The 55,965-nt window shown below is 72.6% G+C and carries 56 protein-coding genes (2 of these 56 running past the window's edge); 24 read left to right on the plus strand and 32 right to left on the minus strand.

Going from position 1 to position 55,965, the window contains the following annotated elements; translation table 11 throughout:
• A protein-coding gene (locus ABT158_RS10240; protein WP_352352440.1) for an LLM class flavin-dependent oxidoreductase crosses the window boundary here: on the minus strand, positions 1–89 show its beginning. 817 nt of this gene lie to the left of the window's left edge; only the first 89 of its 906 coding nucleotides appear in the window; its start codon is at positions 87–89; its stop codon lies beyond the left edge, outside the window.
• 18 nt (positions 90–107) lie between these two features.
• Positions 108–407 carry an aldo/keto reductase gene (locus tag ABT158_RS10245; protein ID WP_352352441.1) on the minus strand — a complete coding sequence of 100 codons (300 nt, stop codon included), beginning with the start codon at positions 405–407 and terminating at the stop codon, positions 108–110.
• A 218-nt stretch (positions 408–625) separates the two neighbouring features.
• Here ABT158_RS10245 and holA point away from each other — a divergent pair, with 218 nt between their 5' ends.
• Positions 626–1,597 carry a DNA polymerase III subunit delta gene (gene holA, locus ABT158_RS10250; protein ID WP_352352442.1) on the plus strand — a complete coding sequence of 324 codons (972 nt, stop codon included), beginning with the start codon at positions 626–628 and terminating at the stop codon, positions 1,595–1,597.
• 30 nt (positions 1,598–1,627) lie between these two features.
• Here holA and ABT158_RS10255 read toward each other — a convergent pair whose 3' ends face one another.
• Both ABT158_RS10255 and ABT158_RS10260 read right to left on the minus strand, forming a co-directional pair.
• Complete coding sequence (locus ABT158_RS10255) at positions 1,628–2,767, minus strand: epoxide hydrolase family protein (RefSeq protein ID WP_352352443.1); 1,140 nt, start codon at positions 2,765–2,767, stop codon at positions 1,628–1,630.
• A 59-nt stretch (positions 2,768–2,826) separates the two neighbouring features.
• A complete protein-coding gene (locus ABT158_RS10260) occupies positions 2,827–3,324 on the minus strand; it encodes a MarR family winged helix-turn-helix transcriptional regulator (RefSeq protein WP_352352444.1) in 498 nt (165 codons plus the stop codon).
• Positions 3,325–3,392: 68 nt separating this feature from the next.
• Between ABT158_RS10260 and ABT158_RS10265 the strand changes: the two genes are divergently transcribed.
• The gene (locus tag ABT158_RS10265; protein WP_352352445.1) at positions 3,393–4,700 is read left to right on the plus strand and encodes an MFS transporter; all 1,308 of its coding nucleotides are present in this window, start codon (positions 3,393–3,395) and stop codon (positions 4,698–4,700) included.
• On the opposite strand, the gene ABT158_RS10270 is transcribed toward ABT158_RS10265, so the two are convergent.
• The 6 genes from ABT158_RS10270 to ABT158_RS10295 form a co-directional block, all read right to left on the minus strand.
• A complete protein-coding gene (locus tag ABT158_RS10270; RefSeq protein ID WP_352352446.1) occupies positions 4,693–5,385 on the minus strand; it encodes an ABC transporter ATP-binding protein in 693 nt (230 codons plus the stop codon). The two genes, ABT158_RS10265 and ABT158_RS10270, sit on opposite strands and share 8 nt — an antisense overlap.
• Complete coding sequence (locus tag ABT158_RS10275) at positions 5,375–6,304, minus strand: ABC transporter ATP-binding protein (protein WP_352352447.1); 930 nt, start codon at positions 6,302–6,304, stop codon at positions 5,375–5,377. The genes ABT158_RS10270 and ABT158_RS10275 overlap by 11 nt, the downstream gene beginning before the upstream one ends.
• Positions 6,301–8,892, minus strand: a complete 2,592-nt coding sequence (locus ABT158_RS10280) for an FtsX-like permease family protein (protein WP_352352448.1) — start codon at positions 8,890–8,892, stop codon at positions 6,301–6,303. The genes ABT158_RS10275 and ABT158_RS10280 overlap by 4 nt, the downstream gene beginning before the upstream one ends.
• Positions 8,889–11,948, minus strand: coding sequence for an ABC transporter permease (locus ABT158_RS10285; protein WP_352352449.1), 3,060 nt, complete (start codon positions 11,946–11,948; stop codon positions 8,889–8,891). The genes ABT158_RS10280 and ABT158_RS10285 overlap by 4 nt, the downstream gene beginning before the upstream one ends.
• Positions 11,949–12,157: 209 nt before the next feature.
• Positions 12,158–12,427, minus strand: coding sequence for a 30S ribosomal protein S20 (rpsT, locus tag ABT158_RS10290; RefSeq protein WP_352352450.1), 270 nt, complete (start codon positions 12,425–12,427; stop codon positions 12,158–12,160).
• A gap of 131 nt (positions 12,428–12,558) precedes the next feature.
• Positions 12,559–13,548 (minus strand): glycoside hydrolase family 18 protein, encoded by a 990-nt coding sequence (locus ABT158_RS10295; protein ID WP_352352451.1) that lies wholly within the window; start codon positions 13,546–13,548, stop codon positions 12,559–12,561.
• A 55-nt stretch (positions 13,549–13,603) separates the two neighbouring features.
• On the opposite strand from ABT158_RS10295, the gene lepA reads away from it, so the two are divergent.
• The gene (lepA, locus tag ABT158_RS10300) at positions 13,604–15,439 is read left to right on the plus strand and encodes a translation elongation factor 4 (RefSeq protein WP_352352452.1); all 1,836 of its coding nucleotides are present in this window, start codon (positions 13,604–13,606) and stop codon (positions 15,437–15,439) included.
• Between the two features lie 3 nt (positions 15,440–15,442).
• Here lepA and ABT158_RS10305 read toward each other — a convergent pair whose 3' ends face one another.
• Complete coding sequence (locus ABT158_RS10305) at positions 15,443–15,859, minus strand: acyl-CoA thioesterase (RefSeq protein WP_352352453.1); 417 nt, start codon at positions 15,857–15,859, stop codon at positions 15,443–15,445.
• Entirely contained in the window at positions 15,856–16,149 is a 294-nt protein-coding gene (locus ABT158_RS10310; RefSeq protein WP_352352454.1) for a hypothetical protein, read from the minus strand. Before ABT158_RS10310 ends, ABT158_RS10305 begins: the two co-directional genes overlap by 4 nt.
• Before the next feature lie 67 nt (positions 16,150–16,216).
• Between ABT158_RS10310 and ABT158_RS10315 the strand changes: the two genes are divergently transcribed.
• Positions 16,217–16,708, plus strand: a complete 492-nt coding sequence (locus ABT158_RS10315; RefSeq protein WP_352352455.1) for a GNAT family N-acetyltransferase — start codon at positions 16,217–16,219, stop codon at positions 16,706–16,708.
• Between the two features lie 112 nt (positions 16,709–16,820).
• Here ABT158_RS10315 and ABT158_RS10320 read toward each other — a convergent pair whose 3' ends face one another.
• Positions 16,821–18,335: a DUF6297 family protein gene (locus tag ABT158_RS10320; protein WP_352352456.1), complete on the minus strand. Its 1,515-nt coding sequence runs from the start codon at positions 18,333–18,335 to the stop codon at positions 16,821–16,823.
• A gap of 55 nt (positions 18,336–18,390) precedes the next feature.
• Entirely contained in the window at positions 18,391–19,014 is a 624-nt protein-coding gene (gene ccmA / locus ABT158_RS10325; RefSeq protein WP_352352457.1) for a heme ABC exporter ATP-binding protein CcmA, read from the minus strand.
• 209 nt (positions 19,015–19,223) lie between these two features.
• Between ccmA and ABT158_RS10330 the strand changes: the two genes are divergently transcribed.
• Positions 19,224–19,541, plus strand: a complete 318-nt coding sequence (locus ABT158_RS10330; RefSeq protein ID WP_352352458.1) for a hypothetical protein — start codon at positions 19,224–19,226, stop codon at positions 19,539–19,541.
• A gap of 111 nt (positions 19,542–19,652) precedes the next feature.
• The gene (locus tag ABT158_RS10335) at positions 19,653–20,276 is read left to right on the plus strand and encodes an MOSC domain-containing protein (RefSeq protein ID WP_352352459.1); all 624 of its coding nucleotides are present in this window, start codon (positions 19,653–19,655) and stop codon (positions 20,274–20,276) included.
• A gap of 110 nt (positions 20,277–20,386) precedes the next feature.
• Here ABT158_RS10335 and ABT158_RS10340 read toward each other — a convergent pair whose 3' ends face one another.
• Positions 20,387–21,631 carry a glycoside hydrolase family 18 protein gene (locus ABT158_RS10340; protein ID WP_352352460.1) on the minus strand — a complete coding sequence of 415 codons (1,245 nt, stop codon included), beginning with the start codon at positions 21,629–21,631 and terminating at the stop codon, positions 20,387–20,389.
• A 63-nt stretch (positions 21,632–21,694) separates the two neighbouring features.
• The gene (locus ABT158_RS10345) at positions 21,695–22,900 is read right to left on the minus strand and encodes a styrene monooxygenase/indole monooxygenase family protein (protein ID WP_352352461.1); all 1,206 of its coding nucleotides are present in this window, start codon (positions 22,898–22,900) and stop codon (positions 21,695–21,697) included.
• Between the two features lie 55 nt (positions 22,901–22,955).
• On the opposite strand from ABT158_RS10345, the gene hemW reads away from it, so the two are divergent.
• Entirely contained in the window at positions 22,956–24,173 is a 1,218-nt protein-coding gene (gene hemW, locus ABT158_RS10350) for a radical SAM family heme chaperone HemW (protein ID WP_352352462.1), read from the plus strand.
• Here hemW and ABT158_RS10355 read toward each other — a convergent pair.
• From ABT158_RS10355 to ABT158_RS10365, 3 genes are read right to left on the minus strand one after another with little or no spacing between them, the layout of a single operon-like run.
• Complete coding sequence (locus tag ABT158_RS10355) at positions 24,166–24,885, minus strand: DUF4870 domain-containing protein (RefSeq protein ID WP_352352463.1); 720 nt, start codon at positions 24,883–24,885, stop codon at positions 24,166–24,168. The genes hemW and ABT158_RS10355 overlap by 8 nt on opposite strands.
• The gene (locus tag ABT158_RS10360; RefSeq protein ID WP_352352464.1) at positions 24,882–25,691 is read right to left on the minus strand and encodes a DUF3097 domain-containing protein; all 810 of its coding nucleotides are present in this window, start codon (positions 25,689–25,691) and stop codon (positions 24,882–24,884) included. The genes ABT158_RS10355 and ABT158_RS10360 overlap by 4 nt, the downstream gene beginning before the upstream one ends.
• 17 nt (positions 25,692–25,708) lie before the next feature.
• Positions 25,709–26,518, minus strand: coding sequence for a DUF4564 domain-containing protein (locus tag ABT158_RS10365; RefSeq protein ID WP_352352465.1), 810 nt, complete (start codon positions 26,516–26,518; stop codon positions 25,709–25,711).
• Positions 26,519–26,674: 156 nt separating this feature from the next.
• Here ABT158_RS10365 and hrcA point away from each other — a divergent pair, with 156 nt between their 5' ends.
• From hrcA to ABT158_RS10380, 3 genes are read left to right on the plus strand one after another with little or no spacing between them, the layout of a single operon-like run.
• Positions 26,675–27,688: a heat-inducible transcriptional repressor HrcA gene (hrcA, locus tag ABT158_RS10370; protein ID WP_352352466.1), complete on the plus strand. Its 1,014-nt coding sequence runs from the start codon at positions 26,675–26,677 to the stop codon at positions 27,686–27,688.
• 11 nt (positions 27,689–27,699) lie between these two features.
• The gene (gene dnaJ, locus ABT158_RS10375) at positions 27,700–28,842 is read left to right on the plus strand and encodes a molecular chaperone DnaJ (RefSeq protein WP_352352467.1); all 1,143 of its coding nucleotides are present in this window, start codon (positions 27,700–27,702) and stop codon (positions 28,840–28,842) included.
• Positions 28,843–28,851: 9 nt separating this feature from the next.
• Positions 28,852–29,577, plus strand: a complete 726-nt coding sequence (locus ABT158_RS10380) for a 16S rRNA (uracil(1498)-N(3))-methyltransferase (RefSeq protein ID WP_352352468.1) — start codon at positions 28,852–28,854, stop codon at positions 29,575–29,577.
• 18 nt (positions 29,578–29,595) lie between these two features.
• On the opposite strand, the gene ABT158_RS10385 is transcribed toward ABT158_RS10380, so the two are convergent.
• On the minus strand, positions 29,596–30,222 hold the full coding sequence (locus tag ABT158_RS10385) for a hypothetical protein (protein ID WP_352352469.1): 627 nt from the start codon (positions 30,220–30,222) through the stop codon (positions 29,596–29,598).
• Positions 30,219–30,731, minus strand: coding sequence for a SigE family RNA polymerase sigma factor (locus ABT158_RS10390; RefSeq protein ID WP_049573205.1), 513 nt, complete (start codon positions 30,729–30,731; stop codon positions 30,219–30,221). The genes ABT158_RS10385 and ABT158_RS10390 overlap by 4 nt, the downstream gene beginning before the upstream one ends.
• A 279-nt stretch (positions 30,732–31,010) precedes the next feature.
• On the opposite strand from ABT158_RS10390, the gene ABT158_RS10395 reads away from it, so the two are divergent.
• The 8 genes from ABT158_RS10395 (at position 31,011) to era (ending at position 36,939) form a co-directional block, all read left to right on the plus strand.
• A complete protein-coding gene (locus ABT158_RS10395; RefSeq protein WP_352324084.1) occupies positions 31,011–31,355 on the plus strand; it encodes a histidine triad nucleotide-binding protein in 345 nt (114 codons plus the stop codon).
• A gap of 90 nt (positions 31,356–31,445) precedes the next feature.
• On the plus strand, positions 31,446–32,483 hold the full coding sequence (locus ABT158_RS10400; protein ID WP_352352470.1) for a PhoH family protein: 1,038 nt from the start codon (positions 31,446–31,448) through the stop codon (positions 32,481–32,483).
• Positions 32,480–32,956, plus strand: coding sequence for an rRNA maturation RNase YbeY (gene ybeY, locus ABT158_RS10405; RefSeq protein ID WP_352352471.1), 477 nt, complete (start codon positions 32,480–32,482; stop codon positions 32,954–32,956). The genes ABT158_RS10400 and ybeY overlap by 4 nt, the downstream gene beginning before the upstream one ends.
• Positions 32,953–34,248 carry a hemolysin family protein gene (locus ABT158_RS10410; protein ID WP_352352472.1) on the plus strand — a complete coding sequence of 432 codons (1,296 nt, stop codon included), beginning with the start codon at positions 32,953–32,955 and terminating at the stop codon, positions 34,246–34,248. Before ybeY ends, ABT158_RS10410 begins: the two co-directional genes overlap by 4 nt.
• A gap of 307 nt (positions 34,249–34,555) precedes the next feature.
• On the plus strand, positions 34,556–35,206 hold the full coding sequence (locus ABT158_RS10415) for a hypothetical protein (protein ID WP_352352473.1): 651 nt from the start codon (positions 34,556–34,558) through the stop codon (positions 35,204–35,206).
• Positions 35,207–35,216: 10 nt separating this feature from the next.
• Positions 35,217–35,534 (plus strand): cytidine deaminase-like protein, encoded by a 318-nt coding sequence (locus ABT158_RS10420; RefSeq protein WP_397175585.1) that lies wholly within the window; start codon positions 35,217–35,219, stop codon positions 35,532–35,534.
• Between the two features lie 7 nt (positions 35,535–35,541).
• Complete coding sequence (locus ABT158_RS10425) at positions 35,542–36,012, plus strand: NUDIX domain-containing protein (protein ID WP_352352474.1); 471 nt, start codon at positions 35,542–35,544, stop codon at positions 36,010–36,012.
• An 18-nt stretch (positions 36,013–36,030) separates the two neighbouring features.
• Positions 36,031–36,939 carry a GTPase Era gene (era, locus tag ABT158_RS10430; protein WP_502911505.1) on the plus strand — a complete coding sequence of 303 codons (909 nt, stop codon included), beginning with the start codon at positions 36,031–36,033 and terminating at the stop codon, positions 36,937–36,939.
• Positions 36,940–36,969: 30 nt separating this feature from the next.
• Here the strand turns inward: era and ABT158_RS10435 are convergent, their stop codons facing one another.
• Together ABT158_RS10435 and ABT158_RS10440 are read right to left on the minus strand one after the other, a co-directional pair.
• The gene (locus ABT158_RS10435; RefSeq protein ID WP_352352476.1) at positions 36,970–37,443 is read right to left on the minus strand and encodes a hypothetical protein; all 474 of its coding nucleotides are present in this window, start codon (positions 37,441–37,443) and stop codon (positions 36,970–36,972) included.
• Between the two features lie 153 nt (positions 37,444–37,596).
• Positions 37,597–40,164, minus strand: a complete 2,568-nt coding sequence (locus tag ABT158_RS10440) for an AfsR/SARP family transcriptional regulator (RefSeq protein ID WP_352352477.1) — start codon at positions 40,162–40,164, stop codon at positions 37,597–37,599.
• A 79-nt stretch (positions 40,165–40,243) separates the two neighbouring features.
• Here ABT158_RS10440 and ABT158_RS10445 point away from each other — a divergent pair, with 79 nt between their 5' ends.
• Positions 40,244–43,660: a protein kinase domain-containing protein gene (locus tag ABT158_RS10445; protein ID WP_352352478.1), complete on the plus strand. Its 3,417-nt coding sequence runs from the start codon at positions 40,244–40,246 to the stop codon at positions 43,658–43,660.
• An 8-nt stretch (positions 43,661–43,668) separates the two neighbouring features.
• On the opposite strand, the gene ABT158_RS10450 is transcribed toward ABT158_RS10445, so the two are convergent.
• Complete coding sequence (locus ABT158_RS10450) at positions 43,669–44,109, minus strand: ATP-binding protein (RefSeq protein ID WP_352352479.1); 441 nt, start codon at positions 44,107–44,109, stop codon at positions 43,669–43,671.
• A 107-nt stretch (positions 44,110–44,216) separates the two neighbouring features.
• On the opposite strand from ABT158_RS10450, the gene ABT158_RS10455 reads away from it, so the two are divergent.
• Together ABT158_RS10455 and ABT158_RS10460 are read left to right on the plus strand one after the other, a co-directional pair.
• Positions 44,217–44,990: a helix-turn-helix domain-containing protein gene (locus ABT158_RS10455; protein ID WP_352352480.1), complete on the plus strand. Its 774-nt coding sequence runs from the start codon at positions 44,217–44,219 to the stop codon at positions 44,988–44,990.
• A complete protein-coding gene (locus tag ABT158_RS10460; protein ID WP_352352481.1) occupies positions 44,981–45,220 on the plus strand; it encodes a DUF397 domain-containing protein in 240 nt (79 codons plus the stop codon). The genes ABT158_RS10455 and ABT158_RS10460 overlap by 10 nt, the downstream gene beginning before the upstream one ends.
• 20 nt (positions 45,221–45,240) lie before the next feature.
• Here the strand turns inward: ABT158_RS10460 and ABT158_RS10465 are convergent, their stop codons facing one another.
• Entirely contained in the window at positions 45,241–45,720 is a 480-nt protein-coding gene (locus ABT158_RS10465) for a hypothetical protein (RefSeq protein ID WP_352352482.1), read from the minus strand.
• 325 nt (positions 45,721–46,045) lie between these two features.
• Positions 46,046–46,777 carry a Mut7-C RNAse domain-containing protein gene (locus ABT158_RS10470; protein ID WP_352352483.1) on the minus strand — a complete coding sequence of 244 codons (732 nt, stop codon included), beginning with the start codon at positions 46,775–46,777 and terminating at the stop codon, positions 46,046–46,048.
• Between the two features lie 26 nt (positions 46,778–46,803).
• On the opposite strand from ABT158_RS10470, the gene ABT158_RS10475 reads away from it, so the two are divergent.
• Complete coding sequence (locus ABT158_RS10475) at positions 46,804–47,703, plus strand: TAXI family TRAP transporter solute-binding subunit (protein ID WP_352352484.1); 900 nt, start codon at positions 46,804–46,806, stop codon at positions 47,701–47,703.
• Here the strand turns inward: ABT158_RS10475 and ABT158_RS10480 are convergent.
• The 6 genes from ABT158_RS10480 to ABT158_RS10505 all read right to left on the minus strand — a co-directional run bounded on the left by ABT158_RS10480 (position 47,694) and on the right by ABT158_RS10505 (position 54,514).
• Positions 47,694–49,019: a sensor histidine kinase gene (locus ABT158_RS10480; protein ID WP_352352485.1), complete on the minus strand. Its 1,326-nt coding sequence runs from the start codon at positions 49,017–49,019 to the stop codon at positions 47,694–47,696. The two genes, ABT158_RS10475 and ABT158_RS10480, sit on opposite strands and share 10 nt — an antisense overlap.
• On the minus strand, positions 49,016–49,681 hold the full coding sequence (locus ABT158_RS10485; protein ID WP_352352486.1) for a response regulator transcription factor: 666 nt from the start codon (positions 49,679–49,681) through the stop codon (positions 49,016–49,018). The genes ABT158_RS10480 and ABT158_RS10485 overlap by 4 nt, the downstream gene beginning before the upstream one ends.
• A gap of 9 nt (positions 49,682–49,690) precedes the next feature.
• Positions 49,691–51,001 carry an MFS transporter gene (locus ABT158_RS10490; protein WP_352352487.1) on the minus strand — a complete coding sequence of 437 codons (1,311 nt, stop codon included), beginning with the start codon at positions 50,999–51,001 and terminating at the stop codon, positions 49,691–49,693.
• Between the two features lie 108 nt (positions 51,002–51,109).
• A complete protein-coding gene (locus tag ABT158_RS10495; RefSeq protein ID WP_352352488.1) occupies positions 51,110–53,209 on the minus strand; it encodes a glycoside hydrolase family 6 protein in 2,100 nt (699 codons plus the stop codon).
• Positions 53,210–53,235: 26 nt separating this feature from the next.
• Positions 53,236–54,210: a GNAT family N-acetyltransferase gene (locus ABT158_RS10500; protein ID WP_352352489.1), complete on the minus strand. Its 975-nt coding sequence runs from the start codon at positions 54,208–54,210 to the stop codon at positions 53,236–53,238.
• Between the two features lie 58 nt (positions 54,211–54,268).
• A complete protein-coding gene (locus tag ABT158_RS10505) occupies positions 54,269–54,514 on the minus strand; it encodes a DUF2630 family protein (RefSeq protein ID WP_352327988.1) in 246 nt (81 codons plus the stop codon).
• A gap of 38 nt (positions 54,515–54,552) precedes the next feature.
• On the opposite strand from ABT158_RS10505, the gene ddaH reads away from it, so the two are divergent.
• Together ddaH and leuA are read left to right on the plus strand one after the other, a co-directional pair.
• Positions 54,553–55,302 carry a dimethylargininase gene (ddaH, locus tag ABT158_RS10510; protein WP_352352490.1) on the plus strand — a complete coding sequence of 250 codons (750 nt, stop codon included), beginning with the start codon at positions 54,553–54,555 and terminating at the stop codon, positions 55,300–55,302.
• A 236-nt stretch (positions 55,303–55,538) separates the two neighbouring features.
• Positions 55,539–55,965, plus strand: the 5' end (the start) of a protein-coding gene (gene leuA / locus ABT158_RS10515) for a 2-isopropylmalate synthase (protein WP_352352491.1). Its footprint extends 1,280 nt past the window's final position; only the first 427 of its 1,707 coding nucleotides appear in the window; its start codon is at positions 55,539–55,541; its stop codon lies beyond the right edge, outside the window.

A 55,965-nucleotide genomic window follows, 5' to 3' on the forward strand; every position in this document is an offset into this window, starting at 1 on the left:
TCGGCCTGCTGAACCATGTGCAACAGCTCGGGCAGGTCCTCGAAACCGGAATGCGCGCCGAAACCGAACACCACATCAGATGCAGACACAGTATTGCCTTTCATACTTCACACGGAGAAAGAAGGAGAGGTCACCAGGCGTACGCTTTTGGTGCTGGTTTGGGGCCGGGCGGCGGGAACAAACTCGTCCAGCCTGGCCAGAGCGGGTGCATCGAGGGTGATCGCGGCGCGCGCAGCGAGCCGTCGAGCTGTCCTGCCGTCCCCTTGGGCGAACCAGCGGCCGATGATCTGCTCGGTGCGGCCGTCGGCATGGACGTCGGCGGTGTCGAAGAAGTCGATGCCGTGCTCGTGTCCGCGATCCATGATCACGTGACTGTCTGGTTCGGACTTCTCCGTCCAGAAGTTCATCGTGCCCAGGGCCGGCCGGGACCCCGACAGCCCGCTGCGGCCGCCGCCTCGGCGGCCGCCCTCCGGGGGACCGCCAAGCCGCCGTGGCCCACAACCGTACGACTCGTCATCGTCACTCCCACCAAAACTCAGTTCGCTACCCGAACTATAGTCGTTCGTAACGCGAACTACAACGGTCGAGTACCAGGTTGTCGGTGCCGCATGGCATGCTGCCTGACATGGCGGGAACCGATCCAGCACGTGTCACCCTGGTCCTCGGCGACGAGGAGCTGCTTGCCGAGCGGGCGGTGGGTGCCGTCGTCGCGGCGGCGCGCGCCGGCGATCCGGGGACCGAGGTGCATGATCTCGTCGGCGGAAAGGTCTCCACCGGCGAGCTGACCCAGCTGACCTCGCCCTCGCTCTTCGGCGACCACTCGGTGGTGGTCATCCGCTCGGCGCAGGACCTGCCGAAGGACGTCATCACCGAGGTGGTGTCGTACGCGAAGCAGCCGTCCGACGACACGGTTCTCGTGCTGGCGCACCCGGGTGGGGTGAAGGGGAAGGCGCTGGTCGACGGGGTGAAGAAGGCCGGGGCCCAGGTGGTGACGATCAACAAGGTCACCAAGGCCGGCGAGCGGCTGGAGTTCATCAAGGGAGAGGTCAAGCGGGCCGGGCGGAACATCGCGGGCGACGCGGCCCAGGCGTTGCTCGACGCGGTGGGCAACGACCTGCGGGAGCTGGCGGCGGCGTGCAGCCAGCTCGCGTTCGACACCGAGGACAAGACGATCAGCGCGGCGGCCGTGGCGCGCTATCACAAGGGCCGGGCCGAGGTCACCGGCTTCAACGTCGCCGACTCGGCGATCGAGGGGCGCCTGGCCGAGGCCCTGGAGCAGTTGCGCTGGGCGCTGAGCACGGGCGTCGCGCCGGTGCTGCTGGTGAGTGCGCTCGCCGGTGGCCTGAGGTCGCTGGCCAAGGTGGGAAGTGCCCCGCGCAACCTGCGCGGGGCGCAGCTCGCCGGCCATGTGGGCATGCCGCCCTGGAAGGTCGACCGGGTCAAGCGCCAGCTGAACGGCTGGGGGCCGGAGGGCTTGTCCCGGGCGATCCAGGCGGTGGCCACCGCGGACGAGCAGGTCAAAGGCGGCGGCGCGGACACCGCCTACGCCCTTGAGCATGCCGTGCAGGTGATCGTCGCCAGCCGTACGGGCCGGTAACGAACACCCGCGCGGCGGTGGTGGCGCTCCTCAGGCCGGGCGCAGGGCGCGGAAGAACGTGGTGATGTCGGTCGCCAGTTGGGCCGGTTCCTCCAGGGCCATGAAGTGGCCGCCCCGGGCCGGGGTGTTCCAGTGGCGCAGGTCGGTCAGGGCACGTTCGGCGAAGCTGCGGGGGAGGTTCGCCACGGAGGGTTCGTGGCTGAGCGTGACGGCGGACGGCACGGTGATCGGCGGCCGGGGCGGGTTGCTCGGCCAGTCGTAGTACGACTTGAACGAGGTGCCGATCGAGCCGGTGGCCCAGTAGAGGGTCAGCATGGTGAGCAGGGTGTCGCGGTCGAACCGGGACTCCAGGTCGCCGTGGCAGTCGCTCCAGGCGCGCAGCTTGTCCACGATCCACGCGGCCAGGCCGGTCGGCGAGTCGAGCAGGGCGGCGGCGATCGTGTCCGGACGGGTCAGCATGATCTCGCTGTAGCCGCCGTCGCGCTCGTCGTAGGCCGCTTCGGCGTCCAGGAAGGCCTGTTCGTCGGGGGTCAGCGGCGGGACGTCCAGGGAGGCGGGGGCGGGCGGGTGGATGAGGTGGATTCCGGTCACCTGGTCCGGATAGAGGGCGCCGAGCCAGCCGACGGCCGCGCCGCCGATGTCGCCCCCGAAGGCCCCGTACCGTTCGTGGCCCAGGACCTCGGTCATCAGCAGGTGCAGCAGGCGGGCCATCGCGGGCCGGGTGAGGGGCTCGTCCGGCAGGTCGGAGTAGAGGAAGCCGGGCATCGACGGGATCACGACGTCGAAGGAGTCGTCGGGGTCGCCGCCGTACCGGGCGGGGTCGGCCAGGCGTGCCGCCAGGGGGAGCATCTCCATGAAGCTGCTCGGCCAGCCATGGCAGAGCAGGATGGGCAGCGGCGCGCGGCCGGTGCCGGGGATGCGGACGAAGTGGAGGTCCCGTCCCTGGACGGGGGCTTTGCAGTGGTCCAGCTCGTTGAGGCGGGCTTCCTGGGCGCGGAAGTCGAACCCGTCGGCCCAGTACGTCACCAGTTCCCGCAGGTAGGCCGGGTCGGTCCCGCCTTCCCAGGGGCGGTGGTCGAGCGAGCGGGTGAATCTGGCGTTGCGGAGACGGGTACGCAGGTCGTCGAGTACGTCGTCGGGAACCTCTATGCGGAACGGCGTCACGGCCATGTGGTCTCCGAGGTCGGAAGTTTCATCCCAGCATGGGTACCACCGGACGCCCGCCCGCCTCAATGCAATTGATTGGGGTTCGTCTCCACGTAGAGCAGGAGCTGTTTGAGCAGGTTGTCCAGGGTGTCCTGGTCGTCGGGGGAGAGGGCGTTCACCATGGCCGCCTCCAGCACGGCCAGGACGGCCATGGCCTCCATCCAGAGGTCGTGCCCCTTGGGCGTGAGCTCGATGTCCACGCGACGGCGGTCCTCGGTGCTGCGGACGCGGCGCACCAGACCGGCCTTCTCCAGCGTGTCGAGGCGGCCGGTCATGCCGGCGGGGGAGAGCAGCAGCTCGGCGGCCAGCTCGGTCGGGGTGGCGGTGCCGTTGTGGGCGGCGAGCCGGTGGAGCGTCTGGAACTCGAAGTCCTGGACGCCGGTCTGGGCCAGCGCTGCCGCCTTGGCGTGGCCGAGGTGTTTCACCAGCGACTGCATGCGGGTGACGATGCCCTCCACCTGCTCGTCGAAGGGCGCCTTGCCGCGCCAGCGGGCCAGATGACGATCGACGGAGTCCTCCACGGCACAGGATCATACGCCAACAAGTAATTTGTTGACGAATCATTCGCTGACGAAATACCTTGCTGGTCATGTCGTTTTCGTTGTTCGCCGGGCCCAGGAACCGGCTGCTGGCCGGACGCTGCATGTCCGCGCTGGCCACGGCCATGATCCCGACCACGCTGACCCTGGCCGTGCTGCGCGCCACGGGGTCGGGGGAGGCGCTGGGGCTGGTGCTGGCCTGCGAGATGGTGCCGTTGTTGTTGCTGCTGCCGGTCGGCGGCGTGCTGGCCGACCGCGTCCGGCCCGGACGGGTCGTGCTGCTCGCCGACCTCACGCGCTGCCTGGCGCAGGGGCTCATGGCGGTCGAGCTGCTGGCCGGGGTGGCTCGGGTTCCCGACCTCGCGGTGTTGTCGGCGGTCTCGGGGGCGGCGATCGCGTTCGGGAGTCCGGCCGTGCCGCGGCTGGTGGTGGCGGTGGTGCCGGGGCCGGACCGGTTGCGGGTGAACGCCCGGATCGGGGTGGTGACCAGCCTGTCGGCCGTCCTGGGGCCGGCGCTCGCGGGGACGCTCACGCTGGCCGCCGGGCCCGGATGGGCCGCGGGGGTCACGGCGATCTTGTTCGCCTGCTCGGCGCTGACCCTCGGCGGGGTCCGTACGGCTGCCGGGGGCGCAGGGGGCGAGAAGGCCGTGGAGGAGCGGAAGGCGGTCCCGGGCGGGCAGGCCGGGCGGCGGCGGTGGGGGGTCGGGTTCGGGCGGGAGCTGGTCGAGGGGTTCGGTGAGGTCAGGAGGCGGCCGTGGTTCCTGGCCTGTGTGCTGTCGCACGGCGTGTGGCACTTCATGGCCGGGTTGTTCCTCACCCTGGGGCCGGTGGCGGCCGTGCAGCGGCTGGGCGGAGAGACCGGTTGGATGATCATCGTGCAGAGCGGCACGGTCGGACTGCTGGCGGGGGTGCTGGTCGCGCCGCGCTTGCCGGTGCGCAGGCCGCTGGTCGTCGTCCAGGTGGGGGCCGCGCTCTATCTGCTGCCGATGGTGGCGTTGCCCGTGGCGGTGGGGTTCGGGCTGTCGGCCGTGGTGGTCGCGGTGGCGTACTTCGTGGCCATGGTGGGGCTCGGGGTGCTCAGCCCGTTGTGGGAGACGGTGGTGGCCGAGGAGATCCCGGAGGGGGCGTTGGGGCGGGTGCGTTCCTTCGACCAGCTCATCTCGTTCGCGGCGCGGCCGGTGGGGCTGGCCGTCGCGGCGCCGCTGGCGGCCGTGACCGGGATGGGGGTGCTGATGGTCACCGGTGGGGTGGTGGTCGCCGTCGCCAACCTCGCCGCCGTGGCGCGCTCGCCCAGGCCCGCGGCCTCTCCGCCCGCCGGTGAGCGGGCGGAGAGAGCGGAGGAGGGGCGGGTCAGGTGAGGGACGGTTCGCGGACGACGCCGTCGCTGATCTCCAGCACCCGGTCCGCCAGCGTGATCAGGCTGGGGTCGTGCGTGGCGACCAGCGCCGTCACCCCCTCGCTGCGCACCAGCGCGCGCAACAGCTCCATGATCTGCCGCCCGGTCTGCGAGTCGAGCTGTCCCGTCGGCTCGTCGGCCACCAGCAGCTTGGGCCGGTTGCCCAGGGAGCGGGCGATCGCCACCCGCTGCCGCTGCCCGCCCGACAGCTCGTACGGCCGCTGGTTCATGTGCTTGTCCAGCCCCACCAGCGCCAGCAGCAGCCGGACCCGCTCCTCCCGCTCGGCGGACGGCACGCGGGCCAGCCGCATCGGCACCCCCACGTTCTCGGCCGCCGACAGCACGGGGATCAGCCCGAACGACTGGAACACGAAGCCCACCACGTCCCGGCGCAGCGCCAGCAGGGCGTCCTCGGACATGGACGTGACCTCGTGCCCGTCCACGACGACCCGTCCGGCGTCCGGCCGGTCCAGGCCGCCGATCTGGTTGAGCAGCGTGGTCTTGCCCGACCCCGAACGTCCGCGGACCGCCACCAGCTCGCCGGGGAACACCTCGAAGGACACCTCGCGCAGCGCGACGACCTCCTTGGGCCCGCTTCGGTAGACCTTGCGGACCCCCTCCACCACGACCAGGGGCTCATTGCTCATGGGAGGGCTCCTCTCGGGCGGGCCAGACGCCGATGTGGTCGGATTCGAGTTCGAGGCGCACCCGGCGTTCCATGTCCAGGGCGTTCATGAAGTCGCGGGGGAGCTGCAGGCGGCCCACCCGGTCCAGCACGGCGTACTCCTCGGCGACGATCTGCCCCTCGGCGCCCTCGCGCCGCAGCGTCTCGCTGCTGGTACGTCCGTCGCGGATGCCCACGGTGCGGTCCACCTGCTCCGACACCAGCGGGTCGTGGGTCACGATGACCACGGTCACGCCGAGCTCCCGGTTCGCCTTGCGCAGGGAGTCGAAGACCTGCTCGGACGTCTCGCTGTCCAGCTCGCCGGTGGGCTCGTCGGCCAGGATGAGCTGCGGCTCGTTGGCCAGGGCGACGGCGATGGCGACCCGCTGCTGCTCGCCGCCCGACATCTCGGGCGTGCGGCGGTCGGCGCAGTAGCCGACGCCGAGGAGCTCCAGCAGCTCGCCGGCGCGGGCGCGGCGCGCCCGGCCGCCGCCGGCCAGCTTCATGGGCAGCTCGACGTTCTCCCTGGCGGTCAGGTACGGCAGCAGGTTGCGCGCGGTCTGCTGCCAGATGAAGCCCACCACGGACCGCCGGTAGCGCAGCCGGTCCTTGGCGGTCATCGCCAGCAGGTCGGTGCCCGCGACCCTGGCCACCCCCGCGGTCGGCACGTCGAGCCCCGACAGCACGTTGAGCAGCGTGGACTTGCCCGACCCGGACGCGCCGACGATGGCCACCAGCTCGCCCTTGTCGATCACCAGGTCGAGGCCCTGCAGGGCGACGACCTCGACGCCCTCGGTCTTGTAGATGCGCACCAGGTTGTCGCAGACGATGTGCGCGTCGGCGCCGAACGCGGTCTTCTCCCGCGTGGCCTTGGCTTCCAGCTCTGACAGGGTCGGGTTCATGTGAGGTCCCCCACTCGAAGGACGGCGCCGAGGCTGCGACGGCGGCTGATGGCGGTGTGCGTGTACGCGCCGAGCACGGCCACGACGGCCAGCCCGGCCGCCAGCGCGGTCGGCGTGATCAGGTCTAGGGAGTAGTCGCCGACGGGCAGGTCGCCGGCGTAGGAGGACAGGTCGACGCCCGGCCCGAGCGCCGCGGGCAGCCCGAGGCCGAGCAGCAGGCCGGCCAGTGCGGTCAGCAGGATCATCGGCATGATCTCCAGGACGGTGAGCCGCTGCGCCTGCCGGTCCGACAGGCCCAGCGTGCGCAGGAACGACAGCGCCCTGGCCCGGTCGGCCGCCCCGATCACCAGCGACAGGATGACGGCGACCAGCGCGTACGCGGCCAGTGCCACCGTGACCACGACCAGCGTGGTGCGCACGGTGCCGGTCAGCGGGTCGTCCTGGATGGCGGCCAGGGTCACCGCCTGGGACTCCACGGTGCCGAGCGGGACCAGCTTGCGCAGCTCGTCGAGCGCGGGGTTGCCGCGGATGAGCAGGGTGTTCACGGCGGGCCGGACGAGCGAGTCCATCGGCAGGATCACGAACTTGCCTGTGGTGAAGAAACCGGGCACCGAGGTGATCACGCCGCCCTCGGGCAGCTTGAGCCGCGACTGCCAGCCGATCTCGTACGTGCCCCGCCCCTTGAGGTCGGGCGAGACGAAGACGCCGCCGCCGGTGGGCACGCCGATCGGCGCCCCGCCCAGCAGCCGCCGCCACTCGGGCAGGTTCACGGCGATGGCGTCGGCGCGCTCGGCGCCGTAGCCGATCTGGACCTCGCCGGTCTGCGCGAGCACGACCTGGTCGACGCCCGCGACCTTGCGCACCCGCTCGATCGCGTCGGCCGGGATCTCGATCCGGGAGGTGACCTTGACCGGCGCGCCCACCTGCTGCCAGGACGCCAGCTGCTGCGTGCTCACCAGCCCGTCGGAGATCACCGCGGCGAACACCGACACGCCGAGCGCGGGCAGCAGGATCAGCACCGGCAGCACCGACGCCGAGCGGGCCCTGGCCGCCCTGGTCAACCCCAGGAACGGCACGGCACCGGGCCGCCGCGCGGTCAGCCGGACGAGCAGCCGCAGCGGGTACGGGTAGCAGCGCAGGATGATCACCGCCGCGGCGAGCGTCAGGGCGATCGGCACCACCAGCAGGAACGGGTCGAACCCGGCCGAGGCGGCCAGCCCGCGGGTGCGCAGCAGGTAGGCCCCGGCCAGCGCGAGCACCACGACCAGCACCTCCAGCGTGAGCCGGCGGGCGGACGGGCGGGCGGTGCTGACGTCCGCGCGCTGCTCGTGCAGCGGCACCCGGTGGGTGACCGCCAGCCCGGCGGCGGTGTACCCGACGGCGGCCAGCACCACCAGCAGCGGCCCGACGTGCACGATCGGCAGGACGGGCCCGGGGACCAGCCAGGACAGCGCGTACCCGGCGAGCCCGGCGGGTGCGACGGCGAGCGCGGTCAGCGCCGCGCCGGTGCCCGCCACCTGCCCCAGTGACCCGCCACGCGCCCGCGTCAGCGCCAGCGTGTGGTCGAGCCGGTTGGACAGCAGCTGCACCGCCAGCACGATCACGCCGACCGCGACCAGCAGCAGGCCGCCGAGCACCAGGTACATCACGGTCTGCGCGGTGGACTGGGCGGCCAGGAAGTCCGTCAGCAGCTTGGGCAGCGCGGTCAGCACCCGGTACGGGCTGTACGCGCCCGACGCCTGCAACCCGATCACCCGCTCGAACTCGCTGAGCGCCGCCTGGAGGTCGGTCGCGGCCAGCGCGTCGGCCTTGTCCGGGGCGATGGGCAGCACCCAGAAGTAGGTCAGGTTGCGCCCGTCGCCGCTGAGCGCGGTCAGCCCGTCGTCGGACATGATCGTCGTGATGTGCTTCTCGAACTCCATCTTGCCCGGCGGCAGGATCCTGGTGACGCTCAGGACGTCCCTGTTGTGGTCCCAGTAGCGGTCGTCGGCCTTCTTGGCCTTGAACGCGCCGACCAGCTTCACCGCCACGTAGTGGCTCTCGCCGAGCACCTTGACCTGGCCGATCCGCAGGTCCATCGCGGTCAGCGCCGACTCGACCAGGCCCACCTCGATGAGCGGGATCGTCTCGCCCTCGAAGCGCATGGTCGAGGGCTTGCCCGGAGCCTGCCCCTGAACCCAGTCCACCCGCCGGTCGGCGTCGGACAGCCAGCCGAGGTTCATGAACATGGTGCCGCCCGAGCCGTGGATCGGGGTGACCACGGTCTTGGCGCCCATGTGGCTGTTGCCCGTGCCGGCGGGCACCACCAGCGGCCGCAGCGCCGGGGGCACGAGCCGGCGCCAGCGCGCGTCCCTGGACTCGAACTGGCCGCGTTCGTGCAGGTCCTCTTCCTTCGACATCGACGCGACGGCCACCGTCAGGTCGGCCTGCTCGGCCGTGGCGGTCCTGAGCGCCTCGCGCAGCGCCTGGTCGAACGACGACTGCATCGCCCTGGGCAGCCCGCCGACGAGCAGGCAGGCGGTCAGCGTCAGCACGAAGAGCACGGCCACCGCGCCCAGGTGCGTACGGGCCAGCAGCGGGATCCTCACTGTTCCTCCCGAATGCCGAGACCCTGCCTGCGCAGGTTGCGCGCCAGTCCGGCGACGATGGCGAGCAGCACGGCGGCCACCCCGGCGAGCATGGCGCCCGTGGCACCCCACGGGATGTCGAGCACCACGCCGGGCGTGACCGCCGACGCCTGCCCGGTGAGCACGATGTGCGGCACCACGAGCATGCCCACGACCACGGCGAGCCCGGTCCCGGCCGCCAGCGACAGCCCGATCACGAACGTCTGCTCGATCGCCAGCATCCCGAACACCTGCCGGGAGCTCACGCCGAGCGCCCGCAGGATCGCGAACTCGGTCATCCGCTCGCGGGCCGCGACCGCCGCGTTGACCAGGAAGCCGAGCGCCGCGAACACCAGCGCCGCGAGGAAGCCCAGCATCAGCGCGCCCTGGAGGCCGCTGGCCAGCGGGTCGTCCTGCATCTTGGCGGCCAGGGCGCGCTGGTCGATCGCGGTGACGTCCCATGCGGGACGGCCGGTGAGCGCGGCCGCCGCCCGGCCGTCCGGAGTGGCGAGCCACCACTCGGTGGCGGGCCTGGGCAGTTGCGCCGCCGCCAGATCCTGCGCCTGCATCGTCCCCCAGTCGGCCAGTACGGCGTGTTGCCCGGCGGTCGTCGTCGGCATCGTCTCCACGACGGCCACGACCTTGACGTCCATCACCCTGCGGTCGATGCTGGCCCGTCCCACCTGGCCGACGCCCAGCTTGAGCGACTCGGACAGGCCGGCGGTGAGCACCACGGGCAGCGGCCCCTGGACGGGCGGCGACCCGAAGACGGCCGTCGCGGGCTGCCGCCCGGTCGCCTTCACCGACACGGCGGGCGCGGTCACCGGCCGCCCGTCGGCGCTGATCCCGGTCACCGTCAGACTCCCGCTGCCGGAGGCCGGCGCGCTCACGACCAGCCCGCGCAGCGACAGCGGGTACGTGATCTTCCCGCTCCGTCCCGCCAGCGCCGCGAGGTCCACGTCGAGGGTGTTCTCGCCCTTCTTCAGCACGCCCAGCGACACGTCGCGCCACACCCCGAGGGCGTCGGACAGGACCAGCCGCACCGGCAGGTCGTCGTCGGCCGTGGCGCGCAGGGTGAGCGCGGCCGGCTGTCCCGGCAGGTCCAGTTTGCCCGCCTGTGGCCCGGTCAGCGCCCGGGAGATCTCCGCGACGGGCCGGTCGGCCAGGTCGGGGCGGAGCTGGAACAGCGTGCCGAGCTTGGCCGCGTCGATGCCGATGAGGATGGCGTTCTCGCTGCTGACCTCGGTCTGGCCGCGGAAGACGGGCGAGGCGGCGGTCACGCCGGGCAGGGCGGTGAACGCCGTGCCGCGGCCCAGCGGGCCGAGCTCCGGGGCGTCCGGCGGGCCGGACAGGCGCAGGTCGGCCCCGGCCTGGTGGCGGGCCTGGTCGAGCTGGGAGGCGCGCCAGGTGGCGGCGGTGGCCATGGACACGATGCCGATGGCGATGGCCATGGTGAGCAGCAGCGCGGGGCCGGCGTACTTGAGCGGGCGCCTGCTGACCTGCCACGCGCCGAGCGCCGGGGCGAGGGACGGGCGCCTGGAGGTGATCCGCTCGGCCACCGCGGAGATGCGCGGCACCAGCCGCAGGCCGAGCATGCCGCCGGTGAGCAGGGCCAGCGCAGGGCCGGAGATGATCAGCGGGTCGATGCCGAGCCCGCCGCCCGCGGTCGTGGTGACCGGCGCGCCGTAGTGCTGGAGCTGCCAGATCGCCAGGCCGGCCACGACCAGCAGCGCGACGTCGGCGCCGGCGCGCTGGATCAGCCCGCGCCCGCCGCCGCGCCCGCGCGCCGACTGCTCCTCCACGTACGTGCGCCGCGCGCCCGCCAGCGCGGGCAGCACCAGCAGCACCGCGGAGGCCACGGCCACGGCCACCGACACCAGGAACGTGCCCAGGCCGACCGAGGGGTCGAGCCGCACGCCCGACGCCCTGATCCAGGGCAGCCGGCTCACCAGCCCGAGCAGCGGCGGCCCGAGCAGCGGCGCGACGATCGCGCACGGGACCGCGACCAGCATCGCCTCGCCCCCGGCCAGGGCGGCCAGCCGCAGCGTGCCGGCGCCGCGCGAGCGCAGCAGCGCCACCTCCATGCGCCGGTGGTCGGCCAGCAGCCGCGCGGTGAGCATCAGCGCGTACGCCGCCAGCAGCAGCAGCTGCAGCACCGGGATCAGCATGGTCGAGCGGGCGACCAGGGAGGCGGTGTCGAGCTGGGTGAGCATCTCGGGCAGGCGGCTGGTGGTCACGCAGCTCGGGCAGTCGCCGGCCTTCAGGTGCGCGCCCACCTCGCCGACCGCCGCGGCCAGCGGGCGCAGCTGGGCCGGCGTCAGCGAGCGCAGGTCGGGCTCGGCGGTCCAGGTGGCGTTCACGTTGGTGGCGAAACGGCCGATGAACGTCTCGCGCGCGACCATCAGCGGCCCGTACGTGGTGAAGTCGCCGCGTTCGACGCCTCTGCTGAGCAGGGTCTCCCCGGTCCAGCGCTCGCCGAAGGGGTCGTCGAGCTGGAACACGCCGGTGATGCGCACCTGGACGGGCTCCGGCGACAACCGCCCCACGGTGGTCAGCTCCTGGCCGACCTTGAACCCGGCCGCCGAGGCCGCCGACAGCGAGACCGCCGCCTCCACCCGGCCGTCGGCGGCCTTGGGCCAGGCGCCGGAGACGAGCTTGGCGTGCTGGTCGAGGCCGTCGTAGCTGCCGAACCTGAGCAGCTCGGGCCGCTCCTGCTTCTCCTGGCCGGGCATGGCGTAGGAGTCGGAGCGGAAGCTCGTGGTGAGCGCCGGCGCCTTGGTGTACGCCTTGGTCAGCTCGGCGCGCACCGCCCGGTCGTAGACGGGGAACGTCTTGTCCGTGACCGGCGCGCTGATCGTCGCGGACGTCTGGCGCAGGGAGGCGGTCTCCATCGTCCTGCGCACGCCGGCGTCGGCGATGGAGGAGGCGTACATGGTGAGCGCCACCAGCGTGGTGGTGGCGAGCAGGATCGAGCCGAACGCGGCCAGGAGGAGCAAAGGCTCGCTGAACGCCCGTTTGACGACCAACGGCCCCCGCATGTGTCCCCCTTCGTCCGTTTAGTGAACCCTCACGGAGAGGGCGGACGGGAGGCAAGGTGATCTTGTTAAGGGATGCTCAGCCGATACCCGGCGGCGATGCCGATGTGATATCGAAACTGTGACAAAAAGTGCACAAAACCAAGAACGCCGCACCCCATGAAGGAGTGCGGCGTCAGCGCTCGCCCGGACTGTCGCCGGGCGGCAGGAGCTTACTTGGCAGCCAGAGAGGCAGCCTGCTTGGCGATCGCCGACTTGCGGTTGGCGGCCTGGTTCTTGTGGATGACGCCCTTGCTGACGGCCTTGTCGAGCTGGCGGGCGGCGACGCGCTGCAGCGCCGCGGCCTGCTCGACGTCGCCCTGCTCGGCGGCCTCGCGGAACTTGCGGACGGCCGTCTTCAGAGAGGACTTGACCGCCTTGTTGCGCAGACGCGCCTTCTCGTTCTGCTTGTTGCGCTTGATCTGGGACTTGATGTTCGCCACGAAGAAGCCTCGGTGAAAGTCTAAGGATGGATGGGGCGCGCGGGCTCGATGAGAGGGCGCGCCACACGCAAGTGAACAGGGTACCAATAACCCAGGTGGCTGCTCAAATCAACGCCCCGGGTGTTCTCAGTTTAGGCCAGCCAGCGGGTCATGTACTCCTTCCAGTCCTCTTCGGTGGCGGCGAAGTCGACGTACAGGGCCAGGCCGAAGCGTTCGCGGCGGCCGTGCTCGGACAGGGCCAGCCGGGCGCCCTCGGCGGCCGTCGCCACGCTCTCGGCGGCGTCCAGCCAGGCCAGGCCGTGGTCGTGGTAGGCGGGGGCGCCGACGAGCAGGGACTTGTCCTCCGGGACGAGGTCGAGGGCGAGCGCGGCCTGCCGGGCCACGTGGCCGCCGTAGAGGGACTGGGCGGGCGCCCCCGAGTCGTACGTCATGATCGCGACCTGGTCCACCCGGTTCACGACCTCCTGGAAGTAGCCCTGCGACCAGTATTTGTCGTGGCCCAGGACGAGCCTGCCCGCCGGGCGCATGAGGGGATAGGGCTCGATCTGCGGGGTCGAGGTGGACAGCAGCCTCGTGTACGTCCTCGTCCGGTCCAGCAGGTCGAGGAACTCCGTGTCGCCGTCGCCGATCGGCTCGAAGTCGTAGTGGACGCCGTCGTAGCCCGCCTTCATGACGTCGGCCACGCCGGCCAGGACGTTCGCGCGGGAGCGGGCGTCGTCGAGGTCGAGGCCGTTCTTGACGGACTGGCCCAGCCAGGCCGAGACGCGGACGCCGGGCAGGTGCCGATGCATCCATGTCACGAAATCTGCGGCTTTGGGGTGCTTGGCGGGATCAAGGCGGCCGTCCCACTCGAACGGCCCGGAATGGACGTACACGTCCTTGATGCCGGTCGTGCGCAGGCGGACGGCGAGCCGCTCCACGTCCGGCTCCGCACGGCGGCCGTCGACCCAGGCGTGGCCGAGCCAGAGGGCGTCGTTGCCGGTGCTCTTCGCCCAGGCCGCCGGGGCACCGGTAAACTGGATACGGAGCGCGACGGCGAGCAGGCCGGCCAGCGCCACCACGACGGCCACGGCCAGCGCGACCAGGCGCAGGCCGCGGCGGACGACGGTCCGGATAATCATCTGGGCATGTCACCATGAAAGACGCTTGACCTCAACCCTGTCGAAACGGACTTCGGTGCGCACTCAGCCTGGCCAGACCGACCCCGCGTTGATCCGCAACTTCTGCATCATCGCGCACATCGACCATGGCAAATCGACCCTTGCCGACCGGATGCTGCAGATCACCGGCGTGGTCGACGACCGCTCCATGCGCGCCCAGTACCTCGACCGGATGGACATCGAGCGCGAACGCGGCATCACGATCAAGTCGCAGGCCGTGCGGCTGCCCTGGGACGGCCACGTCCTCAACATGATCGACACCCCCGGGCACGTCGACTTCACCTACGAGGTGTCCCGGTCGCTGCAGGCGTGCGAGGGCGCGATCCTGCTGGTCGACGCCGCGCAGGGCATCGAGGCTCAGACCCTGGCCAACCTCTACCTGGCCATGAACGCCGACCTGCACATCATCCCGGTGCTCAACAAGATCGACCTGCCCGCGGCCCAGCCGGAGAAGTTCGCCGAGGAGCTGGCCGGCCTGATCGGCTGCGACCCCTCCGACGTGCTCAAGGTGTCGGGCAAGACCGGCGTGGGCGTGCGCGAGCTGCTCGACCACGTGGTGGCGACCGTCCCGGCGCCCGTGGGCCAGGCCGACGCCGCCGCGCGGGCGCTGATCTTCGACTCCGTCTACGACACCTACCGCGGCGTCGTGACGTACGTCAGGGTCATCGACGGCCATCTGAGCAAGCGCGAGCGCATCCTCATGATGTCCACCAACGCCACCCACGAGACGCTGGAGATCGGCGTCATCTCGCCCGAGCCCAAGCCCTCCGAGCGCGGCCTCGGCGTCGGCGAGGTGGGCTACCTGATCACCGGCGTGAAGGACGTGCGCCAGTCGCGTGTGGGTGACACCGTCACCTCGTCGGTCAAGTCGGCCAAGGAGATGCTGGCCGGCTACGAGCACCCCAAGCCGATGGTGTTCTCCGGGCTCTACCCGATCGACGGCGACGAGTACCCCGAGCTGCGCGAGGCGCTCGACAAGCTCCAGCTCAACGACGCCGCGCTGGTCTACGAGCCGGAGACCTCGGCCGCGCTCGGCTTCGGCTTCCGCGTCGGCTTCCTCGGCCTGCTGCACATGGAGATCGTGCGCGAGCGCCTGGAGCGCGAGTTCGGCCTGTCGCTGATCTCCACCGCGCCCAACGTGGTCTACCGCGTGGTCATGGAGGACGGCAAGGAGCTCACGGTCACCAACCCGTCCGAGTTCCCGACCGGCGGCAAGATCGCGCAGGTCTTCGAGCCGGTCACCAAGTCCACGATCCTGGCGCCGGCCGAGTTCATCGGCGCGATCATGGAGATCTGCCAGGGGCGGCGCGGCCAGCTCCTCGGCATGGACTACCTGTCCGAGGACCGCGTCGAGATCCGCTACACGCTGCCGCTCGGCGAGATCATCTTCGACTTCTTCGACCAGCTCAAGTCGCGCACCCGCGGCTACGCCTCGCTCGACTACGAGCCCGCCGGAGAGCAGGAGGCCGAGCTGGTCAAGGTCGACATCCTGCTGCAGGGCGAGGCCGTCGACGCCTTCAGCGCGATCGTCCACAAGGACAAGGCCTACTCCTACGGCGTCGACATGGCCAAGAAGCTGCGCGAGCTGATCCCGCGCCAGCAGTTCGAGGTGCCGATCCAGGCCGCCATCGGCGCCCGGGTCATCGCCCGCGAGAACATCCGGGCCATCCGCAAGGACGTCCTGGCCAAGTGTTACGGCGGTGACATCTCCCGTAAGCGCAAGCTGCTGGAGAAGCAGAAGGAAGGCAAGAAGCGGATGAAGATGGTCGGCCGCGTCGAGGTGCCCCAGGAGGCCTTCGTCGCCGCGCTGTCCACCGACTCCAGCGCCGCCGCCGACAAGACCAAGAAGTAGCCGCTACAGGCCCAGCACGGCGGGCGTTCGCGCGAGCGCCCGCCAGTGCGTGCCCGGGTCGGGGAGCAGGCGGCGGGCCCGCAGGTCCATCAGGCCGCCGACGCCGGTCAGCTCGGCGGCCGGCTCGCCGTCCGCGCCCCTGAACTCCTGCCTGATCCGGAACGTCTTGCCCGTGCCCCACTCGAACGCGCAGGTCACCTCCACCTCGTCGCCGGCGCGCAGTTCGCGGTGGAAGCGGATGGTGTTCTCCAGCGTCACCGGGCCGACGCCGGCCTCCCGCAGGTCGTCGATCGAGATGCCGGCCGCGCGCAGGCACTCCCAGCGGGCGTGGTCGCCGTACTGGTGGTAGACCACGTTGTTGAGGTGGCCCTGGGTGTCGAGCTCGTAGCCGCGTACGGCGATGCGGACCGAGAAGGTCATGATCGTTCCTCCAGCCAGGCGTGCGATTTGGCGGTGAGGTAGCGCAGGCCGTCGTCGCCGAGCTCCACCCAGTCGCCGCGGGCCCAGCCGCCCGTGGTCTGGGGGGCGAAGCCGTGCCGCTGGAACAGCGCCGACGCCTCCTTCTGGGTGAGACCGCGGCGGCCCCACTCCGCGATGACCCGGGCCGTGCGCTCGGCCTCGCCCAGCTCCTCCTCGCCCAGGGCGGCGGCCAGCTCCTCCAGGCCGCGCGCCATCAGACGCAGCGAGGCCTGCACGCGGGCGATGTCCATCGGCGCTCCCTCATCGCTGTTCGATTGCTACCGATAGCTTAGCGATGGTAGCGGATACCCTGAAAGGGTGGAAGTGGTACATACGGAACGAATGGTCCTCTCCCGGATCCGTCCGGAGGACCTCGAAGCCGTGCACGAGATCCACTCCGACCCGCGCACGAACGTCTACAGCTCCGCCGGGCCCCCCGTCGACCTGGAGGCCAGCCGGGTCATGCTCGACCTGTGGCTGGCCGACTGGGCGGACCGGGGGATCGGCTACTGGGCCGCCCGGCTGACCGAGGGGTCGCAGGTGCTGGGCATCGGCGGCCTGCGGCACGCGGCCCTGGACGGTGCGGACGTGCTCCACCTGTACTACCGTTTCCGTCCCGCCGCCTGGGGCCGCGGATACGCGGTCGAGCTCGCCAGGGCGGCCCTGCGCGTCGGGCGCGACCTGGGCACCGTGGTGGCCCTGATCGGGGACGGCAACGAGCCGTCCCGCCGGGTGGCGGAGAAGGCGGGCCTGCACAGGGAGCGCACGATCCCGTACGGCGGCGTGCCGAGCGACCTCTATGTCGCCTGACCGCCCAGAGCCGTCACCTGGCTGCCCGGAGTCGTCACCTGACCGCCCTGAGCCATCGCCTGAGCCGTCGCCTGGGCGCTCTGAGCGGTCGTCCGAGCCGTCGTCTGACCGCTCAGGGGCGGGAACGCCGGGCCGGGCGGGGCCGCACCAGCACGCCGGCCAGCGCCACCAGGCCCGCCACCGCCTGGGCCGCGAGGAACCCGCCCGGCGCGGCCGGCCCGGTGGCCAGCGCGACCACCGCGGGCAGGCAGCCGAGCAGCGCCAGGTCGGCGCCCGTCGCCGCCCACAACACCGGGCCGGTCGGCACCGCGCCGCCGGGGGTGTCGATGACCGGCATCGAATGGTCGACCGGCCCCCTCCTGGCCATCCGCAGCGCGCCCGCCGCGAGCGCGGGCGCGCTGAGCAGCCCGAACAACCACGCGCCGGACGGAAGGCCGCCCACCGCCACGACGCCGGCCAGGGCCAGGGCCGCCCACACGCCGCCCAGCAGACCGGGCAGCAGCGCCCGCGCCGCCAGCGCCGGACGCCGGCCCACGCCGGTAAGCCGGGCCAGGGCGGGGTTGTCGGCGTCCCGGCGCGCGCCGGACGTGCCGGACGCCGCCACCGCCAGCGCCCCGCCGAGCACGACCAGCCCGAGAGCCGCCGGAGCGGCCCCCGCCTGGGCGAACACGGCGGGCAACGCCGCGCTCGCCGCCGTGGCCGCCAGCCGCCAGGGCCGGCGGCCGAGCCGCACCCAGTCCTGCCAGGCCAGCGCGAGCGGCGCGGGCAGCCCCGGCCACGGCCGCGAGGCGAGCTTCCTGGCCCGCCAGTGGTTGTCCTCGGCGATCCAGCTCAGCGCGCCGGGATCGAGGGTGACGGCGGCGCTGGTGACGTGCCCGGCCCGGGTGGAGGCGGTCAGCAGCAGACGGGTGGGGATGGCGGCCAGCGACCCCCACGCCCGGCGGGCCAGGACGGCGGCGAGCGCGGCCATGGCCGACGCCGTGGCGGCCAGCGCGGGCAGGGGCGCGTTCGCGGCGGCCGCGAGCGCCGTACGGGCCTGGCCGCTGACGGCGACCACGGCCAGCACCAGGAGCGTGAGCAGCACGCCGGTCAGCCACAGGTTCCAGGTCGGGGAGGACTGGGCGAGCATCGCCAGCGCCATGCCCGCCACGCTCGCCGCCGTCGCCACCGCCAGCGCGGCCAGCAGCCGCCACACCAGCGCGCCGGGCGCGCCGAGCGCCGCCAGCAGCCCGAGCCCGAGCAGCAGCCCCGCCACCAGCGCGACGACCATGAGCACCCGCCCGGAACGCCCGAGCAGCCGCCGCCGGTCCAGCGGCGAGGTCAGCAACCAGGACGCCTCCGCCGCCGGCACCATCACCGGCCCGGCCGCCCGCGCCAGCGCCAGGCAGCCCGCCAACCCCAGCAGCACCAGGGCGACCCCCGCGCCCGTCCGGCCCGGCTCGACCGTCCCGCCCAGGCCGGAGACCACCGAGGACAGCGGCTGCCCGACGACGGCGAGCAGCATGCAGAGACCGAACAGGCTGACGTAACGATCGACCAGCCCGGCCGGGGCACGCCCGCGTGCCCGGACGAACGCCCGCACCGACCGCACGCTCACCTCGCCCGCGCTCACCTCGCCCGCGCTCACCGCCCGCCCGCCTTCCCCGTCCGGCCGGTCTTCCGGACGACGGCGTCGTGACCGCTCATGCGGGCACCCCGGCGGGGGAGACCCGGCGGGCGGCGTCGGCCAGGGTCTGGTCGTGGGTGGCCATCACCACGGTGCCGCCCTCGCCGGCGTACTCCTCCAGCAGTTCACCGAGCCGGACGCGGAAGGCCGCGTCGAGGCCGCGTTCGGGCTCGTCGAGCAGCAGCAGCGTGCTCGGCCTGAGCAGCGTGGCGGCCAGGCAGAGACGCTGGCGCTGGCCGGTGGACAGGTTGAGCGGCGGCGCGTCGGCCCGTTCGGTCAGCGCGAACTCCGCCAGCGCCGAGTCCACCGTCATGCGCGCCTCGGCGTACACGGCGCCCATGAGCTCCAGGTGCTCGCGCGCCGTCAGCCCCGGGTACCAGGCGGGCTCGTCGCCGAGCAGCGCCACCCGGCGCCAGAAGGGCGCGTCGTCGGCGGGTTCGGCGCCGAACACGCGGACCTCGCCGGAGGTGGCGGGCTGGAGGCCGGCCAGGCAGCGCAGCAACGTGGACTTGCCCGATCCGTTGGGCCCGACGACCGCCACGACCTCACCCGGCTCGACGGCCAGGTCGAGGCCCCGGAACACCGGATTGCCCCCGAGCTCGACGGACAGGTCCGCGACTTCGATGATCAAACCGCTCACCGTTCGAGCGTAGCCACCCCACCGGCCGCCCGCGCGACCGGTCTCCGGGGCCTTCCCGCGGCCTTCCCTGGCCCTTCCCTGGCCCTTCCCACGGCCTTCCCACGGTTTCCCGCGGGCTCGCCCCGCTTTCCCGGGGCGGGAGAGCCGATTCTGTCGGTGCCGGTCGCTACCTTTGCTGTTCCCGAACACCAGTGCTACTGGAGGGTGACGTGATTGCTTCTGAGCGATTCGAGCGTGCCGCTGTGCTGGGGGTGGCCGTGGCGGAGGAGACCAGGCGGCTGCTGCGGCTTCACCTGAGACCCGCCGAGGTGGGCGGCGACGGCAGGGTGGTGGTCGACGTGCCCTATCCCGACGCGGCGGTGGTGGCGGCGCTGCTCGACGTCGCGGCCGAGTGTTTCGGCGAACGCGGCGGCTCGGTCGAGGAGACCCGGCAGGCGGCCCTGGAGACCCTGTTACAACTGGCCGAGTTCGACGCCGACTCCCCGCTCGCCCGGGTGGCGCCGGAGCCCGGCGACAGGCGCGGGTGACGGCTCGGCGAACAGGCCGAATGGGTACATGTCTGTTCTTCTCCACTGATGGGATGAGAAAGGCGGAAAAATCGGTGCGTCGCGGGCCCGTTCGTCCGCTACCGTCGCGGCATGCGCATCCTCTCCGTCAACGTCGGGCGGTCGATCGACGCGGAATGGGCCGGCAAGCTCGGCCGTACGGCGATCGACAAGCGGGCCGTGCCCCACCGGGTGGAGGTGCTGCGCAACGGCCTGGCCGGCGACGAGCGGGCCGACACGCCCAACCACGGCGCCCCCACCCATGCCGTCTACGCCTATGCCCGCGAAGACTACGACTGGTGGCAGGGCGAGCTCGGCCGTGACGTGCGCGACGGCCGGTTCGGGGAGAACCTGACCACCGCCGGCCTCGACGTCAACGGCGCCCTCGTGGGCGAGCGGTGGCGCGTCGGCAGCGCCCTGCTGGAGGTCACCGGCCCGCGCATCCCCTGCGTGGTGTTCCGCAACTGGATGGACGAGCCCGGCTGGCTCAAGCGCTTCACCCGCGCCGCGCGGCCGGGCGCCTACCTGGCCGTGGTCGAGCCGGGCGAGCTGGGCGCGGGCGACGAGGTGGAGATCGTCTCGCGCCCGGAGATCGGGATGACCGTGGCGGACGCCTTCCGCGCCCGCCACGGCGACGCCGACGCGCTGGCCCGGGTGCTCGCGGTCCCCGGCCACGCCCCGGAATGGGACGAACTGGCCGCGCGGGCGAGCGGCTGACAGCCGCCCACCCGGCCGGGCGCCCGTCCAGAAACCCGCGGCCGGGTGCTCGTCCAGAGACAGCCCACCCGGCCGGGTGCCCGTCCAGAAACCCTCGGCTGGGCGGCCGTCTAGCGCAAGACGGCGTACAGGGCCGAGGTGAGGGAGGCGCGGGCGTCGTCCTGGTCGATCGACCACATCATCGAGCCGCCCAGGCCCTTGAGCCGGATGTAGGCCGCCTTCTCCAGCAGCGACGCCGGGTCGTCGTAGGACCAGAACTCGTTGCCGTCGTAGAGCCACATCGCGCCGGTGCGCACGTCCCGGTAGCGCTTGCCGGGCTTGGCGGCCAGGTCCTTGTAGTCCTCGCTGCCCGGCCCCCACTTGCCGGCGGCCGGTCCGGTCGCGGGCTGCCAGAGGCCGTCGCCGCCGCCGGTCACGCCGGTCCAGCCCTGCCCGTACGCGGGCACGCCCACGACGATCTTGCGGCCGGGCGCGCCGCGCGACAGGTAGTCGCGGACGGTCTGGTCCACGCTGTACCTGACGGGGTTGGGGTCGCGCCGGTCGGTGAACAGGTTCCCGTTGTGCCCGGTGCGCGACTCCCAGGTGCCGTGCAGGTCGTACCCCTGGACGGTGGCGAAGTCGAGCGACCGGAACACCCGGCGCACCTCGAACCCGGCGTCGATCTTCGCGGCGGCGGCCGGGAGGAAGGCGGTGAGCTGGGAGCTGGAGGAGAACGCCCGGAGCTGGGCGCGCAGCTCCTCGACGAAGAGGGTGAAGTTGCGCCGGTCCTCGGGCCTGATCACGTTCCCGTCGTTGCCCGCCGAGCCCGGCCACTCCCAGTCCAGGTCGACGCCGTCGAACACGCCGGCGCCCGCGCCCGGCTCCAGGCCCGGCAGGTTGCCGCGCAGCCACAGGTCGACGCACGACCGGGCCAGCGCGGACCGCGACTCGGCGGTGAGCACGGCGTCGGAGAAGTACTTGGACCCGGTCCAGCCGCCGAGCGAGATCAGCACCTTGAGGCCGGGATGCTTGGCCTTGAGCTTGCGCAGCTGGTTGAGGTTGCCGTTGAGTGCCTGGCCCGGCTGGTCGGCGACGCCGTCCACGCTCTGCTCGGCCGGCACCGGGCGCTGCCAGTCGGCCCAGGGGTCGGCCGAGTAGCAGGAGCCTTCGGCGTTGACGAAGCCGAAGGCGTAGTTGAGGTGGGTGAGCTTGGCGGCGGCGCCGCTGGTGTCCACGTCCTTGACGTGGTAGTTGCGCCCGTACACGCCCCACTGGATGAAGTAGGCGACCCGCTTGAATCCGGGATGGGCCTCGGCGGGCGCGGACACCGCCGTGAGCCCGAGTAAGAGCGAGAGTGCGAGGAGGATCTTCTTCACGGGCGCTCCTGGGGGGTGAACTTATAAGAAACTTTCCTATAAGTTGACGCGATCGTAGAACCGTCACCCCGTGCCGTCAACGACGCGCGCCACCTCCTCGGCGCTGGAGAACAGCCGCCACGCCCGCGCCGGGTCGCCGAACAGCGACAGCACCAGATCGGCCACCTCCTGCCTGGTCGCGGCAGCGGCGAGCAGGGCGAGGACGTGCTCGGCCGGCGGCCGCAGGAAGGCGTTCGTCCACGCGACGACCGGCTCGGCCGCCACCCACATGCGCCGGGCCGTCTCCCGCGCGAACGCCGCGTCGTAAGGGCCGCTCGCCGCGATGGCCTCGGCCGCGATCCAGGCGCAGGCCGAGCCCAGGTTCGCGCCCTGCCCGGTGATCGGGTCGTTGGTGACCCAGGCGTCGCCGATCGCCAGCGCCACGCCGCCGCCGGGCAGCTCGGCCACCGCCTCGCGCACGACCGGCGTGATCGCGCCCTGCAGCAGGTCCTCCGGCCCGAGCAGCTCGAACGCGGCCGGATCGATCAGCTCGGCCAGGCGCGGCGCGTGCTCGGGCAGCAGGGCGAGCAGGGTCGTGCAGAACTCGTCGGCGGGCACCCGGGCCAGCACGTCGAGCGGCCCGCCGGGGATCGCCTCGACCAGGACGCCGCCATGCACGCCCGACCGCGTCATCATCGCCATGCACAGGATCTCGCCGCAGCCGGGCGAGATGTTGAAGCCGAAGGCCGGCCCCGGATCGAACCCGTGGAACAGCCCGGCGGCCAGGATCCGCTGCGGCGCCTCGTACGGGGACCAGGCCGGAACGCGCGGGAACAGCTCGCGCACCGAGCGTCGCCCGGTGGCCACCACCATCAGCTCGTGGTCGCGCGACCAGTGGGCGACCTGGCCCGCGTCCGGCGGGAGGGGATCGACGACCAGGCGGCCGCCCCTGCTGGTGTAGTCGTCCATGAGCGCCGGCAGCAGCACCCGGAAGTCGACCCCGTGGAACGGCTCGGTCACGCGGCCGGTGAACTCCAGCGGCGGATCGCCCTTGATCGAGAGGCTGCCGCTGACCAGCAGGCAGCCGGGGTCGAGGAAGTGCAGGCTGCCCAGCTCCCGCTCGCGGTCCTGCGCGCGGCCCATCCTGCCGACCGTGTTCGGCAGCCGCCCGCGGCCCAGGTCGGCCGCGTCGCCCTCGCTGTAGAGCGTGGTCGCGACGCCGAGCTGCTGCAGCCGCAGGGCCAGCGTCAGCCCGGAGATCCCCGCGCCCACGATTCCGACGCCCGTCATGTGCCGCCTCCCTCGATGGCTCGGAGCACACCCGTGAGCAGGCACACTGGATGACGTGCCATCCACCCTGCCCGACGGCGATCCGGCGCCCGCCTCCGGCGAGCTGCCCGACAGCGCGCTGCGCGGGCTCGGCGAGCGCCCGTTCGGCTTCTACGTGCACGTGCCCTTCTGCGTCACCCGCTGCGGCTACTGCGATTTCAACACCTACACCGCCGCCGAGCTAGGGCCCGGCGCCTCCCACCGCGACTACGCCGACACGGTCGTGGCCGAGGTGCGCCTGGCCCGGCGCGTGCTCGGCGACGCCGACCTGCCCGTGGAGACGGTGTTCTTCGGCGGCGGCACGCCCACGCTGCTGCCTCCCGAGGACCTGGCGCGCGTCCTGGCCGCGATCGACGCCGAGTTCGGGCTGCGGCCGGGGGCGGAGGTCACCACCGAGGCCAACCCCGAGTCCGTCGACCCCGGCTACCTCGACAAACTCCGTCAGGGCGGCTTCAACCGGGTCAGCTTCGGCATGCAGAGCGCGCGTGAGCACGTGCTCCAGGTGCTCGACCGCAGGCACACGCCGGGGCGTCCGGCGCGGGCCGTCCGGGAGGCGCGTGAGGCCGGGTTCGAGCACGTCAACCTCGACCTGATCTACAGCACGCCGGGGGAGTCCGACGACGACTGGCGGGCCTCGCTGGCCGCCGCGATCGAGGCCGGGCCCGACCACGTGTCGGCGTACTCGCTGATCGTGGAGGAGGGCACCAGGCTCGCGGCCCGGATCCGGCGCGGCGAGCTGCCGATGCCCGACGACGACGTCGCCGCCGACCGCTACCTGATCGCCGAGGAGATGCTGGCCGAGGCCGGTTTCTCCTGGTACGAGGTGTCCAACTGGGCCACCTCCGAGCAGGCCCGCTGCCGGCACAACCTGCTCTACTGGACCGGCGGCGACTGGTGGGCCGCCGGCCCCGGCGCCCACAGCCACGTCGGCGGCACCCGCTGGTGGAACGTCAAGCACCCGGCCGCCTACGCCCAGCGCCTGGCGTCGGGCGCCTCGCCCGCGCACGCGCGCGAGGTGCTCACCGGCGACGACCGGGCCGCCGAGCGGCTGATGCTGGAGCTGCGGCTGATCTCCGGCTACCCGCTGGCCGAGGTCGCCCCCGGCGCGCGTACGTCCGTGGCGAGCGCGCTGGCGCGCGGGCTGCTGGAGCCCGAGCCGTTCAGGGCGGGCCGGATGGTGCTCACCCTCAAGGGGCGGCTGCTGGCCGACGCCCTGATCACCGAGCTCATGTGACCAGGCGGATGGCGAACGGGTAGCGGTAGTTCTCGCCCCGGTTGGTGGCGATGGCCGCCTGGACGTGGAAGATCAGCGACACGATCCAGATGATCGGGAACAGCAGCAGGCCGACCAGCACGATCGACAGCACCATCGCCACGGCGTAGCCGATGAACATCGTGATCTGGAAGTTCAGCGCCTCGGCCGCCTGGTCCCTGACATAGGGGGACTCGTCCTTCTTCATCAGGTAGATGACCAGCGGGCCGATCCACGAGACCAGCAGGCCGAGCAGGTGGGCGAGCATCGCCATCGTGGTGTCGTCGCTGCCGCGGCGCGGGCCGAACCGGCCGGGCACGTACGGCCCGGCGGGGTAGCCGTAACCCGGTTGCTGCCCGTAGCCGGGGGCCTGCCCGTGGCCGGGGGGCTGGCCGTGGCCGGGCGGCGGGGGCACGTAGGGGGGCGGCGTGGGCATGGGGCCCGGCTGCGGACCGGGCCCGCTCGGCGGCTGCCGCCCGTAGTCGGGCTGGGAACCCGGCTGCTGCCCGTAGCCGAGCTGGGGTCCCGAGCCCTGGTCGCGGGGCACGTCAGAAGGCGGCGCGTCGTAAGGCGGCACGTCAGAAGGCCGCGCGTCAGAAGGCCGCACGTCGTAAGGCGGGACGTCAGATGGCGGGGCGCCGGGGGTGGGGTCGTCGGGGGTGGGGTCGTCGGGGGGTGGCGGGGCCTGGCTCATGATGCCTCCGTAACGAAGTCGATCAGTTCCTCGACCCGGCCGAGCAGTTCCGGCTCCAGGTCGGCGTAGGACGAGACGGCGCCCAGAATGCGCCGCCAGGCGTCCGCGGGCTCCATGCGCCAGCCCAGTGCGGCGAGCACGCCCTCCTTCCACGGCACCCCGCGCGGCACGTCGGGCCAGCCCGGGATGCGCAGCACGGACGGTTTGACCGCCTGCCAGATGTCGATGTACGGATGACCCACGACGAGGACGTGCGGCGAGGTGATCCGGGCCGCGATCCGGCTCTCCTTCGACCCCGGCACCAGATGGTCGACCAGCACGCCCAGCCTGCGGCCCGGCTCGGGGGCGAACTCGGCCACGATGGCGGGCAGGTCGTCGACGCCCTCCAGGTACTCGACCACGACCCCCTCGACCCGCAGGTCGTGGCCCCAGATCTTCTCCACGAGCGCGGCGTCGTGCACGCCCTCGACGTAGATCCGGCTCTCCTTGGCGACCCGGGCCCGCAACCCCTCCACGGCGATGGACCCGGACGCGCTGCGCCTGGGCCCCGACGGGGCCGCGGCCGCCGGGCGCACCAGCGTCACGGGCCTGCCCTCCAGCAGGAACGCGGCCGGCGCGAGCGGGAACAGGCGGCGTTTGCCGAACCGGTCCTCAAGGGTGACGGCCTCCTTGTCGCAGGCCACCACGGCGCCGCAGAAGCCGCTGTCGGCGTCCTCCACGACCAGGTCGAGTTCGGCGGGCACCTTAGGGATCTTGCCCTTGCCCGGCCGCCGCCAATTGCCCGCCAGCACATCGCCCTCGTACACACGGGGACCGTAGCAAATCACCCGCTGACCGCAAGGCGCTTACGCGCGCCGCTGCGCCGTACGAGGACGACGACGGTGCCGATGATGCCGATGAGCAGGCCGGCGCCGGGGAACAGGAACAGCGCCGCCACCCCGCCGAACAGGCCGCCCGCCGCGGAGAGCACGTCACGGCCCACGCCGAAGCGGGCCGACGACTCCTCCTGCGTGGCGCAGGTCAGCTGGTAGTCGCCCTTGGCGGGGGCGTTGACGGCGAGGATCTCCTGCCAGGTGGTGCCGCCGGCGCTGAGCGTCTGGCTGCCGGAGACCTTGACCAGCCTGGCCTGGGCCGGGCCGCCGGAGATCTCGCACTGGTAGTTGACCCGCGAGTCGGTGGCGATGTAGACGGCCGGGCGCTGGGCGGGGTCGATCGCGACCTTCACGCTTTCGCCCGACGCGAACGTGGTCGTCGGGGCCATGTCCGAGACGCTGCTCAGCACGCCCCCGGCGAAGACCACCACGCCCACGACGCCCAGCACGACGGCCACGGCCCACACGACGGCGATCCACCACAGGCGCGGCTTGATCGCCTTGCCGTCGATCCTGGCCGGGAACTGCGGCTGCCCGCCGTACTGGTTGTGCGGGCCGTACTGGTCGGGCTGGGCGTACTGGTTCTGCTGGCCGTACTGGGGCGGGGGGCCGTACTGGGCGGGCGGCTGTTGCTGCTGGTAGGGCGGCTGGCCGTGCTGCTGGGGCTGGTACGGAGGCTGGGCGTACTGGTTCGGCTGACCGTAGTAGGGACCCTGCCCCTGGGGCGGTCCGTACTGCGGGGGCTGGGAATTGTCGGTCATGCGGCAAGTGTGAGGCCTGTCGCTTGTAAGTCGCTAGCAACAGGATGGGACCTGGTGTTATCGCACCTTGTGGGCGAGAGCCGTACACTTGGCACTCGGGAACACGGAGTGCTAGACCTGTCGTTTCCCTGTTAGGCAGAGGCAGGAGGTGAGCACGTGCTCGACGAACGGAAGCTGGCGGTGCTCCGCGCCATTGTCGAAGACTACGTGTCCACCAACGAACCGGTGGGCTCCAAGGCGCTGGCCGAGCGCCACAACCTCAAGGTCTCCCCGGCAACGGTCAGGAACGACATGGCCGCTCTGGAGGAGGACGGGTACATCACCCAGCCGCACACCAGCGCGGGCCGCGTGCCGACGGACAAGGGCTACCGCCTGTTCGTCGACCGGCTCTCGCAGGTCAAGCCCCTGTCCGGGGCCGAGCGGCGGGCGATCGAGACCTTCCTCGCCGGCGCGGTCGACCTCGACGACGTGGTCTTCCGCACCGTGCGGCTGCTCGCGCAGCTCACCAGGCAGGTCGCGGTCGTGCAGTACCCGACGCTGACGCGTTCCACGGTCAGGCACGTCGAGCTGGTCCCGCTCAGCGAGCGGCGGGTCATGCTCGTGCTGATCACCAACACCGGGCGCGTCGAGCAGCGCGTGATCGAGCTGCCCGAGGTGGTGGAGGACGACCGCATCGCCCATCTGCGCGCGGTGCTCAACTCCTGCCTCGACGGCTGCGGGCTGAGCAACGTCCCCGAGCTGGTCGCCGACCTGCCAGAGCGGCTGCCCGCCGAGGATCGGCCCGCCGTGGCCACGATCCTGTCGGTGCTGCTCGAAACCCTCGTCGAACGCCATGACGAGAAGATCGTGTTCGCCGGCGCGGCCAATCTCGCGGGCGCCGACTTCGCCACCGGCCTGCGCGACGTGCTGGAGGCGCTGGAGGAGCAGGTCGTGCTCATGCGGTTGCTCGGCGAGACTTCCACAGACACCCCGTCCGCGCTCACCGTGCGCATCGGCTCGGAAAACCCCTACCTTCGCGGCACGTCCATCGTCGCAACCGGATACGGTTCTGGCGACAACCAACTGGCCCGGCTCGGCGTGCTGGGTCCCACGAGGATGGACTACCCCGTGACGATGGGCGCCGTACGCGCGGTGGCACGCTACGTCAGCCAGATCCTGGCTGCATCTTAAGAGGTCGATAAGTGGCAAACAGCGACTACTACGCCACCCTCGGGGTGCGCCGTGACGCCAGTCAGGACGAGATCAAGAAGGCCTACCGCCGCCTCGCCCGCGAGCTGCACCCCGACGTGAATCCCGATCCTGAGACCCAGGAGCGGTTCAAGGAGATCACGCAGGCCTACGAGGTGCTGTCCGACCCGAACAAGCGCCAGATGTACGACCTGGGCGGCGACCCCTTCGGCGGCGGCGCGGGTGCGGGCGCGGGCGCCGGCGGCTTCGGCGCGGGCTTCCCCTTCAGCGACATCATGGACGCCTTCTTCGGCACCGCGGGCGGCACCCGCGGGCCGCGCTCGCGCGCCAGGAGGGGCCGCAACGCCACCATCCGGGTCGAGCTCGACCTGCGCGAGACGGCGTTCGGCACCACCCGCGAGCTGGTCGTGGACACCGCCGTGCTGTGCGAGGTGTGCCACGGCGCCGGCGCGGCCCCCGGCACCCACCCCGACACCTGTGACATGTGCAGCGGGCGCGGCGAGATCTCCCAGGTCACCCGCTCGTTCCTGGGCCAGGTCATGACCTCGCGGCCGTGCCCCCAGTGCGGCGGCTTCGGCAGCATCATCCGCCACCCCTGCCAGGAGTGCTCGGGCGACGGCCGGGTGCGCACCCGCCGTACGATCAAGGTCCGCATCCCCGCGGGCGTCGAGGACGGCACCCACATCCAGCTCGCCGGCGAGGGCGAGGTCGGCCCCGGTGGCGGCCCGCCCGGAGACCTCTTCCTGGAGATCGTCGAGCGCGCGCACGAGATCTTCGAGCGGCGCGGCGACGACCTCCACTGTACGGTCCAGATCCCCATGACGGCCGCCGCGCTCGGCACCATCCTCGCCGTCGAGACGCTCGACGGCTCCGAGGAGATCGACGTGCGCCCCGGCACCCAGTCCGGCCAGGTCATCACCATGTACGGGCGCGGCGTGCAGCGGCTCAACGAGTCCGGCAGGGGCGACCTGCTCATCCACGTCAACGTCGAGACCCCGATGCGGCTCGACCAGACGCAGGAGGACCTGCTGCGCGAGCTGTCCAGGCTGCGCGGCGAGGAGCGGCCGCCCGGCAAGTTCGCCCCGGGGCAGCAGGGTTTTTTCTCCCGCCTGCGTGACGCCTTCAACGGCAGGTGACGATCACCCGTGACCGTCCCCGTGTTCCTCGCCGAGGACCTCAACGGCGCCGAGCTCACGCTCGACGGTCCTGAGGGGCGGCACGCGGCCTCCGTGCGGCGCCTGCGCGCCGGCGAGCGGGTCGACCTGACCAACGGCGCGGGCGACGTCGCCGAGTGCGTGGTGCGCGAGGTGTTCAAGGACGCCCTCGCGCTCGACGTGCTCGCCCGCTACACCGTCGAGCCGCCCGCGCGGCGGCTGGTGGTCGTCCAGGGGCTGCCCAAGGGCGACAGGGGCGAGCTGGCCGTCGAGATGATGACCGAGGTGGGGGTCGACGTGATCGTGCCCTGGGCCGCCTCGCGCAGCATCACGCAGTGGAAGGGCGACAAGATCGCCAAGGCGCTGGGCCGGTGGCGCGCCACGGCCCGCGAGGCCGGCAAGCAGGCCCGCCGGTTCCACCTGCCGCAGGTGGCCGAGCTCGCCTCCACCGCCCAGGTCGAGGGGCTGCTGGCCGACGCGGCGCTGGGGCTCGTGCTGCACGAGGAGGCCGCCGAGCCGCTGTCGAGGGTGGCGCTGCCGCCCGGCGGCGACATCGTCGTCGTCGTGGGGCCGGAGGGCGGGGTCTCGGAGGAGGAGCTGCGCAGGTTCGCCGCGGCCAAGGCGGTGCCCGTGCTGCTCGGGCCCACCGTGCTGCGCACCTCCACGGCGGGGGTGGCGGCGGCGGCCGTGCTGCTCGCGCGTACCGGGCGCTGGTAGGCCCGGCTCAGGGCGCTCTCACGGTGTCGTGTGCGGCACGTCCACCAGCGGGCTGCTCAGGTCGCTCGGGCCGGTGGGCAGGTCGTCCGGCGGGCACTCGTCGGAGGGGCACGACGTCGGGGTGTCGGTCGTCTCCGGCGGGGTCGGCGTGGGGGTCGGCGTGATCTCGGGGCACTCCTGGTCGCCGGCGGCCTCGCCGCTCGGGCAGGGCGTCGAGGACGGCGTCGGCGACGGCGTGGGCTGCCTGGTCGACCTGGCCGTCTCCGAGGGCCGGTGGGTCTCGCTGTGGCTCGGCGGCACGACCACCGCGGGCGGCGGCTCGGCGCTGTGACTGTCGCGCCTGGGCGGCGTGGACAGCCTGGTCGAGGAGTTGCCCGGTGCGATGGTCGAGTTGTCCACCACCTTGACGGGCGTCTCGAAGATCTGGGAGCGCAAACTGGGCACGACCATCACGATCGTCCCCGCCACCAGCACGGCGCTGACCGCCGCCGCGCCCGCACGCCACCAGAACAGGTTACGGACGCCGCGCCGCTCGATGCGGGCGCGGATGATCTGCAGTCCTTCCGGCGAGGGCACGACCGCGTCCGCCTCCGCGCGGAGCGCACGGCGCAGGACGTCGCCGTACTCGTCGGGGGGCTGGGTCATGACATCTTCTCCAGGACGGACCGCAACGCGGCCATTCCACGGGCGGTGTGGCTCTTTACCGCGCCCTTGCTGATGCCCATGGCGTGGGCGATCTCAGCTTCGGACAGATCTCCGTAATAACGCAGAACCAGTGCTTCTCTCTGTCGGGTCGGCAGGGCGCGTAACGCCTCGATGACGGCGGAGCGTTCCAGCTCGCCGATCGCGCCGTTCTCGGCGCTCGGGGCGTCCGGCAGGCCCTTGGGTGCGTACTTCTCGACGACCGCGCGGTGACGCAGCACGGAACGGGACCGGTTGACGACAGACTGACGCAGGTAAGCGAGTGCTTTGTCGGGATCGCGCAGTCTGCGCCAGGCGCCGTGAATGGCGACGAACGCGTCCTGCACGACTTCCTCGGCGGTTGCCATGTCACGCACCAGCAACACCGCGAGACGCACCAATGACCGGAAGTGCGCGCTGTAGAGCGCGGTCACGGCCATGTCGGCATCCCACCCGACCGGCACCGCCCCCATCGACCTGTCGGCCAGAAGGGTTTCGGTGGTCACATCAGTGGGACGCGCGGCCTTCCCAGAGGGTTTACTCTCTTCCGGTTCTGAAGGTTTCCCCGGTTCCTTAGGGTGCATTACCCAGTCGTGTTCCTCGCCAGGTGGCGCTCGCCCGACCCTGAATCATCTTTTTTGCTCTGAAGTGTCGCACACTCACCCTAACCGCGCGGATCTTCGGGCGCACGACACCACGGATTACCGATTCGCAACGGACTGCCGAACGGTCGCTCTCGATAGGGTACTGCCGTGAGCGACTGCCTCTTCTGCAAAATCGTGGCCAAGGAAATTCCGGCCGACGTCGTCTACGAGAACGCCAGGGCGCTGGCGTTCCGCGACATCAATCCGCAGGCCCCGACGCACGTGCTGGTCATCCCGCGCGCGCACCACCCCGACGCGGCGTCCATGGCCGCCGCCGACGACGGGCTCGCCGACGACGTGCTCAAGGCCGCGCACGCCGTCGCCGTCCAGGACGGCGTGGCCGAGGGGGGTTACCGGGTCGTCTTCAACACCGGCCCCGGCGCCGGCCAGACCGTCTTCCACGTGCACGCCCATGTTCTCGGAGGGCGTGACCTCACGTGGCCGCCCGGCTGATATTGACGCGAGCAATCAGCCTGGTGCCGGATACGATGGGCGGAGAAGAACACCGAACAGACCGGGAGGCATCAGGCCGCTGGCCTGCCCATGTCCGAACTACATGAATCCCGACGCACGGCACCTCCCTCGCGCACTCAAGCCAAGGTGCTGATTCCGGACGAATACCCGATGGTCAGCCTCCTCGGCTCCCGCGACGAGCTGCTTCGCGTCATCGAGGGCGCCTTCAGGGCCGACATCCACGTGCGGGGCAACGAGATCACCGTCACCGGCAGCCCCGACGAGAGCGGCGCGGTCGTGCGCCTGTTCGAGGAGCTGGTCGAGGTGTTGCGCAGCGGGGGCGAGCTCACGCCCGACGCGGTCGAGCGGAGCATCGCCATGCTGCGCATGACCTCCGACCGTCCGGCCGAGGTGCTGTCCCTCGACATCCTGTCCTCCCGCGGCCGCACGATCAGGCCGAAGACCGTCAACCAGAAGCGGTACGTCGACGCGATCGACCAGCACACGATCGTGTTCGGCATCGGGCCCGCGGGCACCGGCAAGACGTACCTGGCGATGGCCAAGGCCGTGCGCGCGCTGCAGGAGAAGCGGGTCAACCGCATCATCCTGACCAGGCCGGCGGTCGAGGCGGGCGAGCGGCTCGGCTTCCTGCCCGGCACCCTCTACGAGAAGATCGACCCCTACCTGCGGCCGCTCTACGACGCGCTGCACGACATGGTCGACCCCGACTCGATCCCGAAGCTGATGGCCGCGGGCACGATCGAGGTCGCGCCGCTGGCGTACATGCGCGGCCGTACCCTCAACGACGCCTTCATCATCCTCGACGAGGCCCAGAACTCCTCGGCCGAGCAGATGAAGATGTTCCTGACCCGGCTGGGGTTCAACTCCAAGATCGTGGTGACCGGCGACGTGACCCAGGTCGACCTGCCCTCGGGCACGGTGAGCGGGCTGCGGGTCGTCCAGGACATCCTGGAGGGCATCCCCGACATCCACTTCGCCCGCCTGTCCAGCGCCGACGTGGTGCGCCACAAGCTGGTGAGCGACATCGTCGACGCCTACGGGCGCTACGACGCCACCCAGGCCGCCCAGGAGCCGAAGGCCATCCACCGGGGGAAACGACGCCCGTGAGCATCGAGATCAACAACGAGTCCGGCGTCGGCGTCGACGAGGAGAACCTCGTCGCGCTGGCCACCCACGTGCTCGGCGAGATGGGCATCAACCCGCTCGCCGAGCTGTCCATCGTGGTGGTCGACGAAGACGCCATGTCCGAGCTGCACGAGAAGTGGATGGGCGAGCCCGGCCCGACCGACGTGCTGGCCTTCCCGATGGACGAGCTGCGTCCCGGCGGCGGCGCGCGCGGCGACGGCGAGGGCCCGGCCGACCCGGCGCTGCTCGGCGACGTCGTGCTCTGCCCGCAGGTCGCGGCCAGGCAGGCCAAGGAGGCCGGGCACAGCGCCCAGGCCGAGCTGGAACTGCTGTGCACCCACGGCATCCTGCACCTGCTCGGCTACGACCACGCCGAGCCCGAGGAGCACAAGGAGATGTTCGGGCTGCAGGCCCAGATGCTCGAGTCCTGGCAGGAGGTGCGCGACTCGCGGTGAACGCCTGGTTGCTGTGGGCCATCGCCCTTGTGATCATCGGTGGCCTGATCGCCAGTGCGGAAACGGCACTGACGCGCATCTCCAGGGTGCGCGCGGAGGAGTTCGTGCGCGAGGGCCGGCGCGGGGCCGACCGGCTCCAGGCCATCGTCACCGACCCGCCCCGCTACCTCAACCTGCTCCTGCTGCTGCGCCTGAGCTGCGAGCTGGTGGCGACGGTCATCGCCACGCTGCTGTTCATCGACCTCATGCACGACCAGGGCTGGGCCTACGTGGCCGCCGCGGCCGTCATGATCGTGGTCAGCTACGTCGTCGTCGGGGTCATGCCGCGTACGCTGGGGCGCCAGCACGCCGAGCCGGTCGCGCTGGCCGGGGCGCCGATCGTCTACGGCCTGACCCGCATCTTCGGCCCGCTGCCCAAGCTGCTCATCCTGCTCGGCAACGCCCTGACCCCCGGCAAGGGCTTCCGCGACGGCCCGTTCACCTCCGAGGCCGAGCTGCGCGACCTGGTCGACCTGGCCGAGGAGCGCCGGGTGATCGAGCCGGACGAGCGCGAGATGATCCACTCGGTCTTCGAGCTGGGCGACACGCTGGTCCGCGAGGTCATGGTGCCCCGCACCGACATGGTCTACATCGAGCGCGGCAAGACGATCAGCCAGGCGCTGTCGCTCGCGCTGCGCAGCGGCTTCTCCCGCATCCCGGTCGTGGGCGAGAACGAGGACGACGTCATCGGCATCGCCTACCTCAAGGACATCGCCCGCAAGATCCACGAGTCGGGCGAGGGCGGCGGCAAGGAGACGGTCGAGTCGATCATGCGGCGGGCCGCGTACGTGCCCGAGAGCAAGCCCATCGACCAGCTCATGCGGGAGATGCAGGCCCGGCAGATCCACATCGCGATCGTCATCGACGAGTACGGCGGCACCGCCGGGCTGGTCACCATCGAAGACGTCCTGGAGGAGATCGTCGGCGAGATCACCGACGAGTACGACCAGGAGGCCCCGCGCGTGGAGACCATGTCCGAAGGCGCGCTGCGGGTGACCGCCCGCATGCCGGTCGACGAGCTGGGCGAGCTGTTCGACACCGAGATCGAGGTCGACGACGTCGAGACGGTCGGCGGCCTGCTGGCCCACGCGCTCGGCCGGGTGCCGATCGCCGGGTCGCAGGCGGAGGTCGCCGGGCTGGAGCTGACGGCCGAGAGCCTGGCCGGGCGGCGCAACCGCATCAGCACGGTCGTCGTCCGCCGGGTCGCGCCGTCCGAGGAGGACGACGGCCAGGCCGCCGCCGAACGTGACTGACCACTTTGCGGGGAGATGTCGCAAGCGTTCTACAAGTCGTCTGCAAGCGGGGTCCGGCAGTCTCATCCCTGACACCCGGTGCGGTGGGTGTCACGAGGAAGCGTCCGAACGCCGGGTGGGGTTCGCGGCCGGAGGGCGCTCCTGGGGGGACGACGGCGTTCCGGCCAGCTAGCCGGCCAGGACGTCGATCGGCGTAAAGGGTGTTCTCGTCTGGAAACCAGGCGAGGGCACCCTTTTTGCGTTTGGTGGAACCTCTGCGGAGATTGCCGCATTCGTCGCCGGGGGAGGCTGCGGTCCAGGGGGAATCATGAAAGCGCGGATCATCGTGTACGGGCTGCTGGCCGCTACCCTGGCGGGCTGCGCGGGCGGCGGCGGGGCGGACGGGAAGATGGCGGCCGTCGTCGACGCCCAGGCCATGGCCCAGCTCCGTGAGGTGCTCAACAGGCGGCCGAGCCTGCCGGACGGCTTCGCGCAACGGCCCGAGCAGGCCTGGCGGGTGCCGTTCGGCCGGGTGGACCAGGCGTGCCGGGCCGCGCTCGACGTGGCGGCCGGGCACGCGCCCGAGGAGGGGCTCACCGGCCAGGCGGCGGTCAGCTACCAGGGGGACGGCCTGGGGGAGCGGGCGGCCGTCGGCCTGGCCAGGTACGCCGGCGAGGAGGCCGAGGCGCGCTTCGACGACCTGAGAGAGGCCCTGGAGTCGTGCCGGGAGATCCGGACGTCGGGCGGCACCGCCCTGCGGGCCCGCAGGCTGGACGTCGGCGACGCCGCCCGCTCCGGGGACGAGGCCGCCGCGGCACGGCTGCGCGGACGGCTGAACGGCTACCCGTACGCCCTCGACGTCGTGCTCTCGCGGGACGGCGACACGCTGGTGTCGGTCGTGCACGCGGGCATGAGCGACGTCGACCGGGACCGGACGAGGAAGCTGGTCGCCGCCCTGCTGTCGATGTCCACGGCCTAACCTGGTTCCCGTGACTCTCGATCCTGAAGACAGCAAGATCATCACCCTGGCGCGGGCGGTCAGGGCGCGCAACGAGGCCGCCGAGGGCGCCGCCGTGCGCGACGAGACCGGCCGCACGTACTCGGCGACCGGCGTCGCGTTGTCGTCGCTGACGCTGTCGGCCGTGCAGGTCGCGGTGGCCATGGCGGTCTCCGGCGGCGCGCGCTCGCTGGAGGCGGTCGCGCTGGTGACGGCGGGCGAGCCGGACCCGGCCGACGAGGCGGTCGCGGCCGAGCTGGGCGTCAAGGCCCTGCTCGTGGCCGGTCCCGACGGCACGCTGAGGTCCTGAGGTGGCCATGTCGCCGTTCCTGGCCCGGCTGCGCGCCAAGATCGGCAACGACCTGCTCATGCTGCCGTCGGTCAACGGGTGCGTCTTCGACCGCGCCGGGCGGGTGCTGATGGCCCGGCACGGCGACGACGGCCTGTGGGCCACCCCCGGCGGCGGCGTCGACCCCGGCGAGCGGCCGCAGGACGCGGTGGTCAGGGAGCTGCGCGAAGAGCTGGCCATCGAGGTCGAGGTGCGCGGGCTGGTCGGCGTCTACGGCGGCCCCGAGTACCGCACGGTCTACCCCAACGGCCACGAGGTGGCGTACGTCATCGCCATGTACGCCTGCACCCTCGCCGCCGGCACGCCGACCCCCGACGGCGAGGAGATCAACGACTACCGATGGGTGACCGAGCACGAGGCCGGCGGCCTGACGACGCCGGCCTGGACACCCCTGGCACTGCCCGACGCGTTCGCCTGGTGGCGTGAACACGGCAGCTGATAAGCGACAATGCACAATGTGACTTCGCCAGACAATCATCGCGCCGGATTCGCCTGCTTCGTGGGAAGGCCGAACGTCGGCAAGTCCACATTGATGAATGCCCTGGTCGGCGCCAAGGTGGCGATCACCTCGTCCAAGCCGCAGACGACCAGGCGGGTCATCAGGGGCATCGTGCACCGCCCCGACGCCCAGATCGTCATCGTGGACACGCCGGGCCTGCACCGGCCGCGCACGCTCCTCGGCGAGCGGCTGGACAGCCTGGTGCTGTCCACGCTCACCGAGGTCGACGTGATCGGCTTCTGCGTGCCCGCCAACGAGCCGATCGGCAAGGGCGACCGCTTCATCGCCGACAAGCTGGCGGCGGTGAAGAAGACGCCCGTGGTCGCCGTGGTGACCAAGTGCGACCTGGCGAGCCGGGAGCAGGTCGCCCAGCAGCTGCTCGCGGTGTCGCAGGTGGCCGAGTTCGCGGCGGTCGTGCCGGTGTCGGCGCAGTCGGGCGAGCAGCTCGACGTGCTGGGCGACGTGCTGATCGAGCACCTGCCCGAGTCGCCGCCGCTGTACGAGGGCGGGCAGCTCACCGACGAGCCCGAGCAGGTGATGGTGGGCGAGCTCATCAGGGAGGCGGCCCTGGAGGGCGTGCGCGACGAGCTGCCGCACTCGATCGCCGTGGTCGTCGACGAGATGCTGCCCCGCGAGGGCCGCGACGACCTGCTCGACATCTACGCCCACATGTTCGTCGAGCGGCCCTCCCAGAAGGCCATCGTCATCGGGCACAAGGGCGAGCGGCTGCGCGACGTGGGCACCAGGGCCCGCAAGCAGATCGAGGCGCTGCTCGGCACGCGGGTCTACCTCGACCTGCGGATCAGCGTGGCCAAAGACTGGCAGCGCGACCCCAAGCAGCTGCGCCGCCTCGGCTTCTTCGACTGACCGTGCCGGTGATCCCGCCGGGCCGGGCGGTCAGCGCGCGCGCCGCACGAGGGCCAGCACGGACAGCACGACGACCGCGACCGAGCAGGCCAGCGCGGCGAACCAGCCGAACCTGATGACCGGCTCGACCGACAGCAGCCCGCCCAGGTCGATGGAGAGCCGGTCGCCGACGCGCTGCGGGTCGGCGACGAACATCACCAGCAGCAGCGTGGCCACCGCGCCCGGCACCACCGCGAGCGCCGCCACGCGCGGACGGGCGCCCAGCAGGCCCGTGACGCCGAGCGCCAGCGCGGCCAGCCCGGCGAGCAGCGTGTAGAGGCCCGCGCTGACGTCGACGCCGCGCACGTCGTCGGAGACGCCCGCGCCGATCAGGTCGCTGCGGGCCTCGACGCCGGCCCAGGGCATGATCGCGGTGAGCACCAGGAGGGCGGCCGCGACGGCGACGGCCAGCGCGGCGCCGCGGCGGGCGGACGTCGTCCGGGCGGGCTTGAGGTCATCGGCCACACGATCACTGTAAGCCGGGGCCCCGGCCCTCACCACCCGACGCGACGGACTCGTCACCAAGCCGGACACCCGCCGCGGCGGGCGGTGGGCGACGGGGGCCCGGGTGATGCCCGGGTTGCGGAGCCGCGGGTGCGGAGCAAGCGGGGGGCGGGGTCAGGGGGTGGACAGGAAGGCGCGGGCGTTGGCGGCGGCACGGCGGTCGCCGGTCTCGTCGAAGCCCTCCAGGGCGGCCGTGGCCAGCTCGCGGGCACGCCCGGCGGCTCCCTCGGCGCGGTTGACCCCGGCCAGGGCCAGCAGCGCGTACGCGTCCAGCAGGCGGTCGCCGAGCCGTACGGCGATGCCCCTGGCACGTTCGGCGGCCGACCTGGCATCGGCCTTGGCGCCCTGCGCCAGCCGTACGGCGGCCAGGTCGAGCAGGGTGTCGGCCTGCCGGTGACGGTCGCCCAGCTCCGTCAGGTGGCCGACGGCCGCCGTCAGGTGGACGGCGGCCTCCTCCAGCCGTCCCGCGCGGCGCAGCACCGCCCCGAGCACGCGCTCGGCGTCGGCGGCGTCCCGCTGGTGGTCGGCCGCCTCCAGGCAGGCCAGCAGCGCCCGCTCGGCCTCCTCCAGCCGGTCCCGCTCCAGGTGCACCCGGCCCAGGCGGCGGCGGGTGTGGTTGACGTCGCGGGTGCGGCCCTGCCGCAGGAACATGCCGAGCGCCAGCCGCAGCTTCTCGTGGGCCAGGTCCCAATCGCGCTCGGCCAGGTGCAGGTCGCCCTGGCCGAGCAGGACGAGCGCCTCGCCCCGGTCGTCACCGGCCCGCCGCGCGGACTCCAGCGCCCGCTGCGAGACCGCCCGCCAGTCGTCGAGGAACCGGTGCCGCTCCAGGTACGGCCCCAGCAGGTGCGCCAGCCGCCAGCACGGATCGTCGAGCCCGGCGGCGTGCAGGTCGGCCACCAGGCTCACCAGGAACGGCCGCTCGGCGTCCAGCCACTCGACCGACTCCCTGATGTCCCTGGTCGCCACGGCCGTGCCGGGGTCGCCCGACACCAGCGAGAAGCGCGAGGCCCGCACCCGGGCCAGAACGAGCTCCGACACCTCGGCCAGCACGCCCGGCAGCGGCTGCTCGCGCGCGAACAGCCGGGTCAGGTCGTGCATGCGGTAGCGGATCTGGCCGGCCGCGTCCACGCCGTGCGTCTCCAGCAGACCGGCGTCCACCAGGGCCTCGGCGCCGCCGCCGAGCCGGTCGGTGAGCCAGTCGGCGAAGTCGGGGGCCGACAGGGCGCCGAGGCCGCGTAACGTCCGCCTGGCCGGTTCGGGCAGGCCCTCGTAGCCGATGGCGAGCACGCTGCGGACCGTCTGGTCGCCCGCGTGCAGCCGGTCGAGCCGCTTGTGCTCGTCCTCAAGGAGGCCCACCAGGTAGTCCACCGTCCAGTTCGGGCGGGCGGCCAGCCTGGACGCGGCGATGCGCAGCGCGATCGGCAGGCCGCCGCAGAAGCGGGCCAGCCGGTGCAGCGCCTCGTCCGCGGGCCGTCCGGAGCCGGCCACGAGCAGGGCCAGGGCGTCCTCCTGGCCGAGCACGCCGACCGACAGCCGGGTCGCGCCGGTCAGGCCGCCCAGCGACGAGCGGCTGGTCACGACCGTCGGGCAGGACGTCAGCAGCGGGCGCACCTGGGCCTCGCCGGCGGCGTTGTCCAGCAGCACCAGCAGGCGGCGGTTGGCCGTGTAGGTGCGGAACAGGCGCTCGCGCTGCTCCAGCCCGGCCGGGATGGCCTGGGCCGGGCAGCCGAGCCAGCGCAGGAAGTCCTCCAGGACGGCCGAGGGCGCCGTGGTCTCGCGCAGGTCGGCGTACAGGATGCCGTCGGGGAAGGACTCGCGGGCCCGCCAGGCGGCGTGCACGGCCAGGGCCGACTTGCCCGCGCCGGCCTGTCCGTGCACGACGACGTGGCCGCCGACCACCCGGTCGAGCAGGTCGGCGCGGCCGGTGAAGTTCGCGATGTCCGGCGGCAGCAGCACCGGGGGGCCCGCCGAGACGTGCAGCGACACGTCGTCGTGGAGCATGCGGTGGTAGAGCAGCTGCAGCTCGGGGTCGGGCTCGATCGCGTGGCCGCCGTCGAGCTGGTCGCGCAGCACCGCGTACGCGGCCAGCGCTTCGACCCGGCGGCCGCTGCGGTAGAGGGCCAGCATGTAATGGCCGCGGAAGCGCTGCCACAGCGGGTGCTGCTTGGTCAGCCGCTTCAGCTCCGCCAGCAGCTCGCGGTGGCGGCCGGCGTCGAGGTCGGCCTGGACGCGGCGCTCCAGGGCGAGCAGGCGCAGCTCCTCCAGCTCCTCGCGCAGTCGCCGGGTCTCCGCCCACCGCTCGCCGTCGGGGTCGAGGTCCTCCAGTGCGGGGCCGCGCCACAGCGACAGGGCCTCCTCGTACGAGCCGCGGTCGACCAGCAGCCGGAACCGGTCGACGTCGAGCTGGTGGGCGCCGATCGCCAGCACGTACGAGCCGGACACGGTCGTGATCACGTCCTTGCCCAGGAGCTGGCGGAGCTGGCCCACGTACCCGCGGACGAGGGAGTCGGAGCGGTCCCCGCCCTCGCGGGGCCACAGCAGCCGGCGCAGCCGTTCCACGGTCAGCGGGCGGCCCGCGTTCAGCAGGAACATCGCCAGCAGGTCCCGGTGCTTCGGGGTCGTGGGGGTGCGATCCCGGCCGCCGTCGCGGACGTCGAGCGGCCCCATGATGCGGAATTCCACGCGGCCTTCCTTTTCGGAGGAGATGTCGATCAGAATGGCACATCTGATGGCTCCCCTGATTTCGTCCGACCCTCACCGCTTGGGCCGTTACTGGCTGGCCGGACGGCTGGGCGCGGGCGGCCAGGGCGTGGTCTACGAGGCGTACGGCGAGGCCGGGGAGCGCGTCGCGGTCAAGGTGCCGAGGTCCGACAGCGCGGAGTCGCGGTCCAGGCTGGCCAAGGAGGCGGCGGCGGCCCAGCGGGTGGCCTCGTTCTGCACGGCCAGGGTGATCGAGGCGCAGGTGGACGACGCGCCGCTGTACATCGTCAGCGAGTACGTCCCGGGGCCGAGCCTGCGGGAGGTGGCCGCGGGGGCGGGGGCGTACGAGGGGGACGCGCTGCGCCGCCTGGCGATCGGCGTCGCGACCGCGCTGACGGCCATCCACCGGGCCGGGATCGTCCACCGCGACCTCAAGCCGGACAACATCATCCTGGGCCCGGACGGCCCGCGTGTGATCGACTTCGGCGTGGCCAGGGAAGCAGGGCCGACCACGACCGGGCCGATCATGGGCACGCCGGGCTACATGGCGCCCGAGGTGCTCACCGGGCGCGCCGCCACCGAGGCGGCCGACGTGTGGGCGTGGGGGATGGTGGTGCTGTTCGCGGCGCGGGGGCGCGACGCGGTCGAGGCCGGCGAGCCGATGGCGGTCGTGGGCCGGGTGCTGGAGTTCGAGGCGGACGTCGCCGGCCTGCCGGAGGAGCTGGCCCCGCTGGTGTCGGCCGCCACCGCCCGCGATCCCGCCGCCCGTCCCGCGGCCGGGGACCTGCTGCTCCGCCTGCTGGGCGAGGGCGCCCGCCGGGACGCCGGCGACCCGCTGGCCCGTGGCGGGCTCGTGGCGGGGGAGCTGAGGGGGCAGGCCGGGCCCGATCTGGGGGCGATCGCCGAGGAACTGTACGGCGAGCTGAGCGAGGACGAGCGGACGGCCGTGCCCGAGGTCTTCCTGCGGCTGCTCGACGGCGACGGCCTGCGTCCCGTGGAGCGCGAGGAACTGCCCGAGGCCAAGGCGGTCGACTCGATGCTCGCCGTGTTCGTCTCGGCAGGCATCCTGGCGCCGGGCGGCGGCGGGTACGAGCTGGTCGCCCCCGGCCTGGTGCAGGCGTGGCCGCGGCTGCGCGACTGGCTGGCGGGCAACCGCGAGGGGCTGCCCGTGCACCGCCGCCTGGCCGAGGCCGCCGCCGAATGGGACGGCCACGGCCGCAAGCCCGCCGACCTGCTCCAGGGCACCAACCTGGACCGCACGCTGCAGTGGGCCGCCACCGAACGCAAGGACCTCACCCTGGCCGCACGCGAGCGCGACTTCCTGGACGCCGCCGCCGGGCAGGCCCGCAGGCGCACCCGGCGGCGCGGCCTGATCGCCGCCGTGCTGGCGGTGCTGCTGGTGGCGGCGCTGGGCGGGCTCGGGGCGGCGGAGTACCTGCGCAGGGAGTCGGCCCGGCAACGGGACGAGGCGCTGGCCAGGGAGCTGGCGCTGCGCGCCGCCGGGCTGCGCGAGCTGGAGCCCGCGCTGGCCGGCCTGCTCTCCGTGGCGGCCTGGCGGCTGGCCCCGGGGCTGGTCGAGACGGCGGGCGCGCTGTACGACGCGGGCTCCCAGCACGTCACCGACGTGTTCGTGGCGCCGTACGTGGACGCGGAGAGCGTGCAGGCGCTCAGCACGGACGGCCACGTCCTGGCCTCCGTGACGGACGGCACCGCCCGCCTGTGGGACGTCCCGACCGGCCGGAAGCTGCACGAGCTGGCCGGGCTCGGCGCGGGCGTGCAGAGCGTCGCCGTGAGCCTCGACGGCCGCCTGCTGGCCGCCCGGGACGACAAGGGCGTGCGGCTGTGGGACACCGTCACCGGCAGCCGACTCGGCGGCCGGTTCGCGAGCAGGGCGAGCGGGTTCGGGGCGCTGGAGTTCGACCGCACCGGCCGCCGGCTCGCGGTGCCGTACGGCTCCGACGGCGAGCAATGGTGGGACGTCGCCACCCGTAAGCCCCTCACCGCCCCCGGCGGCGCGATACTCAACGGCGTCAGCCCCGACGGCCGCTACGGCTTCGTCGCCGACAGCGAGGACCGGTCGCAGGTGTGGGACCTGCGTCGCCGCCGGCGGCTGCACCTGCCGGCGCTGCCCGGCACCGGCACCACCGTCGAGGCCAGGTTCAGCGACGACGGCCGTGCCCTCGTGGTCGTCGAGGACGTGGCCCGCCACGACAAACCCAAGGTCCGCCTGTACGAGCTGCCCTCCGGCACCACCGAGTACGAGCTCGAAGGCGAGAACGCCCAGGCCGCGGACCTGGTCTTCGACGGCCGGTACCTGGCCACGTGGCGACCGGCGGACCTGCTCGCCCTGCGGCCGCGCGACAGCCTGGTGACCGCCCTGCTGCTCCCGGTGCCGGAGGGCGTCACGCAGGTCCGCTTCGACCTGGCGGGCAAGGCCGTACGGCTGCTGAACGCGGCGGGCGGCGTCTCCACCGTCGATGTCTCGCCGCTGTTCGATCCCCGGCTCGGCGACGAGCTGCCCGACCTGCGGATGAGCCAGGACGGCCGGGTCCTGGCCGTCAAGCGGGACGACCGGCTCGAACTGCTCGACCCGGCGACCCGCCGCCGTCTGGCCGGTCCGATCGCCTGGAAGGGCGACGGCTCGGCGATGGCCTTCAGCGCGGACGGCACGCGGCTGGCCTACGGCGACGGCGCCCGCGTCCGGGTGCTGGACGTCGCGAGCGGGCGGGAGACACAGGCGGTCGAGCTGGCCGGGAAGGGGGCGGAGAAGGCCGACGCGCTCGCCTTCGACCCCGGCGGCCGGACCCTGGCCGTGCTGCCGTCCAGGTTCGAGGGGCAGCTGCCGCTGGAGCTGCACGACCTCGCGAGTTCGCGGGCGCGGACCACGAAGGTGACGGGCGCCGGGCCCATGGACTTCGCGCCGGACGGTTCGCGGCTGCTCATGGGCGGCCCTGAGCTGCGGCTCTACGATCCGGTGGGCGGGACCGTGCTGCCGGTGGGGGCCGAGGCCCGGCGGGTCGGCGGCGCCTTCGCCTACAGCCCGGACGGCCGCCAGGTGGCCTTCTCGCATCCTGACCGGATCACGCTCTGGGACCGGGACCTGCGGACCATGCTCGGCGCCTTCCCCACCGTGCCGGGCGCGGAGCAGTTCGCGCTGCCGGTCTGGTCGCCCGACGGGCGGCTGATCGCCACGTACGAGAAGGGCCCGCGGATCCGCCTGTGGGACGTGGCCTCGCGGCGGTACGTCGGGGTCGTGTTCGACGCGATGGCCGAGTCGGCGGGCGACAACGTCTGGCTCGGCTTCTCGGCCGACGGCACCAAGCTGCACACCCTGGACGACGACGGCGCCTTCCGTACGCACGACCTCGACCGGCGGCATGTGGCCGCGACGGTGTGCGCCCGCGCCGGCCGCGCGCTCACGGCGGCGGAGTGGCGGACGTACCTGCCGGGGGTCGAGCCGTTCGACGTGTGCCGCTAGGACTGCCGCTAGGACGCCCAGGCGACGACCTGGAACCAGACCGCCTTGCCGGGCGGCACGGGGTTCCAGCCCCAGTCGTGGGACAGGCTGTGGACGATGGCCAGCCCCCGCCCCCGGCAGGCCAGGGGATCGGCCTGGCCCATCCGGGGAAGGGCGGCGCACGAGTCGCGGACCTCCACGGTCAGCAGCCGGCCCTCCCGGACCACCACGACCCGGACGGGGTCCGCCGAGCGGGCGTGGGTGAGCGCGTTGGTGACCAGCTCCGAGACGAGCAGCTGGGCGATCTCGACGGCGGCCTCCGCCGCTTCGTGATCCTTGGCGACGTCGCGGACGAACCGCCGCACGGAGGAGACGCAGCCGGGGTGCCGGGGCATCCGCCGTTCGCCGAGGACCGTGTCCGGCAGGGGCCGCCGGTCGGCGAGCGTCACGGCGGGACTTTCGGATTTCATGTGGCCAGCGTGACGCCATATGACTACGGTCGGTAGTGATCTGATTGCAAGGAGTGGACTTTGAAGTCCGTGCCGTTGTCGTTGAACCCGGGCGAGGGGAGGGCAGGGTGGCCGACTTCTACGCGCCTCAGGCGATATGGGGCAGAGAGTTGCGGCACTACCGGAAGGCGGCGGGCCTGACACAGGGGCAGCTCGCCGAGCGCATCCATTTCAGCGAGGGCCTGATCAGCGGCGTCGAGACCGGTCAGCTCCCGGCCAGCCCCGAGTTCGCCGAGGCCTGCGACAAGGCTCTCGGCACCGGCGGCGCCCTGCGCCGCCTGCTCGACTGGCGCAAGGGTCAGATCTTCCCCTCCTGGTTCGGCAAGTGGCACGAGAAGGAGCAGGCGGCGCTCACCCTGCGCACCTACGAGCCGCTCCTGGTGCCCGGCCTCCTGCAGACCGAGCAGTACGCCCGCGCCCTGCTGCGCGGCAACGAGGCCGCGGTGGCCGCGCGCATGGAGAGGCAGGCGATCCTTGCCCGCGACGACCCTCCGTCGCTGCGCTGCGTCATCGACGAGGCGGTGCTGTTCCGGCCCATCGGCGGGCCGGAGCTGATGAAGGGTCAGCTCCGGCGGCTGCTCGACGCGGTCACCCCGCGGCTCAGCATCCAGGTCCTCCCGCACGGGCTGCACTCCGGCTTGACGGGTGGCTTCGTGATCGCGACCCTGGACGGAGGCTCCGAGGTGTTGTACGCGGAAACCGCGGTGCGCGGCATCACCACGAGCGATCATGAGGACGTCTCGGCGGCCGTGGAGCGGTTCGAGGCCATCCGTACCGAGGCGTTGCCCTTGAGCATGTCCCTTGAAACGATAAAGAAAGCCATGGTGGAACGATGGACCTGAGCTGTGTCCAGTGGCAGAAGTCCAGTTTTTCCGGCGACAACGGCGGCAACTGCGTCGAGATCGCCGAGCTCAAGAACGTTCCTGGCGGCCCTGCGCACAAGGGCGGGCAGGCCGAGCTGGTCGTCGTGCGTGACTCCAAGGACCCCGACGGGCCCAAGCTGTTCTTCACGCCCGCCGAGTGGGACGCGTTCGTGGCGGGCGTGAAGGCGAGCGAGTTCGACCGCGCCTGACGGCGAGGTCACGGCAGGGTTCAGCAGGTGGCGGGGCCGGCGTCCCGCTGGACCTCTATGGCGGGCGTCTCGCCCACGTGCGGCGGCATCGCGGACGCGGACATCAGCGGATCGCCCGGGGTGCCGCCGACCTTCTCCAGGAAGTCGGCCCACTCGGTCGGCACGGTGAGCGCGGTGATCGCATACCACTCGCCGGCCATCGCGGGGTCGTCGCCTTCGAGCGAGACGGGCACGTCCCACTGGCCGGAGGCCCGTACGGGGTCGACGCGGTAGAACCGGGTGTGTCTGGTGCGCGGCGTGCCGGTCGTCCGGCGTACGCCGATCAGCAGGGTCGTGCCCTCGGGAAGCGTGGCGGTGCCTCTCACCAGCGGGCAGGGCGAGGCGGTGGCCCCGGGGCCGGTGACGGGCGCGGTGATGACGAGCCGGGGCGTCTCCCGCTCGCTCTGCGCCTGGCTGTACTTCACCACGACGCCGGGCAGGCCCACCAGCGTCGTGGCCATGCCGACAATGGCGGTGGCCCACTTCCTTCTGACGCTCCATACGCGTGGAGCGGGCCCGGCGCCGTGGCCGAGCTTTCGATTCTTGGCCATTTGCGGTATTTCCCCCGATCGTGCGCCGCGAGATGGATACGCGGAAACGCGACGTAACCGAATTTTTCCGGATAAACGCCGAATTGGAGTCTTTTGCTCAACGGGGTGGAAGGGTGTCAGTATGCACCCGATTTCGGGTGATGCCGTTTCCCCTGCTCATACCCTTGATCGTCCGCGTAACCCCCGGCCGAGGGTGTTTTTGAGATCAACTTGACGGTCGTTCTCAAAGCGCGAATCAGCGGCTATTGGCCCAAATGCGCGCCGATTGCACGATCTCCTCAAGGTTGTCGCTGTGCGCGCCCTGCCAGTAGACCTGGCCGCAGTCGCCGCACCGGCCGTAGGCGTCGTAGCCGCGCCGGGTGCCGGCCTCCAGCAGCGGCCCGACCTCCTCCTTCGTCACCGGCACGAGCACGCCGTTGCAGGCCGTGCAGCGCGTCCAGGGGGCCAGCGGCGGCTCGAAGCGTTCGAGCACGTCGCGGAGCTGGTCGGCGGGGCGCGAGCCGCGGACGTAGGCGCCCAGCCACAGCGCGCGGCGGCGCAGCAGCCCGCGGTCCTGGGTGAGCAGCACCCGCCGCTCCTCGTCGGCCTGGACCACCAGCGCCGGGTCGTCCATGTCGTTGTGGTACGCGGTGTCCACGCCGAGCAGGCGCAGCCGCCGGGCCAGCGTGCCGAGGTGCACGTCGAGCAGGAACCGCGGCCCGGCGGGCAGCGGCTGCGGCCGGGGCATCGGGTGCACCTCGACGGTCTCGCCCGGCGCGAGCAGGTGGGACGGGGCCACGCCGCGGCCGTCGGACAGCATCGGGCCCGCCTCGGTCAGCGGGATGCCGAGCGACTCCACGTGATGGCCGAGCGTCGAGGTGCCGTCGGTGGTCACCCGCTGCCACTCGCCCCGGCGGCTCACGGGCACGAACATCCTCAGCTCGGCGGCGATGCGCAGGCGTGCGTCCCGTTCGGTCACACTGTCCATTCTGCGCGACCGGATACCGTGACATCATGCCCATGTCCCGCCGAGCCTTCCTCGGGCTCGCCGCGCTGGCGGCCGGCTGCTCCACGGCCAGGCCCGCCGAGCTGCGGCTGGTCACCGGGCTGGCGTGTGGCCCGTACGGCGCGCTCGGGCAGCGGCTGGCGGGCGAGCTGCGGCACGACGGGCTGACCGTGCGGGTGGTGGAGACCGCGGCCAGCGTCCAGAACCTCACCATGATGGCCGGCGGCCGGGCCGACGTCGGGTTCGCGCTGGCCGACAGCGCCGACGACGCGGTCAGGGTGCGCCACCAGCCGGTCGCCGCGCTGGCCCGGATGTACATGAACTACGTGCATCTGGTCGTCCGCGAGGGGGCGCGCATCACCGGCGTCGGCGACCTGGCGGGGCGTCCGGTGTCGATCGGGGTCGAGGGGTCGGGCACGGCCGTGACCGCGACGCGCGTGTTGTCGGCCGCCGGGCTGCGCACGCCGCCGCAGATCAGCAGGCTCGGCCTCGACGCCTCGATCACCGAGCTGCGCGGCGGCCGGATCGAGGCGTTCTTCTGGTCGGGCGGCGTGCCGACGCCCGCGCTCGCCGCGCTCGACGACATCGCGCTGGTGCCGCTGGAGTCGCTGGTGCCGGTGCTGCGCCGCCGCTACGGGCCGGTCTACGAGCACGCCGCCGTGCCGGCCGGCGCGTACGGGCTGGCCAGGCAGGTGCCGACCGTGGGCACGCCGAGCTACCTGATGTGCCGTACGACGCTCCCCGACGACCTGGCCTTCACCGTCACCGAGACGCTCTTCCGCGCCCGCGACCGCCTCCAGGCCCCCTCCGCTCCCGGCGGCCGCCTCGACAGGCGTTACGCCATCGGCACCGGCGTCGTGCCCCTGCACCCGGGCGCGGCCCGCTACTACCGCTCGGTCTACGGCTGAGCCAGGGCCAGCTCGACCACCAGCCCGTGCGGCACGGCGGGCAGCAGCCGCAGGGTGGCCCCGCACGCCTTGGCCAGCTCGGCCGCGATGGCCAGGCCGAGCCCGCTGCCCGGGACGTTCGCGTGCGCCCCCGACCGCCAGAACCGTCCCAGCGCCTCGGCCCGCTCCGCCGCGCCCAGCCCCGGCCCGTCGTCGGCCACGCGCAGCACCCCGCCGTCGAGCGTGACCGTCACCGTGCCGCCCTCGGGGACGAACTTCTGGGCGTTGTCCAGGGCGATGTCGGCGATCCTGGCCGCCGCCTCCGGCACCACCGCGCCCGCCGGGACGTCGGCCACCAGGCACACGCCCTTGGCCGCGTAGACCTCGCGCCACACCGCCAGCCGCTCGCCGAGCCCGGCCTCCTTGCCCGCCAGGCCCGCGCCCGCCTCGACCTTGGCCAGCGCCAGCAGGTCCTCCACCAGCAACGCCAGCCGGTCGAGCTCGGACATCGCCTCGGCGTACTCGGCCGTGCCCTCCTCGCGCAGGTGCGGCTCCAGGTTCTCCAGCCGCAGCCCGAGCACGGTGAGCGGGGTGCGCAGCTCGTGCGAGGCGTCGGCCACGAACGCGCGCTGCCGTTCCATCGCCGCCGAGACCGCGTCGGCCATCGCGTTGAAGCGCTCCTCCAGCCGCCGCAGCTCCGACGGGCCCGCTCCGGGATGCGCCCGCGCGTCGAGCTGACCCTGCGCGATGGCCCGCGTGGTGCGGTCGAGCTCGGTCACCGGCCGCAGGATCCAGCGGGCCAGCCGCCGGGCCGCCAGCGCCGACCAGGCCAGCGCGACCAGCGCCCCCGCCGCCAGCGCGCCCCAGACCAGCGACACGTCCAGCCGGGCCTGCCCGGTCGGGGCCTCCAGCAGCACCACGCCGGACACCTGCGCGTCCCGCCCGGCGGGCTCGGCCAGCAGCACCGTGGCCGGGCCGAACGGGCTGACCGTGGGCAGGTCCTCGGTCGTGCGGCCGGACAGCGCGAGCCGGGTCGCCTCCCGGTCGTCGGCCTCGAACCGGCCGGCCGAGACCAGGATCGAGCCGTCGCGGTCGCGCACCCGGACGGCCGCGCCGTACAGGTCGGCGTAGCGGGACACCTCGGTGATCAGGCCCGTGCGGTCGTCGTCGCGGGCCGCGGCGTCGGCCAGCTCGGCGAAGCGGGTGGCGTCGGCGCGCCGGTCGAGCAGCAGGCGGTTGGTCCGGTGGGAGGCGTAGGCCAGGCCGAGCGGCACCGCCAGCGCCGCGATCAGGAAGACGATCAGCGTGGTGAACGTGACCACCAGCCGCGCGTTCATCCCGCCGGGCCCAGCCGGTAGCCGGTGCCGCGCAACGTCTCCACCAGCCCGGGACGCCCGGTCTTGGACCGCAGCCCCGCCACGTGCACGTCGAGCGACCGGGACACCGACAGCAGCGGATCGCCCCAGACCTCGTCGAGGATCTCCTCCCGGCTGCGCACCACGCCCGGCTCGCGGGCCAGCAGCGCCAGCACGTCGAACTCGCGCCTGGTCAGCGCCACCGGCTGCCCGGCCACCGTGACCTGCCTGCACTCCAGGTCGATGCGCACGTCGCCGACGCACACCACGTGGTCGCGCGCCGGCATCGGACGCGTGCCGCGCCGCAGCACCGCCTCCATGCGGGCCATCAGCTCGACCGTGCGGAACGGCTTGACCAGGTAGTCGTCGGCCCCCGAGCGCAGGCCGCGCAGCACCTCGCGCTCCTGCGTGCGGGCGGTGACCACGATGAGCGGCACCGCCGAGACGCGGCGCAGCCGGCGCAGCACGTCGAGCCCGTCCATGTCGGGCAGGCCCAGGTCGAGCAGGACGAAGTCGGCGCCCCCCGCCAGGCGGAGGGCGTCGACGGCCAGGCCGGCGCGGGTGACCGAATGGCCGTGCCGGGCCAGCGCGGTGGTGAGCGCGGAGGCGAGCCGATCGTCGTCCTCGACCAGGAGAACCCGCATGGTGCCAGGTTAGACGCGGGCGGTGACCGGATCCGACGGCTCGGCGCCCTCGCTGCGGGACAGCGCCGCGTCGCGGGTCTCGCGCATGGTCAGGTAGACGATCAGGGAGACGGCGGCGCAGGCGGAGACGTACCAGTAGAAGCCGGACTCGATGCCCTTGTCCTTGAACCACAGGGCGACGTACTCGGCGGTGCCGCCGAACAGCGCGTTCGCGATCGCGTACGGCAGCGCCACCCCCAGCGCGCGCACGTGCGTCGGGAACAGCTCGGCCTTCACCACGGCGTTGATCGAGGTGTAGCCGGTCACGATCACCAGGCCGACGAGCGACAGGACGAGCGCGCCCCCGAAGCCGCTCGCCCCGCCCAGCGCGGTCATCAGCGGCACCGTCCCCAGCATCGACCCGATGCCGAACGTGATCAGCAGCGGCCGGCGCCCGATGCGGTCCGACAGCGACCCGGCCAGCGGCTGCAGGCACATGAAGATGAACAGCGCGCAGAAGCTGACCAGCGTGGCCGTCTCCTTCGGCAGGCCCGCGGTGTTCGACAGGTACTTGGTGAGGTACGTCGTGTAGGTGTAGTACGCGACCGTGCCGCCCATGGTCAGGGCGATGACCAGCAGCGCCTCCTTCCTGTGCGCCAGGAGCTGCCTGATGGTGCCCTTGTCGCGGCGCTCCTCTTCCTCCTCGCCGTACGCCTCGGTCTCCAGCAGGCTGCGGCGCAGGTAGAACACGACGGCGGCGGCCAGGGCCCCGACCACGAACGGCACGCGCCAGCCGTAGGAGTTCAGGGCCTCCTTCGACATCGTGTTCTGCAGGATGATCTGCAGGCCGAGGCCGACGAGCTGGCCGGCGGTCATGGAGACGTACTGGAAGCTGGAGGCGAAGCCGCGCCGGCCGCGCGGGGTGGCCTCGGTCAGGTACGTGGCGCTGGCGGCGTACTCGCCGCCCACCGACAGGCCCTGGAGCAGCCGCGCGACCACCAGGACCAGCGCGCCGAAGTAGCCGACCGACTCGTACGTCGGCGCGATGGCGATCAGCAGCGCGCTGGCCGACATCAGCGTGACGGTGAGCGTGAGCGCCGCCTTGCGGCCCCGGCGGTCGGCGTACCGGCCGAGCAGCCAGCCGCCGAGCGGGCGCATGAAGAAGCCGACGGCGAAGATGGCCGCGGTGTTGAGCAGCTTGGCCGTGTCGTCCCCGTCAGGGAAGAACGAAGCGGCGAAGTACACGGCGAAGCTGCTGTAGACGAACCAGTCGTACCACTCGACCAGATTGCCGACGGAGCCGCCGATCACTGCCTTCCACGGCACGCGCGCTTTGTTCATGTAGGACCTCCTGGGGGGAGTGGATGCAGGCCAGAGCCTCTCCCCAGAAGGTTGTTCGGACAAGGTGCGGCGGCTCAGATCTAACGTGCGCTTAACATCGGGTTTTCCTCAGCGCAACGGGGGCCGGGCGTTCTTCGCGCGTTCGAGCGCCAGATCGGCCCACCACTCGCCGCTCTCCGGCGCCACCACGCCGCGTTCGGGGTCCTTGTCGCCGTTCGTGCCGCGCCGGCAGCGTCCGCCGGAGCTGCCGGCGCGGGTGATCCACAGGTAGGCGTCCGCCAGCTCCTCGCCCGTGTCGGTGGTGGGCCGCTCGCCGACGCCCCGGCCCGGTGGGTTGCACCAGGTCTGCGGGTCTTTGTACTTCTTCGTCGGCGACCACGAGCCCTGGCCGTTCCTGGCCGTGTCCACCACGAAGTGCGGCAGGTCGCCGCCGGGGTCGGCGTCCTTCGGGCAGGTGGCGCCGCCCGTCCTGCGCATGACGGCGATGCAGGCCGACAGCGACTTGCCGTACTCGACGGCCTTGGGGGTGGCCTGGAAGGCGGCGGTGTTGACGAAGAACCCGTCGGCCCGGTCGATCCCGGCGCCGATCAGACGCTGGGCCATGACCTCGGTGCCGGGGTAGAGGTCCTGGCTGCCGTCGAGGTAGACGGCCGTGCCGGGGTGCCCGGTCTTGAGCGATTGAACGGCCTCGCGCAGGTCGCGGTAGCGCTGCTCGGCCGTGCCGGCCAGCGTGCAGTCCTTGGTGCCGGGCAGGTTGACCAGGCTGGACGGCTCCAGGATGATCACCGCCTTGCGGTCGCCGATCTGCCGGGCGACGCCCTTGACCCACTGCTGGTAGACCTGCATCTCGCCCGCGCCGACGGAGGAGCAGTCGCCGCCGCCCGGCATGTAGTTGACCAGGAACACCGGTACGCCGCCCGCCTCCTGCGCGGCGGTCACGGCCGTCTCGACCGTGGCCCTGACCTCGGGCTGGTTCAGGCGGATGGCGTGCGGGACGGCGGCCAGCCGCTCCATGAGCGCGGCGTCGGCCGGACGGTCCTTGCGCCACACGGCGGCCTGGCGGGCGGCGGCCTTCTCCTTCTCCGACCAGAAGGTGACGCCGTTCTCGCGCAGCGGGTTGCGGGGTGTCGCGGTGGAGGCCGGGCCTGTGCCGGTGGCCGTGCGGGTGCTCGCGGGGGTGTCGTCGTGGGGCCACAGCAGGGCCGTGGTGACGCCGGCGGCCGCCACCACGACCGCCGCGGCCGCGGCCAGCAGCCTCGTCCGCCGCTTCCCCGCCGTCGGCGCGTCCGTCCCTTCGGGAGGAGAAGGGGGGACGGTGGCCGGCGTCCCGGCAGCGGGAGGAGAAGGGGGGAGGGGGGCCGGAGTCACGGTGGCGGGGGAGGGGGGCGGGGTGGGGAGGGCGGCCGAGGGGGTGGCGGTGCTGAGGGCGTCCATCAGGTCCTGGGCCGTGGGGCGGGCGGCCGGGCTCTTGGCCAGGGACGCGGTCACCAGGTCGAGCAGCGGCCCCGACAACCCGCGCAGCTCGGGAGCCTCGTTGACGATGCGTAACAGGACCGTCGGCACCGACCCCGACCCGAACGGCGGCAGCCCCCCGGCGGCGAAGGCGACCGTGCAGCCCCACGAGAAGATGTCCGAGGCCGGCCCGACCCGCGACCCCGCCACCTGCTCGGGCGACATGTACGACGGCGTCCCCACGATCGCGCTGCTCATCTCCGACTCCGCCAGCCGCGCGATGCCGAAGTCGATGACCTTGGGCCCCACCTGGGACAGCAGCACGTTCGACGGCTTGAGGTCACGGTGCACGACCCCGGCCCCGTGGATGGCCCGCAACGCCATCGCCATGGCCGCGGCCAGCCCGTCGAGCGCGGAGCCCTTCAGCGGCCCCGAGTCGCGCACCGCGTCGTCCAGGCTGGGCCCCTCGACGTACTCGGTGACCAGGTACGCCACGTCCGCGTGCACGTCGGCGTCGAGCACCGGGGCGGTGCAGAAGCGGGCGACCCGCCGGGCCGCGGCCACCTCGCGGGCGAACCTGCGCCGGAAGTCGGGGTCGGCGTCCATCCTGGCGTGGATGAGCTTGACGGCCACCCGGGTGCCGCCGGGCTCCTCGCCCAGGTAGACGACGCCCATGCCGCCCTCGCCCAGCCGGCCCAGGAGGGCGTAGCGCCCCACCTGCCGCGGATCCGCGTCCCTCAACGCCTCCAACGTCATGACGTGTCAGGTTAGCCGGGGAAAGGTCAGACCGTCAGCCGCCACTCGTCCCACTCGTCGAGCAGCTCGAACCCCATGGCCTCGTTGATGGCCAGCATGTGGGCGTTGGACGTGGCGTTCCAGGTGATGATCCGCTCCAGGTGCGGTTCGTGCTCGCGCAGCCACAACAGGTTGGACAGCTTGAGCAGCAGGCCCAGGCGATGGCCGCGGTGCTCGCGCAGGACGGTGGTGTCGGCCTGGTGGCCCCAGCCGTCGGAGCGGTCGGCGGTGAGGTAGATCCGCGTGTAGCCGGCGGGCGCGCCGTCGGACTCGCGCCTGGCGATCATCGTGTAGCAGGTCTCGCCGCTGAGCGTGACGCGCTCCTCGCGCAGGCGCAGGCGGTCGAGGTCGAAGGTCATGTCCTCGACGTCGGCGTCGCGCGGGGCGTCGTTCATGCCGCTCATCACCGTGGCGAGGTCGGCCAGCAGCTCAGGACCGGCCGGGCCGGTGAACCGCTCGACGCGGTAGCCGGGCACCTCGGGCAGCATGCCGCGCAGCGCGGCCCAGTCGGCCGTGCGCAGGTCGAGCGTGCGGCGGGCCTCCTGGAGCGCGACCGTCATGCCGTGGGCGCGGGCGAAGCGGGCGCCGACGCCGGTGGTGGGCGTCTCGGTGAGCAGCAGGGTGCGGCCGTGGGCGCGCATCCGGCCGAGGGCGTGCTCGAACAGCTCGCTGCCGAGGCCGCGGCCTTGCAGCTCGGGCCGGACCACGAGCGGGAACAGCCAGCCCATGTGCCGGTTGTCGGACTGGGGCAGCGCCAGGCTGTAGCCGCCGGCGACCTTGCCGCCGTCGGTCAGGACCCAGGACTCGACCCGGTCACCGGGAGGGCCCAGGAGGGCGATGACGGACAGGCGGGTGAGCGACAACTTGGGGCCGGGCTCGTGCGCGTGGGCGGCCAGGTAGGCGTCGTGCAGGCCCGTCATCAGCTCGCCCGGCCGGTCGGGGTCGATTGGCTGGATGTGCATCCCTCCAGCCAATCGCATCGGCACTGCCTCCGGCCAGCCGTTTTACCGCCGGTGGGCCCTACTGCCGGTAGTTCTCCACCTCGCCGGCCGGGCGGACGGCCGCGCCGTCGGGGTCCTCGCCCGCGCCGCGCCTGGCCCGGCGCTGCCGGAGCAGGTCCCAGCACTGGTCGAGCGCCACCTCCAGCTGCTTGACCCGTGCGTGCTCCTCGTCGGAGGTGACCTCGCCCGCCGACAGCCTGCCGCGCAGCTCGTGCTCCTCGGCGACCAGAGCGCTGATCCTGGTGAGAATCTCGTCGTCCCGCATGCCCAAGACTCTAACGACTGCGTGATAGAACACGCCCTATGTCTGGTATCGCGCTGGTAAGGAAGCCCGGACCCCGGATCGCCGAGGGCATCGTCACGCACATCGAGCGCGCGCCCGTGGACCACGAACGCGCACGTCACCAGCACGACGCCTACGTCGCGGCGCTGGCCGCGGCCGGATGGCGGCCGGTCTACGCCGAGGACGCCGACCACCTGCCCGACGCGCCTTTCGTGGAGGACGCCGTCGTGGTGTCGGGGCGGCTGGCCGTGCTCACCCGGCCGGGCGCGCCGGAGCGGCGCCCGGAGGTGGAGTCCGTGGAGCGGGCCGTACGGGAGCTCGGCCTGAAGGCGGTCCGGATCGCCCGCCCCGGCACCCTGGACGGCGGCGACGTGCTCCAGGTCGGCCCCACCGTGTACGTCGGCAGGTCGGCCCGCACCGACGACGAGGGCGTCAGCCAGCTCGCCGCCCTGCTGCCCGAGCGGCGGGTCGTGCCCGTGGGCCTGCGCGGCGTGCTGCACCTGAAGTCGGCGGTGACCGCCCTGCCCGACGGGACGCTCATCGGCGATCCCGGCCGCGTCGAGCTGCCCGGCCTGCTGGAACCGCCGGAGGAGCCGGGCGCGCACGTGGTGCCGCTGGGCGGCGACCGGGTGCTGCTGGCCGCCTCCGCCCCGAGGACCGCGGCGATGCTGGAGCGGCGCGGGCTCGCCGTGACGAGGGTGGACATCTCGGAGTTCGAGCGGCTGGAGGGCTGCGTCACCTGCCTGAGCGTGCTCATCCCGGACGAGTGATGACCCGCGCCGGAATTTCGCGGCCCTGACCTGGTGTTTCACCATCGGTGGACCGATCGGCTCTCATGATGTGAGATCTAGGGCAGCGAATCCCGAGACGTCTGGTAGCGTGCTTGGCATGCTGCGCGGGCTGCTTCTTAGCTGCCGCGGCGAGGGCCTGTAAGGCCGGCTCCCTCGTCGCGGAGCCAGTCATGCGCGTCGGCCGCTTTCGACTCGACCGACGAGGAGCAGCAGACATGAACGCCCAGCAGCCCAGTCCCATGCCGGCCCATCGTTATCAGCCGTTCGAACCGATCCGGCTGACCGATCGCACCTGGCCCGACCAGGTCATCACCAAGGCGCCCCGGTGGTGCGCGGTCGACCTGCGCGACGGCAACCAGGCCCTGATCGACCCGATGGACTCCCACCGCAAGCTCCAGATGTTCGAGCTGCTGGTACGCATGGGCTACAAGGAGATCGAGGTGGGCTTCCCGGCCGCCTCCCAGACCGACTTCGACTTCGTCCGGCAGATCATCGACGAGGGCCGCATCCCCGACGACGTCGTCATCCAGGTGCTGACCCAGGCCAGGCCCGAGCTGATCGAGCGCACCTTCGAGGCGATCGAGGGCGCCAAGCAGGCCATCGTCCACCTGTACAACTCGACCTCCACGCTCCAGCGCCGCG

Source organism: Nonomuraea sp. NPDC001636 (genome assembly GCF_040298265.1).
Classification (GTDB): Bacteria; Actinomycetota; Actinomycetes; order Streptosporangiales; family Streptosporangiaceae; genus Nonomuraea.

Excerpts from the sequence above, each read along its gene's own strand:
- ABT158_RS10485 (WP_352352486.1), bottom strand. The coding sequence starts at position 49,681 with ATGCGGGTTCTCCTGGTCGAGGACGACGATCGGCTCGCCTCCGCGCTC.
- ABT158_RS10385 (WP_352352469.1), bottom strand. The coding sequence starts at position 30,222 with ATGACCCAGCCCCCCGACGAGTACGGCGACGTCCTGCGCCGTGCGCTC.
- ABT158_RS10400 (WP_352352470.1), top strand. The coding sequence starts at position 31,446 with ATGTCCGAACTACATGAATCCCGACGCACGGCACCTCCCTCGCGCACT.
- ABT158_RS10305 (WP_352352453.1), bottom strand. The coding sequence starts at position 15,859 with ATGACCTTCTCGGTCCGCATCGCCGTACGCGGCTACGAGCTCGACACC.
- ABT158_RS10365 (WP_352352465.1), bottom strand. The coding sequence starts at position 26,518 with ATGACCGACAATTCCCAGCCCCCGCAGTACGGACCGCCCCAGGGGCAG.
- ABT158_RS10345 (WP_352352461.1), bottom strand. The coding sequence starts at position 22,900 with ATGACGGGCGTCGGAATCGTGGGCGCGGGGATCTCCGGGCTGACGCTG.
- ABT158_RS10465 (WP_352352482.1), bottom strand. The coding sequence starts at position 45,720 with ATGGCCACGACGCTGGTGGGCCTGCCCGGCGTCGTGGTGAAGTACAGC.
- ABT158_RS10480 (WP_352352485.1), bottom strand. The coding sequence starts at position 49,019 with ATGAACGCGCGGCTGGTGGTCACGTTCACCACGCTGATCGTCTTCCTG.
- ABT158_RS10470 (WP_352352483.1), bottom strand. The coding sequence starts at position 46,777 with ATGGACAGTGTGACCGAACGGGACGCACGCCTGCGCATCGCCGCCGAG.
- ABT158_RS10475 (WP_352352484.1), top strand. The coding sequence starts at position 46,804 with ATGCCCATGTCCCGCCGAGCCTTCCTCGGGCTCGCCGCGCTGGCGGCC.
- ABT158_RS10495 (WP_352352488.1), bottom strand. The coding sequence starts at position 53,209 with ATGACGTTGGAGGCGTTGAGGGACGCGGATCCGCGGCAGGTGGGGCGC.
- ABT158_RS10425 (WP_352352474.1), top strand. The coding sequence starts at position 35,542 with ATGTCGCCGTTCCTGGCCCGGCTGCGCGCCAAGATCGGCAACGACCTG.
- ABT158_RS10490 (WP_352352487.1), bottom strand. The coding sequence starts at position 51,001 with ATGAACAAAGCGCGCGTGCCGTGGAAGGCAGTGATCGGCGGCTCCGTC.
- ABT158_RS10245 (WP_352352441.1), bottom strand. The coding sequence starts at position 407 with ATGAACTTCTGGACGGAGAAGTCCGAACCAGACAGTCACGTGATCATG.
- ABT158_RS10500 (WP_352352489.1), bottom strand. The coding sequence starts at position 54,210 with ATGCACATCCAGCCAATCGACCCCGACCGGCCGGGCGAGCTGATGACG.
- ddaH (WP_352352490.1), top strand. The coding sequence starts at position 54,553 with ATGTCTGGTATCGCGCTGGTAAGGAAGCCCGGACCCCGGATCGCCGAG.
- ABT158_RS10265 (WP_352352445.1), top strand. The coding sequence starts at position 3,393 with ATGTCGTTTTCGTTGTTCGCCGGGCCCAGGAACCGGCTGCTGGCCGGA.
- ABT158_RS10275 (WP_352352447.1), bottom strand. The coding sequence starts at position 6,304 with ATGAACCCGACCCTGTCAGAGCTGGAAGCCAAGGCCACGCGGGAGAAG.
- ABT158_RS10335 (WP_352352459.1), top strand. The coding sequence starts at position 19,653 with ATGCGCATCCTCTCCGTCAACGTCGGGCGGTCGATCGACGCGGAATGG.
- ABT158_RS10255 (WP_352352443.1), bottom strand. The coding sequence starts at position 2,767 with ATGGCCGTGACGCCGTTCCGCATAGAGGTTCCCGACGACGTACTCGAC.
- ABT158_RS10270 (WP_352352446.1), bottom strand. The coding sequence starts at position 5,385 with ATGAGCAATGAGCCCCTGGTCGTGGTGGAGGGGGTCCGCAAGGTCTAC.
- ABT158_RS10415 (WP_352352473.1), top strand. The coding sequence starts at position 34,556 with ATGAAAGCGCGGATCATCGTGTACGGGCTGCTGGCCGCTACCCTGGCG.
- ABT158_RS10355 (WP_352352463.1), bottom strand. The coding sequence starts at position 24,885 with ATGAGCCAGGCCCCGCCACCCCCCGACGACCCCACCCCCGACGACCCC.
- ABT158_RS10460 (WP_352352481.1), top strand. The coding sequence starts at position 44,981 with ATGGACCTGAGCTGTGTCCAGTGGCAGAAGTCCAGTTTTTCCGGCGAC.
- holA (WP_352352442.1), top strand. The coding sequence starts at position 626 with ATGGCGGGAACCGATCCAGCACGTGTCACCCTGGTCCTCGGCGACGAG.
- ABT158_RS10285 (WP_352352449.1), bottom strand. The coding sequence starts at position 11,948 with ATGCGGGGGCCGTTGGTCGTCAAACGGGCGTTCAGCGAGCCTTTGCTC.
- ABT158_RS10505 (WP_352327988.1), bottom strand. The coding sequence starts at position 54,514 with ATGCGGGACGACGAGATTCTCACCAGGATCAGCGCTCTGGTCGCCGAG.
- ABT158_RS10310 (WP_352352454.1), bottom strand. The coding sequence starts at position 16,149 with ATGGACATCGCCCGCGTGCAGGCCTCGCTGCGTCTGATGGCGCGCGGC.
- ABT158_RS10295 (WP_352352451.1), bottom strand. The coding sequence starts at position 13,548 with ATGATTATCCGGACCGTCGTCCGCCGCGGCCTGCGCCTGGTCGCGCTG.
- ABT158_RS10450 (WP_352352479.1), bottom strand. The coding sequence starts at position 44,109 with ATGAAATCCGAAAGTCCCGCCGTGACGCTCGCCGACCGGCGGCCCCTG.
- ABT158_RS10390 (WP_049573205.1), bottom strand. The coding sequence starts at position 30,731 with ATGGGGGCGGTGCCGGTCGGGTGGGATGCCGACATGGCCGTGACCGCG.